Below are 57671 nucleotides of genomic sequence, written 5' to 3' on the forward strand. Positions count from 1 at the left end.
CTGTGCTTGACTCTTGTGGTTAAAAACAGGACATTTTAAATGGTTTATCGCATAGACATTTTAATTGGTGAATAACAGCAACTATATCTCCAAATAGAAATGTCTGCATTCTCACCAATAAAAATGTCTAGTTTATGATGGTTTAAACATCATGGACTGGATATGAATCGAGATGCTGAACACTATGATTGACAAGGAAATACAACGTCTCAGTTTTCAAAGATTTTCGAGATCAACGTATGACTCAAGCCTGTCTGGTTGCTGCTTAAGCAACTTATATTTTTAAAGCACTTCAAACTCAATCCTACGATTTTTCTGTCTACCTTCAGCCGTTGTATTATCCGCTACAGGCTTGCTAGATCCCAATCCTTCGGTGTTCAGTAAATGTCCCGGAATATTTTTTGCGATCAAATAAGTTTTAACGGCTTCTGCACGTTGCTGACTCAACATGAGGTTTTTATTAGCATCGCCAGAGCTATCTGTATGGCCAATAATTCGTACCTTTTTACTACCCACCTTACTTAAGGCACTGACCATTTCATCCAGAATCTGTATGCCTGAAGCTGCCAATACCGCACTGCCAGATTCAAATTCAATGATTCGATTCTTCAATGCTGCATCAATAATCTGCTGTTCTATCTGATTGACTGAAAGCTGTGTATTTAAACGGTAATTTGTTGGTATAAGGCTTTGAAATTTAGCTGTAGTTTCCTGAATTTGAACAGGATTTGATACTTTACCTCTCAGCTGGATATCAGCACCTTTTACTGTTAATTTTCCCTGTCTTACCTTTTTCAGGTCTTCATTAATTACATTGCTGACGGTATTTGACCAGCCTGCTGATGCCGTGACCTGACGGATCTGGATGCGATCTACTACATTTTCCCGTCCATAAGTTGTATATAATTTACTCAATATTTCCTGTTTAGTGTTTTCGTTTGGTACAGCACCTTCGATAATGACCGGTTGTGCATATACAGAAAAACTCACTAATAAGTATGATATTGTATTGATTTTTATAAGTTTTTTTAATTTTAAATTCTTGATTTTTATATTCATTTTATATTTCTACAAATGTCTGTTTAAATAATTTGATGCCTCGAGCCAGACTCATCTGACGCTCACTTAAGGACTGTTCCAGTGTTGCCAGGCCTGCATTATTTTCCAGGTATTGATCAATCCAGGTTGCATTGATAAGTGATACCCAATGCTGACTATCCAGATTTTCCGTGAAAATGTCGCTCAAAGCCTGTATGTCTGCACCTTTAAAGCCAAATAACAAGATTGGCTTTTCTTGATGCAATACACCAATCAATAGTTCTGTATGATGATGTTTCACAAACTGACTGATTAAACTGACCCAAAATGCTGCAATTTCATAGCAATAACTGATGTTATGAATGGGTAAAATCAGTACCTTATTCAAACGACTTGTGCCTTGCTGAATAACCGGTTGCAGCAATAATCCCAATCCAATCAGGCTTTGCGACAGCTGATACGCACTAAGATTCATCAGTCTAGCAAAGGAATGAATAGTATGAGGTTCATAAAATATCTGTGCCTCTTCATAGCTGGATACCATAATCTGGTTACTAAGCTTATTCAGTTTATCCAGCAAAATATCGCTATCTCGTATTGAACGCATTACACGATTGCACTGATAAAGCTCAACCAGTGCTGACTTATAACACAAGGGTGAATACACGATATTTTCAAATGGCTGTTCATGCTCAATCAGATGACTGACTACCATGGGAAACTGCCGGCCTGAGCTGTCTTCACTGGAAATCAGATTCGCTACCAGAAATAGCCTTGCCTTCGGATTGGCAATAAAGAAATCCAGCGATGGTAATTGCGCATAGGCCTGTTTGAACTCTGTCTTTTGCATGGCAAATTCCAATGCTTCCGTAATCCATTGATCAATCAGCTGAATCAGCTGATATTGTCCTCGTGACTTGAGAAAATCGCCACGAGCTGGACATTTACCATAATAAAGTGGTGTAGTTTTTAACTCATACATTACTCACCTCCACCATTTTCTTCAGTTTGAGTTGAATCCTCATCATGGTACAGCTGCTCCTGTATTGGCGAATGCCGTAGTCGGACCTGCTTGGCCTGAGCTTTGCTGAGGAGATATAGAAACACTTTGCGCAGCGACGACACGCACCGATTTATTGGAAACTACCTGATCTACCAGTTGCAGGTTGGCATAGTTCGGCTGGCCACCAATTGAATTGCTATTCTGGCCGCTAACCAGCCGGAAGTTTACTTTTACTGAAAGTTCCGGATTCTCCTTGCTCTTCCAGATCATTTCAAAGTTATTGCCTTTTTGGGTACGCTGGGCACTTTCAATCAGGCGGTTAATTCCATATTCACCTGGTTCATCAAAAATGGTGTGGGTCTTCCCTTCCAGATCCACCACGGTAATACGCGCACCCGGAATCGATCCCGGATTTGGCCAGACAAAGTTCACCCATTGTTGTACCCCATTTTCAAAAAGCATACGCTGCCCATCGATATCAAAGGTATAGGCTAAAAGTTTTGGATTTTCCAATGGGTAGAACTGGAAATTGGACTGGTTTACAGCCGGTACTATACGCTGCCCCTGATTCAATTCACCTGTTGCTACGCCATGACTAGGTGCTACATAGGTCTGGAAATTCGCTACAAAAGTTGGATTAAGGCTGATCCCCAGATCCTGCCAGCTTTTTGAAGTTAAGGTATAACCACGACGGATCACCAAAGGATCCAGATGCTCTTTTACAAAACGTGCAATACTGCCACTTTCACCAAAAATCTGATTAATTTCATTAGAAGTAGCTTGTAAATTTGCCTGACTGCTAAATGGATACTTCTGAGCCAGACTCTGGGTAAATGGCTGGTACGACTGCATGGTCCAAAGCTTGTTGATTTCTGCCTGTGCAGGAACAATCAGGCTTTCAAAAGACTGGATTAAGGGTGCAATCAGCAGGTTTTGCAGTAGCTGCTGATCCAGCTCTGTAGTGCCAGCCGACATTTTCTCGGCCACAAATTTATGGGTGGTGTTGAAAATGGAATTCTGCTCATGAATAGTTTGTTTTACTAAGGCCATACTTGCAGGACCAATATCACCAGAGCTTTTCAGGTCATTGAATTGACTGCGGATTTTGGAAATCGAAAGCATGTAGCCATCTAGCAGGGATTGATTCTGCAGATCATCCCGATGACGCGCCATCTGGTAGAATACCTGAAATTCACGTGCAATCACGCCATGGCCTAACTGGTTACTCGCCAGTTGTGCTTGTTTTTCTGCATCACGATTGAGCACTTTACGTTTGAACCAGGCAATAAAGCCTTTTTGTGGCACAGCCAGTTCTGCTTGAACCACCGGATTATCCCAGCTGGTTTCTTTGGCCACATGCTGGATCAACGTCCTGATTGGAGAATTTTCAGGTTCACCCAGGATATCAATCTGTTTGATTTGCTGGTTAAAATCACCTGCCTTGGCATAATGAACCGCATTCAGAAACTTACGCCATTCGGCAATATATTCCTTTTTATACAACTCAGTCAGCTGGCGACGGATCTGTTCAGGACTACCACTAAAGCTTAAGTCATCTGATTGTGTGGTATTCAACACCCAGTCTCGACTATCCGTTGAACTGGTTGCTGCCTGTTCAATCGCTTGCTGCACATAATCTTTCCAAGCCTGATAGGTATAAACTCCTGGCAAAGCATAGCTGCCCAGCATGACATTCTGGTTAGTTTCCCCCAGAATCTGTTTTACCGTAATTGCCGGGAAACGCACCGCAGCACGCATCTTGATTTCGTTATAAACGCGATCACGTGCAGAAACACCGGTGTTAATTGCTGTTAAGATCTGACGGGTCTGATCAACCAGTACCGCATCAGAATTCATCTGAGGGAAACCATTATGTCCTGACAATGTAATGGCATAGCTTAAAATCTGTTCAGCTTTCTGGATCATTTCTCCACGCGGCATTTCACCCCGGTTTTGCTCCAGCCATGTACGCCAGAAACGCGTCATCTGATCACTTAGGTGACTGGAATCCATATATTGAGGATTACTCAACATGAGATAGGTTTTCAGGGCATTGTAGGCATCTTGAGAATTTTGATCAGAAGGTTCTGAAGCAATCTGACGTCCTTGCGCCACATGGGTGATTTTCACCCGGATATGATTTTCTTTTAGAACTGCTTCATTGGCTTTAACCCGTTGCAGGTACTGTGCAATCTGTTGCTGGGTTGGCTGAAGAACCAGATGCTCAATGCCTTTCAGATATTCAGTTTGCAGTTTTTCCCGAATCTGATTACCTTGATACAAACTGAAACTGTATTTCAATGGCCGGTTTTGATCAAATTGATCCAGTTGCTGTAAATGACCTTGTAAAATCAGCAAGCTATCCAGTTGATGAGTGAGTGAAGGATTTGCCTGTACTTGCATCTTTACTACTTTATTAAGATCAGCCTGAACTTCAGCAATCAACTGCTGGTTATTACGGTAGGACCATAGCCATAAACTAAGAACAATTGATATGCTAAGAATCGCTCCTGTGAAGGCCATAAAGCGCTGGCGTTTTTTCGCAGGGTTAATATGCTGACGCACCAAATGCTTATCTTTTAGGATGACCTCAGAAAACAGATTTTTCAGAAAATAACCATGATCCTGAGAAATAGACTGTTTCGGCAGACCAATTTCACTATCATCACTGCGGATCAGATGAAAATCATCAGCGATCTGTTCCGTCATCGGACTTTCAATTACGCCGTCCTGCAAGGCACTGGTAAAGTAAAAGCCTCGGAAAATCGGTTTAAACTGGTAAGGATTTTCCTGAAATAGTGTAGAAATGAAGGTTTTTAGAACCGGTTTTAAGCTCTTAAACTCCAGCGGAAAAGTCATGACACTTGGAGAAATATGCTGTGAATGGCGACGGCTCAGATGTATTGTACTGACACTTTTCAGACCATCGTATAAAATGTTGTAATGTTGCTCGAATAATTCTACCGCCTGCTCGCTGGAATTGGCTGCATACGGTAAGGTTGCCCCCCAGACCTGATCAAATTCCTGTGCATCATAACAGTCAAAGAATTCAGTAAATCCTGCGATCAGGTCCATTTTAGAAAAGACTAGATATACAGGAGCAAAAACTTCCAGACGTTCGGTTAAATCCTGAATACGGGCACGAAGGTTTTTGGCTAATTTTATAGATTTTTCCGGGCTTTGGCTCACCAGTTCAGCAATACTGACAATGACAATCAGGCCATTTACAGGTGTCTTAGAACGATTTTTCTTAAGAATGTTCAGGAAACCAAGCCATTCAGAATGATCTTCCGTATAGACTGAATAACGTCCTGCAGTATCCAGCAGAACACCTTCAGTTGAGAAAAACCAGTCACAGTTACGGGTTCCACTTAAGCCAGAAGACACCATTTTCTGGTGATGTTCTTCAAATGGAAAGCGCAGCCCTGAATGATAAATGGCAGAGCTTTTCCCAGCTGCCGGATTGCCAATCACCATATACCAGGGCAACTCATATAGCGCAGCATTGCCCTTACGATCTCCAAGTCTGGACTTGCGGATCAGTTGAATTGACTCCTTCATCTGCTGTTGGATCAGCTGTAACTCTTCCTTATTCTTATGCTTGTACTGTTCAGCTTCAGTGGTACTAGCAATCGCCTCGTAAATTTCTTCACCTTTTTTGGCATGTCGATAATGCTGGATGAATGCATAAATACCCCAGATCACCAGCATCAGGCTATAAACCGCCACCAGAATCCAGAACACACGCTCGGATACGGTATTTTTCATGGAAAAAATCACCACGAAAAATGACAATGCCATAATCGCTTTTGGATTGGTCACATACTGCCAGACATATCCCAAGATCGTATAAAATAATGTATTCACTGTAATCTCTTATATTTCTTTATTATCTTTCAAGTTTTTAAAATTTTTCAGGCTGCGTTCTGTTTAAGTTCCTCAATCATATTTACAGGTTGGTAGACAAAAAATGTCTGAGGATGCTGTACTGAATAAGCCAATGTAATGACATCTTCATTCATTTGCATACACAGCAATATTCCAAATAGTGCTTTCATCTCTGTTGCACCGCCTAGATAAGCATAACAATACAGGCCGTGATGCAGTTCTATTCCAAATTTACCCAGATACTGTTGAACCTTCTTTGCTGTGCTGATCTGTAAGGGATCATCCAGAAAAAGTATAAATGCAGCTTCCTGCTGTAGCTGATCAGCAAAGTTTGGACTTTTTTTCTTCAAATATTCACTAATATTTTTGACATGCTTAACGAATTTTATTGTTTTTATTTCTGTCAAATCTTCAATGCTTAACTGTAGTGAAGACAGGCATATACTCGCTGCATATTCTCCCGGCAGATATTGTTCCGACTGCCATAACTGCTGTTCCAGCCACTCCTGGTCAATTTCAGACTGTACAGCAATCACCAGACTGACCAGTTCATTTTGCTGCTGAATATCATTGAGCAGGTTCATCCAGAGTGAATAGGCATTGTTATGATCGACATAATGAAACTCGACATGAATCTGGCTCTGCACAATTTCATATTGCTGTTCTAGCTGTTCAATCAGCTTCTGTTGGGTTTCATCTGGCCAGAGATGAATTAAGGTTGCCGGCAGCAGAATATGCAGATTCAATTTATTTAATCGTGCAACCTGTTCAACTGGAATATCCGTTTCTTTCTCTTCATCAAACTGTTCATTGATCCAGCCCGGATGCATACGATATTGATAAGCTGTCTCTGCATCATAGAACATAGCTGACTTTCTAAGATGTGTAGCAATGTGATACAGGCTTTCACTATGTTGCTCCATCTGCTGCTGAATCAGTAAATTTATACGTTGCACTCGCATGCTGTGCAGGGTGTCATTCTCTTCTGCTTCGGGTAATAGCTCGTCCAGACTCCGAATACGATAAGACAGGATGGGCAGTCCATAGTGATTGGCCAAGGTTTCATCCAGTTCCGGGCTTTTAAACGCCTGCAAAGCATCAACAATGTCCTGATTTTCACCAAAGCTGTGGATTGCCGCAGATGAATAGACTTTTAGCGTCAGTTCTTCGACCGGTTTCTCCTTGTTTTTCTCTAGTTCACTTTGCTGTTGCAGATGTTGCTCTTTATTTTTAGCAGCTTCTAACTTTTGTGCTTTCCCTGTCTGATAAGCTTTTAGCGATGTGTAAATCAGCCATGGAGAAAGCAATAACAAGCCAGCACAAACCGGCAGCAGAATAAAGAATTGCAGCATATCCATGCCGGTTGGATCGTATTGCACATCACGCCAGTAGTAGATGACTAGACTACTTGTAATCAGGATCAACGCCAGAATAGTAGAGACAATGACCTTAATCATGCTGCTCTCCCCATCAGGCTATAATAGGTTTCCTGATTATCAGCAGATGCTTGTGGCATCAGAAAAGCGCCCTGTCCTAGCCCTACACTTTCATCACCAAGCCGGATGGGACGGATTTCTTCCTTGTTTAATATCAGCCGCAGATCCACCATCAAGGTCGGGCTGCACCAGGTTGCAATGATCTGTTTGAGTTTTTCGCTCTGCTTTTGTTGCGGAAGAAAGCTTAGATAGTCTTGCCGGTTTAATGGGCCAATTACGATTTCAATTTTTTCATCAATCTGGGTCAGCAATTCACCACAAAAACTATTGATTCCCAATAAAGCGGGAGTAGATCCACCCAAGGAAGATTTTTGAAAATCTTCCAGCTTGAACTGTTCTGGTAAATACTCCCTGATCTTCACCTTATGCTTGAACATGCAACTCAGCATGGTTTTCAGCACATAAGCACTATTATTTTGCCCCTGCATTAAGCCGGAAAATTCAGCAAAATAATCATCCAGATGATTCTGCTGATGCTGTTCACGCACATAGCCATTTAGCGCATGTAAAATTTCCAGATAATAATTGTCCTGTTCAATTTCATAGCGCAGTGGCAAATGATAGTTAACTGAAGCATCAATATATTGCGCGGTGAGTTTATGATTAAACAACCCGAGAAAATGCAGGGTTTCCTCACGCTGTTGACGTGGACTTTGCTTAATACGATAGGTATAGGCATAAGGCAATACTCCCTGTATACCGGTCAAGCCAATCATCGCGCTGGTCAGCTGAATTTTCCGATCTTTCCATTCCAGACATTCAATCTCGGATTTTGCAAAATTCAGGTTCAGTGAACTCGTAAAACTAAATCCCCTGTTCCAGTCCTGTAATTGATTTTGCTCAGGATAATGACGCAACAAACGAGTCGCCTGCACCAGTTCAAAGCGGGTTGGCTGCTGATACAGCTGCTCCACTACAGAAGTTTTTTGCCACCAACGTTCTGCACGCATTGGTATACCTCCTGTTCTGTTGCAGCATCAATTACAACCATTTCCACATAACTGTTCATTTGTACTTTCAGGTTAAAAATATGATTAAGCAATTGGACAAAGACATACAGACTTGATCCGCGAAATGCTTCGTTATTCATCTTGACCTTTGCACTTACACCACGGACAAACAGTGGAAAAGGTTTATGGTCCAATAATTTCTGGCTCAATGAAAAATCAATCGATTGAATTGCTTCAATCATCTGCTGATTTTCTTTGGAAGCTGGCAGGTTATACAGTTCCAGCAATTCCTTAAGATGCGTGACTGCATCGCCTTTCATCAAGGAGAGATTATTCAGGCAAAGATGGGAAATAATACGCCATTGTTCTTTTTGGCTCTGCTTGAATATATAAGGTAAAGATGGGCGCTTTAACAACACTCCACGTCGAGCCAGCTGACTGTCATTTAAGCTGAGTGCATTCTGATCCTTGTTATAGCTTTCATAAGGCAGATCGCGGTTACAGCACAGCAGCCGAGTACTGATAAAATCAGAGAAGGTATTCTGTGGCTCCAGGCTTTTGGAAATTAAAGAAAATTTCAGGTCATTCTTTTGCGTACTGGCAATTTCTGGCTGCAGATGATAGTAAAATTGTGCACCTTCATGCCGGTAATGACTCATGGCAAAAAACGGTAAGACCTGATGGGCAAATTGTTCTTTATCACTTTTTTCACGAATCAGGTTCATCTCGGAGACCGAATACACCTGATAATATTCAGGATGATGCGCATCTGAAATGAGTGAATATTCCAGTCGCTGATGATTGATTTTCTGTGGTTCGGCCTGTTTCTCAAACAGATTAATGACTGGTGTAGTGAACAACTTGAAATTGGCGAGATCCAGTTCTGAATAATTGCGAATCGCGGCCTGATCATTCAGGTTCATTTTAAAGTGAAGATGCAGCTCAAAATTCGACGTATCGGGTTCGACCTGATTGAGAAAATCCATATTCAGGTTCAGGAAACTGAACTTGTCTGGAAAGCAAAAGTATTCAAGTAATAATCGATATGCATGATGAGTATGCTGATCCACCGGCAGTAAACTCTCTTCCTCAGTAAAACCTAACAATTCAAATGGATTAGGAATTTTAAATTCTTGATCATCTATCTTGATTGAAAATTGGGTTTCAGACTTAAATATCTGATCCATAACCTGTAAAGGAAAACTTGAAATTGCATCCAGATAAATGGGTAGCTGGTACTGTGGCAGTAATTTCAGCTGATGATTAAAGATTTCAAAATCCAAAATCAGTGTGGCATTACGGTTTAAGTGAATATGTGCCGAAGGATGAGTTTTGAAATTGACAGATTTCAATGCAATGGGGAGTAAAGTCACATTCTGTACAGTCCGGTATTCACATTGTACGCCGCGTACACTTTTAGACTTTAAAGATGTATTTTTAGGAATCCGATGTGCATTACTCAGCTGTTTGATTTTATTGACATCTTCAAAACTAACAATAGAACATGCTGGAAACGGCTTTAAATACTGGGGAAACATCACCTCAAAAATTGATCGGGTGAAAATTTGATAGCTGTCATTCAGCTTTTTATCAATGCGTGCCGAGATCAGTGAAAATGCCTGAATCAGGCGTTCAATATGCGGATCGTCAATCTGCTCCTGATTTAAGGACAGACGCTGGGCAATTTTAGGATATTTATTGGCAAATTCTCGGGACTGCTGGCTAAATTCCTGCAGCTGCTTTTCGTAATAAGGTAATACTTCTTCAATTGCGCTCATTCTAATTATAATCTTGGCAAAATAACGTATTGTTGTGTGGTCGGTTTCAGTAAAGCATCAAAAACTACAGGTTCATATAAAGGATGGATATTTAAATAGGCATGAATGCTAAGGCAAAGACTACCCATATTGTTTTCATCCAGCAGCATTTCTACCCGTACATGTTTAAGCCGTGGTTCATGTGCTGAAATAGATGCTTCAATTGAGCGACAAATTTTGTCGCGATCCATTGGGTTTGCGGTCGATAAACCGACAAAATCAATAATGCCAAATTGCAGGATGGACTGTTTTACCCAAGCATAGTCATCAATAATATGATCCAGTTTGGCCATTCGGCTATTTAATAAATCTTCCAGATCTGCCGCCACGGCTTCACGCAATTTCTGAATCGACAGGCCTTGTGTACTGACTTCATCTTGTGGCAACAGCCGGTCAAATAAGGTTGGACGGAATCCATAAGGATAAAGCTGATCCAGATTCATGCGTTTCCATCATCCATTTAGAATATTCAACTTTCAGCTAGAGACCTGCATGTGCAAGCCTCTAAATACAGAAGAATTAAGCTGCATAAGATGCGGTATTATTCGATAATGACCATTTTTTGGTTATGGCACCTTTCTGCGTTCCGTTAATATCTTGCTGGTTATAAGTCCATTCAACCGCAGCATATTTCAGACCAAATGCTTCAGTCGGTACACCTTCTTCATTCACGCTTGGCGTTACTTGAGAAACCAGCACGTGTTTCAGTTTGATCTGAAGGTATTTGATACGCTTGTCGCCGTTGGCACGATAGAAGTCAATTTGCACTTCATCAAAGGTATAACCAGCAGAGCAGGCTTCCCAAAGTTTGGGGCTGGTTGCATCCAGGTCTTTGACAAAAATCATGTCAGAATGTTCTACACGCTCAGCGGTATGACCACCAACGCTAGAAGAAGTTGCAGATTTTGGCTGACGAATATTATGTGACCAGGAATTTACTTCTAGCCAGCTTTTATGTTCAGAATCGCGTGATTCACCATCTACTTTATATTTACCGCGAAATTGGACGTATATATCTTTCATTGTTATTTTTAACCTGTTTTATTATAAATAATAGAAAACACAACCGGCTTAGCTGCTCGATTGCGGCAATTCAGTGACCAGCCGCAGGGATACTGACAACTCATCAAGCTGGAAATGTGGTCGCAAGAAGACCACTGATTTGTAGTGACCAGGTTCAGCTGGACTTTCTACAACTTTGATTGACGCTTCACGTAATGGATACTGCGCCTTGGATTCCTGAGAAGCACCGTCATCCAAGAGCACATATTGTGATAACCAGTCATTCAGGAAGGCTTCAACATTACCAGCTGAAGCAAAACTACCGACTTTGTCACGCATCATCGCTTTCAAATAATGCGCAATACGCGAAACTGCCATAATGTATTGGATCTGACTTGATAAAGCTGAGTTGGCATTGGCTGCATCATTGTCATATTTTTTTGGTTTCTGGGTCGATTGCGCACCAAAGAACGCTGCATAATCTGTATTTTTGCAATGCACCAGCGGAATAAAACCCAGGTCGCTGAGTTCTTTTTCACGTCGGTCGGTAATGGCAATTTCAGTTGGACATTTGAATATTACATCACCATCATTGGTCTTGAACGTATGTACAGGTAGGCCTTCTACCACACCACCCCCTTCTACACCACGGATCGCTGCGCACCAGCCATGCATGTCAAATGCATTGGTCAAACGGGTACCGAAGGCATAAGCTGCATTCATCCATAGATATTCGTTATGATCTTCACCAGAAACCTCTTCAACGTAGTTAAACCCTTCAGTTGCAGTACCTTCTTTTGGATGATATGGCAGACGACCCAATACACGTGGCATGGTCAATGCGACATAACGTGCATCATCACTTTCACGGAAGGAACGCCATTGCACATATTCAGCGGTTTCAAAAATCTTGGAAACATCGCGTGGACGATCAATATCAGTAAATGATTCAAGACCAAACATGCTTGGACTAGCTGTCGAAATAAATGGTGCATGTGCTGCTGCTGCCACATGTGAAATCTGTTCCAGTAAAAACATATCTGTTGGCGTACGATCAAACTCAAAATCACCAATCAAGGTCGCATAAGGTGCACCACCGAAAGAACCATATTCTTCTTCATAAATCTTTTTAAATAAGGTACTTTGGTCAAAATCAGTCGCACTTTGGAAGTCCTTGATCAATTCCTTTTTAGTGGTATTCAACATCCGGATTTTAATCAAGGAATTGGATGGCGTTTCCTGACAGAAATAATATAAACCACACCAAGTCGATTCAATTTTCTGAAATTGTTTATGATGCATGATTTTGCTGAGTTGGGTTGAAATCAGTGCATCGATTTCGGCAATACGTTTATCCAATGCCAGGATCATGTTGTCAGATACGGTGATTGTCCCTGCCATGACTTCGCGTGCCAGTTCACCAATCAGGCTTTTGGCACGATCATGCTCTTCATCAGTACGCGCGATACGACTACGCTCAACGATAGAGTCAAGTAATGAGTATTCTTCAACATTCACATTTTCAGCAGTTGCTGCATTTAAATTACTCATTTTCAGCCTCCACGCTTATCTTGCGAATCTGATCCGTACTTTTCAGCACGTCATCAAGAATATCTTCCAGACGTTCATTATTGGAAATTTTGTTGCGTAAATCCGTTAAACGTTCACGTGCCTCAACCAGTCGACGTAATGGTTCAACCTGCTGTACCACCTGTTCTGGCTTAAAGTCACCCATGGAATTGAAGGTCAGATTTACAGATATCTTGCCACCCTCTTCGGTCAGCGTGTTCTCAACCTGAAAGTTGGCACGTGGCGCCAGTGATTCCATGACTTCATCAATATTGTCTAAATCCACATTGATAAATTTCTTGTCTTTTAGTTTGGTTTTTTCCAGCTCGGATGCTGCTGAAAAGTCTCCAAGTACCCCAACCACAAAAGGTAATTCTTTCACTTCACGTGCATCACCGACTTCCACATCGTAAGTTAATTGAACCCGCGGTGGACGAATCCGCTGTAATTTCTTCTGTACACTTTCACGCTTAGCCATGATGCTGATTCCTATATTATTTTTTATTAATTATTACGAAGTGCGCCAAATGGATTGGAGGTAGGCGGAACATTACGGGTGACGACAGGCTCATTTTTCTTGGCGACAACATTACTGGTAGATGTTTCTTTGGCTTTAGTCGGAGCACTTGGACGTGACTTGGTCGAGCTGGATTTTTTGCTCGAACTTGCCACAGTTTGTTTCTTGGTGCTTGAATTCTTCTCTGCACGTAGAGGCATTACAGTGACGGGTTGAGACAGACGTACATTGTCATTGAAAACTTTGGTAATGGCATAGGTTTCTTCAGTCAGCGGACGAATTTCGGTGCTGCGCATATAATTCACAGCTTTATTTGAAATCGCCACACCAGAAAGGAATGTGATATCTGTTAATTGACGTGTTGTATAATTTTCACGATTTAACTGATCTACAGCTTGAAGTGCCTTCAGATGCAGACCACGATCCAGATAAAGCTGGGCAATATTGGCTTTAATTTCACGCTGCAACTTAAGATCTTTCTGAGCTGGCTTGGTACAAAGCTGTTGATACTGTTGCAGGATTTCTGGATCAGTATCTCCGTCAGCCAGTGGATACGCTTTAAGACATGATTTTTTCAGGGTTGCAGCATGCGTCTGCATCAAACTCATCGTGCAGACAACCATCATCAACACGAGTATGGAACTCAGATTTTTTTTCAAAATAAGCCTCAAATTTTTCTTTTTCTGGTTGTTTAATTTTTTATTTGAAATGATTTTTCTGTATTTATTGTTTAAAAATCATCTTGCGAATTTAACAAAAAATGATCACACTAAGTCAACAACAAAAATTGAATTTTGTGAAATATTTTTTAACAGTATTTTAATAAATGTTAAAGATTATATGACTTTTATTATTTTATTCATTAAAAAATATGCAATAACAGGATCAGAATAGATCAGTAAAACTGATTAGATTGTAGTCATGCAAATAAATAATAAGAACAGCGCAGTGATATTTTTTAATTTTTAAAGACATTGTGCCTTGCAAGAATAAATAATGAGAAACACATGAATAACCTAAAAATTTTAATTACTAAATTATCTGATCATGCACGCTTATGTCTTGAGAAATCTGCCAACACCTGTATTAACCAGCAAAACTACGAAATCGAAATTGAACATTTTTTCCTGGAATTGCTGTCGCATGAACAGCTAAATGATGTCCAGTTTCTGCTTAAAAATTACAAGCTCTCCAAAGATGCCCTGCTGGATGATCTAAAGGAAAGTTTACTCCAGCTTAACAAAGGAAACTCACGCACCCCTATTTTTGCCAAGTCAATTATCCGTTTACTTGAGCAAGCTTGGCTATTGGCATCTGCTGAAAAAGAACCTGTCATCCGTAGTGGACACCTACTGGTAGCTTTACTGACTGCTTCCGATCTGTATCAGATTGCGATGCGTTCATCCTGTATTTTTGAACTGATTCCGATCGATACAATGAAGCATCAGTTTCTGGCTTTATGTCAGGACAGTATCGAAAATGTGTCAACTCAAACTCATCCTTCTCTGCCAGTAAAAACTCCAAACTCTCAAACTTTACTCAAAAAAACACCAGCACTGGATCAATACACGATCAACCTGACCCATAAAGCTGTTGAAGGAAAAATTGATCCAGTGATTGGGCGTGAATTTGAAATTCGCTTAATGCTGGATATTTTAATGCGCCGTCGTCAGAATAATCCAATTTTGACGGGTGAACCGGGTGTCGGCAAAACTGCGGTGGTTGAGGGTTTGGCACTAAAAATTGCCCAGCAACAGGTACCTGACGCTCTGAAGAATGTGCAATTACATGTGCTGGACATGGGGCTGTTACAGGCCGGTGCCAGTGTCAAAGGTGAATTTGAGAACCGCCTGAAACAGGTGATCCAGGAAGTACAAAGTTCTTCTCATCCAATCATCCTGTTTATTGATGAAGCACACACCTTAATTGGCGCAGGTGGTCAGGCAGGCCAGAATGATGCTGCTAATTTACTCAAACCGGCACTTGCACGTGGAGAACTACGAACTATTGCAGCAACTACTTGGGCTGAATATAAACAATATTTTGAAAAAGATGCAGCTCTCAGCCGCCGTTTTCAGGTTGTCAAAGTTGAAGAGCCGACTGAAGCGGTCGCGATTGATATGCTGCGTGGCATGATTCCAGTGATGGCTCAACATTTTAATTTACAGATTGATGAGGAAGCGATTGTTGCTGCTGTGCATAGTTCGCATCGTTATATCAGTGGACGTCAACTTCCAGATAAAGCGATTAGTGTCCTGGATACTGCAGCCGCTCGGGTTGCATTGACCCAGAATGCACAGCCGGCTCAACTCGATCATCTGCAAGCACAACTGCATAATCTGGAATTGGAACACAAGCTATTAACCCAGGAAAACCAGAACCTGCCAATTCATCATGCAAGACTAAATGATCTTTCTAAAAAAATTGCAGATTTAAAACAGGACATTCAGTATCTAGCCGAACAATGGCAACGAGAATTACAGATTGTTCAGCAGATCAGGGATATTCAGGCACAAGAACACGATAAAAAATCCAGTCAAAAAATTGCAAAATTACGTTTAGAACTGACTGAAGTACAGCAAAAAAAACCATTGGTCTTTGAACGGGTCAATGCCAGCATCATTCATGAAATCATTTCGGATTGGACAGGTATTCCAGTGGGCAAGATGGCCAATGATGAAATCCGGCAGGTATTACAGCTAGAAGACCGTCTGGCTCAGCGTGTGATGGGACAGGATTATGCCCTGCAACAACTGGCGCAAGGCATTAAAACGTCTAAAGCCAAATTGGAAGATCCTAACAAACCACAAGGTGTTTTCTTATTAGTGGGACCAAGTGGGGTTGGTAAAACTGAAACTGCCCTCGCCCTCGCCAATGAACTGCATGGGGGCGAGTCACATCTAATCACGATTAATATGTCTGAATATCAGGAAGCACATACCGTTTCTTCATTAAAAGGCGCACCGCCAGGTTATGTCGGTTATGGGCAAGGTGGCGTACTGACTGAAGCTGTTCGCCGTAATCCATATAGTGTGGTTCTGCTGGATGAAATTGAAAAAGCACATAGTGATGTACAGGAACTGTTTTATCAGGTCTTTGATAAAGGCATGCTGGAAGATGGTGAAGGTCGTTTGATTGATTTTAAAAACACCACAATTTTGCTGACTTCAAATGCAGGATCATCTGCGATTATGCAGGTCTGTCTCAATCAGGAACCTGAAAACTGGCCAAGTGAACATGAGCTGATGGAACAGCTTAAGCCAAGTTTATATAAACAGTTCAAGCCGGCGTTCTTGGGGCGTATGCAGATCGTACCGTACTTCCCGCTGCATGATGATCTGCTGATCAGAATCATTGAACATAAACTTGGCAAAATTATTCAGCGTGTTCAGGCACAATACAAGACAGAAGTTACTTATAGCGATGATCTGCTAGAACTAATCCTAAGCCGTTGTTCAGAAGTTGATAGTGGTGCCCGTAATGTTGACCATATTCTCAATGCCAGCGTATTACCGGCTTTAGCGACTGAAATTTTGATGGCGTTGAGTGAGGAAAAAGTTCCTGAAAAAATTAAGATTGATGTTGAAAATGATGAAATCATTTATCACTTAGATCCACAGCAATTTAAAGCGAAAACTAAACGCATCCGGAAACAGAAAACGGATGCTGTATAAAGCTATATTTTAAAAGATAAAGAATTAAATAAGAAGAACAAGTTTCAGGTGAAGAATGATTCTAGATATTGAACAACTGCTTGCCCCAATCTCTGATCATCAGCCAGGTGGTGAGGATTGCTCGTTTTCAAATGACTTTCATGCCATTAAAAAGGCCAAAACTCAGGATGATCCTCTGTTAGATCAAGGCGACTGGATCTCTGAGCCACGTCAGGCAGACTGGCAGTTTGTGTTGAATAAATCAGTTGAGTTGTTAAGTGATAAAACCAAAGATCTGCGTCTTTATATCTGGTTAGCTGAAGCTTGGGCAAGAACTCACGGATTTGAAGGGGTTGCACGCGGCCTGGAACTGAGCCATCGCAGTATTCAGCAATATTGGCAGGACATGCATCCTTTAATTGAGGATGATGATCTGGATCAGCGCCTGGGTTTGCTACAAGGCTTAATCAACCAGATTCCAGCTTTGATGAAACAGGTTCCCCTGGTCAGTCAGGCGCCGTTTTATCATTTAGGAAATTATGAGGCATTTTTACATCAGAAAAATGTCCGGATACGCCGTAATCAGCAGGATGAAGATGGCGAATCTTCAAGTAGCAACGATGAGCTACAAAAGTTCGAGCAATTGCTACAGGCTACTTCCCACTCTGTAATAATAGAAAACTACCAGCAGGTTTTGGATATTCAACAGCACTGGCACCATCTAAAAACTATTCTGGATGAATTACTGGGTTTGAATGCACCGAGTTTTTCTGCAATTGACGAACAGATTGATTCGATCATTTCCCTAATTAAACGTCTATATAAAGTGGAACAATTAGCGAATCAAAATACTGAAAGCTTAATCTCGCCGACAGACTCAGGAATTCAGCAAGTTTATACAGATACTTCCTCCCCTGTTGTTCAAACTCAATTCCGGTTACAGCCACAAAATCATCTGGCCAATCGGGAACAGGCATTGAAAGTCTTAAATGAAATTGCGGATTATTTCCAGATGCACGAACCGCATAGTCCGGTAAGTTATATGCTGCAAAAAACCATTCGCTGGAGTCAGATGCCACTTCATGAATGGCTGGCACAAGTGATTAAAAATGAAAATCCCCTGGAACAGGTTCAAGAGTTACTAGGTGTACACGATATGAATAATTCCAATAATGAGTGGTAATACTGAATGTTTAAAGCAGAAAAAGTTCTTTGGGGTGAAGGCCTATTTTTAAGACCTCAGCATTTTCAGTTACAGGATGCCTATCACGAACAACGCCTGAACCATATCATTCAGGCGAGCTTGCCTTTTGCCTATGGAATTCAGTCAATTGAATTCGATGAAACCCAGTTAGGCATGAATATACTGGCACTCAGCCGGATTAAAATGGTCTGGCAAGATGGGGAAATTTATCGTGCACCTGAACTGGATCTATTACCTGAACCCATACAGCTTGATACTTTGAATCTGCGTACAGAAATGGCGATTTATCTTGCTTTACCGATGATTCAGGCAAGTAAGCAGAATCTTCATCATCAAGATCATTCTCAATCCAGCCGCTACCATTCCTATTTAAGTTCAACCCATGATCTGTTTACCAATGCGGCTACAGCAGAAATTACCTTGGTACGCCGTCGTGCTGAATTTAAGATTTTTGAAATAAGCCAGGGACCTGAACAGGCTTTGGATGGCTATTTTTATCTTCCGATTGGCACAATGAAACGGCAAAGTTCCGGGAATTTTGTACTGGATCACAAGTTTATTCCCCCCATCCTGCATATCGAAGCATCAGAAAATCTGTTGAATAATCTGAAGCGTACCTTGAATATTATCCGGGCCAAGATCAAAACCATTCAAAACAATAACCGGGAAAATGAACAGAAACTGATTGAATTCCGTTCTGGTGATATTGTGTCTTTCTGGCTGGTGAATGCACTCAATACTGCACATGCAACGTTGAATCACATCTTGCAGTATCCACGTATTCATCCAGAACGGCTGTATTCTGAATTATTACGTCTGACCGGCTCGCTCCTGACTTTTTCAACCGCCTATGCTGTCGATCATTTACCCCAATATCAACATCATCATTTACAGGAAAGCTTTGGCCAGCTCGACGTGATTTTACGTGAATTGCTGGATACGATTATTTCAAACCGCTATATCAGTATTGCCCTGAAAGAAACCCGTCCATCCTATTGGGTTGGCAGTCTTGAAACAGACAAAATTTCCCGAGAAACCCGTTTGTATCTTGCAGTATCGAGTAGTGTCATGCCAGCCCATGATCTGATTGCCTATGTGCCGATCCGTTTCAAGGTTGGCAGTACTGTCGATGTTGAACAACGCGTGATTGCAGCACTGCCAGCTGTACCTGTTCAGCATCTGATTCAAGTGCCAACCGCCATTCCAGTGCGTTCAGGGGTAAGCTATTTTGAAATTGAACCAAATAATGAACTGTATCAACGGATGTTGGAGTCCGAGACCATCTGTATCTATATCCCCAGCGGATTCCAGGATATTTCAATTGAACTGATTGCTGTGGTAAATGGATAAGAATAATGAATAGTATTAATAATGCGCCATCGCTATTTGATGATGGACAAATTGGTACAGGTTTTCAGACCAATACAAAGATAGATAAGAGTCAACACTCAGCAACTACCCATCTGGTCGATCTATTACATGATGGATTCTATGTGGTTTTCCTGATTCGCAATCAGTATGTACCCTCTAATCCGGAGTCCTTCCGCCAGAAAGTGCTAGATATGCTGGCACGTTTTGAAAACCAGGCAAGAAAACTGCAATTTTCTGCAGAAGATATTAATAATGCACAATATGCATATTGTGCTTTGTTAGATGAGACGATTGCCACCCAACAGGATTCCCGTTTTTTTGACCTGAAAAATTTCTGGATGATGAGCCCGCTACAACTCAGTTTATTTGGATCACAACTGGCTGGTTATCGTTTTTTTGAACACATGGAAGAAATCCGCAATAAAGACAAGGAATGCCTCGCCGTTCTTGAAGTTTATCATTACTGTTTATTATTAGGTTTTCATGGTAAATACAGAATTGAATCAATGAGTCAGTTGAACAGTCTGATTAGTCGTGTCGGTGATCAAATCGATTACCTCAAAGGGAAAAAGGCATTTTCTCCTTTTGCTGCAATTCCAGACCAGATTAAACATATCATTCACCGTGAATTGCCATTTTTCTGGATTCTGATTTTCTGGCTAGTGTTTGCTCTGGCAAGCTTTATTGGTCTGCACTATGTGTTGTCCAAAGACCGTAATGCAGCATTTTCCCAATATCAGAATGTGATTAGTGTTCCTGCAGAACAGGCCCACATCACTATCCATTTACCATAAATATTATACTCACTATGGCAAACAAAAATAATAAACATATTCGTCTTTTACAGTCTATAAAGCCGGTTCCTCATTCTCCTAAATTTTACCTATTGAGCGGATTTGTATTGGGGGTGCTATCAGTAAGCTCTGTTTTACTAGTCTATGGTTATTATCAGAATTATTCGGGATCAAGCCGTACACGAGTTAATGCAGAAAATCATCACATATCCGACTTAAATCATGCCGCAGAATCTGAGCAAATTATTCCAAGAGCCGCTATGCCGTTGGATCAGGATAATATCCAGAACCCAGAAGATGGTTTTGATCAGAATATTGAAAATATGTTTAAGGTAGCAAAGCCAGAAAGTAATGCAGAATCTAAAAACCATACTTCACCTTTTGAATCTGCGTTTGGTGCCCAAGAGCAAAAACCTTTAATTCAGGCCAATGATAAAAATAAACCACTTAAACCGGAAATTCGGACAATTCAATCTTCAGCAATAAAGACTAAGATAATTAAAGGTTCGCAAAAAAGTTCTTTAAATATAAATGCTGATCGTCTATCGCCAGCACAAACAGAAAAATCTGTTGAGCTAAAAACTACAAATACTTCGTCACAGGAACAGCCCTCAGCAACTACGCTACAGGAAAGTGCTGAAGTAGCACTGTCATAAATAGCATGATCTACTTCATTTTTTTCAGTTTTGTTTTGCTTAGCTTAGGTATGTTGCTGCTGGTTTCTTATGAATTCCGAATCCGGTTGATAAACCTGTGCATGCAAATTTTACCATATAGCAAGAACCGAATTTTGGCAGCCAGACAGGTTGCCTGGGAATTTAATCAGGCAGCATCTTCAGATAAAATCCAGTCACATTGGCATATTCAACAATGGTGGATTTTGCTGGCGGCCTTAGTGTTATTTAGCAGTATTGTAATTTTTACTTTAACCCGCCCCATTACTGCCAGTACTTTTGAAGCAAATTATTTACGTGAAGTTGATCCCCAAATTTATACTTTACTCGATGGTCAGGTGTTAGCACCGCCCCCAGAAGTAGAAGGTCATCTGATTGAAGAAGCCATACAGGGAGAAGTCCATTACTATACCAATGTTGTTTCTGCCCAAGTTATAAATCCACCTGATCCTACTGAAGATGTACATCTGCCTATGATCCATAATCATAGTGATCTCAATATAGTTAACCGGAAATGGAATAAAATTAATCCACGTTATAAACAGCGTTTATTGATGGTCTTCAAAATAATGCGTGAACAGTATGGATATGAACTGGTTTTACTAGAAGGTTATCGCAGTCCGGAACGTCAAAATTCACTTTCTGCAAATCCGAATACCACGCGTGCTAGAGGTTATCAAAGTTATCATCAGTTCGGTTTAGCAGCTGACGTTGCCTTTAAACGTCATGGTAAAGTCATCATCAGCGAACGTGATCCATGGGCAATGCGTGGTTATGAACTGTATGGTCAAGTCGCAGAATCGGTCGGACTCACATGGGGCGGTCGGTGGAAATCGATTAAAGATTATGGTCATACTGAATATCGTATGCCAGGTTTGAAAAAAACCGCTGAAATGGCAAACCAGTTGGTTAATGAAGGTCAGCTACAGGCAGCTGGATACTGACCTTCGATTCAAAGTTTCAAAGTTAACCGTGTTATTTATTATTGTGCATCTAGAAATGCTTGTATATGTTCCAGTACTTGTGCAGGATTTTCAGCATGCAGCCAATGACCTGCATTTTCAATGAGTTCAACTTTGGAATGGGTGAATTGGCGGTCAATCGCAGCGAAATGCTCTGGTTTAGAAATATAAAAAGAGTTACCACCTCTGAGAAAAAGTGCCGGAGTATCAATTGGAGTAATATCTTCCCAAAATAAAATATCCTGATAATGGTTAAAGAGCGCCTGTACATTAAACAGCCACTTCCCTTTGTTAAAAGATTTTAGCAAGAACTGAATTACCATTTCTTCATTCAGATATTCACGCATGATTTTTGTCGCTTCTAACCGGGAACTTAGGTTTGCACGCTCGACAGCAAATAAGGCTTCAAAAATTTCCGCATGATGATTTTCATGATATGGGATTGGAGTTATATCCAGAACCACAAGCTGCTCTACCCGATTACGCGCAATATCAGACAGTTTCATGGCAACTTTGCCGCCCATAGAATGCCCTACCACAACAAATTTGGTGATGTTAAGACTATCTAATGTTTCAAGTACATCTTTTGACATCAAGTGGTAATTATGCTCATCACTATGTCCAGATAAGCCATGGTTGCGCAGATCTAACTGAATGACGGTACGCTGGCTTGAAAAATGTCGCGCCAGCATTCCTAAATTACTCAAGCTGCCGAATAAACCATGAATGAAGACCATTGGTACAAGTGTTGAGTTATCATGACTGGTGATTTGGTAGTTGAGGATCATTTGAGAATTCCGTGATTTCATAGATGATGTGGTGATATTGGAATTTTATTGGGAATTAATCAATTGCTAAATTTTAAAATATGCTTAGGCTATTTATATGCAATAATTTTTGCTTAGGCTAAATAGGTGAAACTGGTACAATTTTTTAAAATCAGAGAGGTCTAAAAACTAGCTGTTATTATTCAAATAAGCTCAGGTAGCTTTAAAATTTTTAATTTTCTGACTATCACTTATTTACTCATTCATAATCAAAAACTGGATATGCATAATAAGCCACACTACATTTACAAGTCATATTTCGGGTGTATAAGCAGTCAGGTGGAATTTACTACCTAGCTTCTTACAAATTGGCTAAGCAGAAAATACTATTATTAAGTTTCCTCCCCTTTTCTTTTCATAGCTATTAACATTTATAATTCGCTTAGGCTATTTTACAAACTTTTAAAGATATTTGAATTATTAAATATGAGCTGCGTGCAGCAACTAGCCTAGCTCGGATGAAAATCATTTCTTATCAAATACTATTTAGTATTTCTAGGAAGTTTTTAGAAAAATAATTGCCATTACTTAAATATTCTAATTAATGAGATAATATCAGTGGATATATCCCCGAGATATAAGGTAATTCTATCAAATTTATTTTAAATTAACTTAATAGTTTTATTGAAAATATATTAATAATGAACTTTTCGTATTTATAAAAGCCCGGTTATTCAAATTAGAATCATTTGCTTTATTTATATTTTCCAGCGAAAAACGTTCGAGAAAGAGAAGTGTTTTATAACCTATTCTACTTCCCTATTTTTACAAAATACACTCGCCGTCATTCCAGATTTAGTCAAACTTTGATCCTGCCGCTCCAGAAAGTTTCTGGCAATCATTGCCATCGTAGGTGCCATACTCAGATCACTATTTTCTTCGGACACCTTTTGAATATCCTCATAGGCTTTCAATCGATTACAGAAAGCCTGGCGTTGAGTTTGAGCATCTGCCTTTTGATCATCTTCATCTAAAATATGCTTGGTTTCATTCACGATTTTAGTCTGTACTGAAATAAACTGGTCGTAGGCACTTTGTGAAAGTGGCTCTGCAAAGAGCATACTATTTAGCCCTAATAGCAATCCAGCACAAATGAAAGATGATTTTTTTAGCATTTAGATTTCTTCTTTCCAGACATCTTCATAATCATCGGCATCGATCATGAAACGAAAACCTGTTTCCAGAGCCAGATACGGCAATACTTCTGGTGCAATATCCTGTAATTCACGTACGGTCATGGTTTCAAAAGCATCTTCACTTGAAGGTTCTCCCCCGTAAATATACCAGCTGATATTTTCAGCCGACTCAGGCTTTTTACGAATGCCGACAATTGGATCCTGTTTCAAGGTATGTACGGCCACGGCAACCACATCATCACCACTCACTGCAACATAAGCCGAACCAACTTCTTCACAGAGCAGTTTTTGTTCTGCGATCAGTTCTTGTAAAGGTGACAGGTTTTGCGTGTTTTTCGACATTCGGTTGTACTCATTAATTTTTTACATTAGCGCGCTATTTTAACTTAATTTTAATGAGGCTCATGAGAATTTCATCGAAATCTAAAAAATATCTACCCTTACACTGGTTAAGGGCAGATATGAATAAAGTTATTTAAAAACTTTAAAACGCTCTTCATCCGCAAGATAATCTTTGGCACGCGGCTCACCCTCTATCGAACCAAATACCAGCTGTGCACGAAGTTTCCAGTTTGATGGAATGCTCCATTCCGCATGAACCTGCTCATCTACGATCGGATTGTAATGCTGCAATGATGCGCCCAACCCTTCTGTATGCAATGCTGTCCACGTTGCAAATTGTGCGATTGCAGTCGAATGTTCCGCCCAGATTGGGAAGTTGTCTGCATAAGATGGGAACTGTTCCTGCAAACCTTTCACTACGTTTTGATCTTCAAAAAATAGGACTGTACCTACCCCTGCTGCAAAACTGGCCATCTTTGCTGTGGTCTTTGCAGCACTCTCTTCGTCTTTGGCATAGCTTTTTAATTTGTCTGCAACAAAGCCCCAGAACTTCTCATGTTCTGAATTGAATAAAATGACGGCGCGTGAAGATTGAGAATTGAAAGAAGATGGGCTTTGTTTTATCGCAGTCTGAATCAGATCAGTTAAATATTCAGGAGATTGTTCAACATTCTTGGCAATAGCATAAATAGTACGGCGCTTAGTAATTAAATCTAAAAACTGGTTCGACATTTTTCAAAATCCTGGGATATATCTTCGGGAAAATTTGAACCTTCAGCTATTTTTGTGAAGGATAACTAATTAATGAGGCTTTAACCTTATAATAAGCTAAAGCACCTATACCTTAAAAAATAATTGACTTAATTACTAGGCTATTTATTTGATATTTTTATATATTTTTTAGCTAAAAATGATCATTTTCATCTATTTTTTGAACAATCGTTAAAACATATGCACTGTTAAAGGGCCAGATGATAAACCATGATCTAGCATGCGCTATTACTGAGCAAAATTAAGATATTTATTTATAAAATCTCTATAGCTTAGGCTATTTTGCTAGACAAGGAATTATGAAAAAATTCTCATATTTCAGATAAAATTAATCCCTCAAAATTGAGGGATTAATTTTATAAATAAAAGCTAAACACCTGGTTTAAAACTTTGCATTCAAAACCTGAGCAGATACTTTGTTTTTCCAAAGATCGCGTAAAACCGGTAAATAGAATTTTTCACCGAGCTCAACCAGCTCTGCATCAATTAAAGCATGCATCTCATGCATAAAAAGATAATCCAATTCAACTGTGCTGAGCTGGGTTTGCTGCTTTTGATAATCTTTGCGTTTCTGTTGGGCTTGTTTAACTAGACGATCCGCAAATGCTTTATCTTTAAACTGCATAATCGCTTTCAAACGTAATTCGATGATGCCCCAACCGGTTAAAAACATCTGGAAGGTTTCAAAATCATCGCTGGTCGATTCCCAAGACATTTCTTCCAGATTTTCATTATCTGGCAGTACAGGTAAAAGAAGCTCCATAACACTTGGAAAAATCTTTTTGAAATTCAGAATAAATTTAACAGGATGCTCACCTGGATAATCCTTGAATTGCACCTTTTTTTGAACATCCGTTAAATAAATATCAAACATAAAACAATCATCAGTGGGTAATCTTATCTAGCCCCTATTGTACGCAAGTCTGCCCGAGATAAAAACCATTGCTGACTATTCCATGATAAAACAGCTAAAAGATTAAAAACATTTACCTTTATTTGGCATTCGGTGAAACCATCTGTTCAGGTCTGACGACTTCATCAAACTGTTCAGCTGTAACGAGATCAAGTTCCACAGCCACCTGTTTCAAGGTTTTACCTTCCTTATAAGCGGTCTTGGCAACTTTGGCTGCATTCTCATAACCAATGACCGGATTCAAGGCTGTAACCAGCATTAAAGAATCATGCAAGAAATGTTCAATTTTTTCATGATTTGGCTCAATACCAACGGCGCAATGATCATTAAAACTATTACAAGCATCACCTAATAACTGGATAGATTGCAGCAGATTATAGGCAATGACCGGCATAAATACATTGAGTTCAAAATTACCTGATGCACCCGCTATACTAATGGTGGTGTCATTGCCGAGAACTTGCGCGACTACCATGGTCATCGCTTCACTTTGCGTTGGGTTCACCTTGCCCGGCATGATGCTAGAACCCGGTTCATTTTCAGGAATACGGAGTTCTCCAAAACCACAACGTGGGCCACTGGCTAACCATCGAATATCATTAGCGATCTTATTTAAGCTAACCGCTAAAGTCTTTAAGGCACCTGAAGCGAATACTGCAGCATCACGGCCAGCCAAAGCCTCAAACTTGTTTGGTGCAGTTACAAATGGCAAACCAGTTAAATATCCAAGAGTTTTAGCTACTTCAACAGCATAATCAGGATGAGCGTTCAACCCTGTACCGACGGCTGTCCCGCCCAATGGCAGTTCGTACAGTCCCCCCAAGGCCTGTTCTAGACGAAGAAGTGCATGATCGAGTTGAGAAACATAACCGCTAAATTCCTGTCCCAACGTTAACGGCGTAGCATCTTGCAGATGTGTCCGGCCAATTTTTACAATATCAGCAAATTCCTGAGATTTGACATATAAGGTATCGCGTAAACGTGTGACTGCCGGAATTAAAAGTTCATTGATCTGCAAGCTCGCAGCCACATGAATCGCCGTCGGAAATGAGTCATTGGTAGATTGAGCACGGTTAACATGATCATTTGGATGAACCGGTTTTTGTGCCCCTAAATGATTACCCAGTTTCTGGTTGGCAATATTGGCAATTACCTCATTACAGTTCATATTACTTTGCGTACCTGAACCAGTTTGCCAGACCACCAGTGGAAATTGACTGTCCCATTGACCACTGATGACTTCATCAGCAGCATCCACAATATATTGTGACAGTTCTTGTGAAATCTGGTTCAGCTCGGCATTAGTCAAGGCAGCCGCTTTTTTGACGAGTCCCATGGCACGAATCATTGGCCGTGGCAAACGTTCATTTCCAATTCTGAAATTTTGCAAGCTGCGCTGAGTCTGAGCGCCCCATAATGCCTCACCCGGTACAGCCACTTCTCCCATCGTGTCATGTTCAATACGTGTTTGCATGTTCAACCTCAATTCTTTTTGCTTATTAATAATCTTAGGAATTTGTATATCAATAATTTACTCTAATAATTTAAAGTAATCGATTACATTAAATATGTAAATGATAATTATTATCAAATATTAAATTAAAAATCTAATTTACTGTCCTTTGAGAATATTTTGATAAAACAACCATTCATCCTCAAGCATCTTTCTGATCGAGCGCTGCCGTTGCCAATGCAAAACCTGTTGTGCCTTTTCAGTATTCGCACCTAACTGGTCCAGCTCAGCGTGGGGATAAGGTAAGGCATCCACAGTTTTAATTGCAGACTGGGTGACTTCAGCAAGCTGATCCAGTAAAGCCTGTATGGAAATCAGTTCACCAGCGATATTAAAGGCTTCACACTTTAATTCCTGCTGTTGTGACAACCACTGTAAGGATTTGATCACGGCATCACAACAGTCTGCGACATGCAGAAAACTGCGCTCTACTGTGCCATCTGCAGTATGGGCCTGACGGCGTAATTCAAGATATTCACGTTGCTGCGCAGCGACCTGCATTGCCAGAGGAACAATATTTTTCGGTAAAGGTGGCACTGCTTCCCCTAAGAGACCATGCTCAAAGGCACCGGCAATATTAGAAAGACGCAGGATCGCAATCCGCCATTCATTGTCAGTTTTAGCGGTATCCCGAATAATTTCCTCCACCATCTGTTGCGACTTGATATAAGGATTAGGATAAGTAAAGTTTAAAGGCAGATCTTCGCTTAAGTCTGTGCCAGATTGGCCATATACCGCCAAACTGGATAAATGTACCAGATGACGTACCCCGGTACGCTGCATGGCACGCATGAGACTCATAATACAGCTGACATTATCATTATAATATTCAAGTGGTTTTAATACTGATTCTTCCAGTGACTTAAAACTTGCGGTATGCACCACAGCCTGAATCGAATTCTGCTCAAAGACTTTGTTCAATGCTGGCGTGTTGCGAATATCAATCTTGATAAAAGGCACATACATACCAGAAATAAATTCGAGACGCTCCAGAGTCTGTAAGTTAGCATTGGCCAAATTATCGACCACAATGACCTCTAGTCCTTGTGCTAACAGACTTAAAGCAATATGTGAGCCTAAAAAGCCTAATCCACCCGTCACTAAAATCATTTATACTACCTACTTTCTAATGAAGCCAAGATCAATCTGTTGCTATTGATCAAGCCTGTAGTGAATTTCGATGAGTACCTTAATTCTTGTTACCTCCGCACCGACTTCCATCTATGCCTGGCATGCCTTGGGTTTAGCTCAGGCTTTGCAGGATAAGCAGGAAGCATTCCGTGTGTTTTTCTATCAGGACGGCGTATCGGTCGCAAATGCACTGCAATGGGTACCCGACGATCAACGTCATCTTACACATGCATGGCAAGCACTGCAGATTCGCCTCCCGGTCTGTGTAAGTGCAGCACTGGCGCGTGGAATTACAGATCCGGACAATGCTCAACGTCACAATATTCATCAGCATAATCTGGCAGATGCGTTTGAATTAGTCGGTTTAGGTGAACTTGCCGATGCTGTTCAATCCTCACAACGTCTGATTCAATTCTAGATGTTCCATTTTTTAGAATGTGTTGCTTTTCCAAGGAATCTTGTGTGAAATCTGTACTTGTTATATTAACCCAAGCCAATCTGACCAGCCTGCAGGTGCATGAAAGTCTGTCTGCGACAATGGTATTGGCGACATTTGGCTCGGAAGTTAAAGTCCTGCTACAAGGTGCTGCCCTTAGCCTTCTGCGTTCAGAATTGCAATTTGACCAGTTACAACATGCCTTTAAACTGGCATCAAATATGGTCGACAGTTTCGAGTTTTATGATCTCACTCCGATTCTGATTGAGCAGAAAAATCAAAATTCCCCATTTGTGACGCAGAGCGAACAAGAAATCGAATTTATTGAGCTTAATCCTGAATTTATTCAAAGCTTTGATCATGTGCTGTATTGGTAAGGAATAAGGATATACAAATGTCAAATCATACACTTTATCTGATCCAATCCAGCTATTCGGCAACTGCACAGATCCTCGATCAATTGGCTCAGATTTATACAATGAGCGATCAGGTCGTGCTGATGGGTGAAGCGGTTTTGTTGCTAGAGCATTCATTTCTACAAAGCTTGCCGCAAATTTATATGCTGAAAAATGATGCTGAACTCTTGATACAGCCCTTACCTGATCAAGTAAAATTGTTGAATTATGCAGATTTTGCTGCTCTTTGCCTCCAGTTTAATCGCTGCATTTCAATGAAATAATGAATGGGTTAAATATGAATTTAGAATTGGATCAAGATGGTCATCTGGTTGACTACACCATCTGGAATGAAGATGTCGCTCAACTCCTAGCCAATAGCCTGGACCTTGACTTGACCCCATGGCATTTTGAAATTCTGCAAGCGGTACGTCAGTTCTATCAGCAGTTTGGCCATTCACCAGCAACGCGCCCTCTAATCAAATTTTTAATGAAAACTGTCAGTGCCGATATCAATAATGCCATGCTTCAGGAAAAGTTTAATACTGGTCTGGTGGCACGTCACTTAAGCCGTTTGGCCGGCGTACCCAAGCCTGCGAACTGTTTATAAAGCTGTCAAGTCTTCGATATTTTGTCTGTAAAAGCCTGACTTTTTATTCGGGCTTTTTTATGCGATCAATTTTCACTTCTAGAATAATTAAAGATACAAGTAGCCTGCAGACAGCAAATACAGGTTTAATCTAAAGCTCGTAAGGCCCGATGCAGTTCATGTTCCATTTCAGGCAAGACTTTGATCAGAAACTCAATCTGTGCTTTCGCCTCGGCCTTGCTGACCTGTTGAGCCTCTACCAGCTTCTGCTGCTGAGTGATTAGTAAGCTGACCTGTTGAAGATCGGGTCGTTGTCCTTCACTTAATGCATTAATCATCGTGGAAAAGTCCAAATATAATTGTTGCTGCTGCCTTAACAATTCACTTTGCTTTGCAGATGCATTATTTTGTCCGGTTTTATTGGTTTGACTATTAGCAGTAGAGCTGACAGAGGCATCATTTGCAGATTTTTCAGCTGGCTGGACGGGAGCAGAATGGGGTTGATTAGTAAGATGGGTTTGATAGATTTCTTTTCGTATTTGATAGCCAATACCCAGTAAGGCTCCAAACAAGAGCAATGTAATCAATACATATAACTGAATTGTTTTATTATTCATCTTTGTGTCCTCAGCTTAAAAAGACAGCCCCTATTCAAAAGCTGTCTTTTCTACTCATCAACTACGGTGTTGACCAGTCTGCAGGCGCATAACCAATCCGGACACGTTGTGGGTGATTTCCTACTGGTACACTAAGCACTTTATTGCCAGTAGCAAAATCAATCACGGTAACCACATCAGTTTCACTTTCGGAAATCACACAGCTACGACCGTCCGGGCTACGCGTTGCCCAATACGGTTTACCCGCAGAAATCAGTTTCCCGGCAGTCAGCGTCTTGCGATCAACAATAGTGGCATAATTGTCCATAGTTCCCGCAACACAAAGCTTTTCACCATCAGCACTGATCGATAGGCCATGATGGCGCGAATCATTCACCCATTTTGTCCGATCTTTCGGAATACTGTCGCTCCCTGGCAACTGTCCAATCCGGCTAATCTTGTTCTGGTTCAGATCGTATTCAATCAAACCATTAAAGAATGAAACCTGGGCATACAGTTTGGTTTCATCCTTACTAAATACCATTGGTCGTACTGAGTTGGACAAATCTTTTCGGCCAAATGCATCCAGTGCGGGTCTGAAGTCAATTTTTCTCAACACCTGATGGGTATTGGCATCTGCGATGGTGATAAAACGCTTTCCTTTGGTAAAATCTTGCCATTGGGCATCCATCGAGGTTTCCACGTTGCCGATAGCAGAGTTCAGAATCTTGTTGCCGCCATCAAAATAAATATTTTCATGCGGTTTATCGCCCGTGCTGAAACGACCTACTTCCTTACCGGTATTGATATCCAGTACATGCACTACATTTCCTGAAGATGCAGATACGGCGACCCGTTGTCCATCTGGTGATACCGCCATATGGTCGGCACGAAAGCCTTCAACAGGTGTGCGCCAGTTAATCTTGCCAGTTTTGATATTGATTGATACGACATCGGCGAAACTTGGGCGTGATGCGACCACTGATTGCCCGTCTGGCGTAGAGTACATATCATCCACCAGTTGATCATTCCCTTCCCCTGCTGTGGCCTGAATGTAAGTATAGGCAATCAGCTTGATTGGATTCAGGTGAATTTCCTTAAGGCGCTCTTTCCGGTCAGGAATCATGTTAATGACACCGATTTTGCCAAAATCACCTGATGGACGAATCACAGTGACCGTGCCATCCCAGTTATTTCCGACAAAGAAAACCTGCTGAGAATTAGCAGGTGCAACTGAAGGTGTAGAAGCGGCCTGTACACTTGGCAACGCAGATAGTATCGCCATCGCAGACAAGGTCAGACAGAACTTTGGCCATTTTTTATTTTGAATTTTCATCCCTTATGCTCCGCATAATAATTTGTATTTTTGTTTTTATTCCTTGTTATAGACACAGTCAGGCTGTGTTTTCACGCCTCTAATATACAAATGTATAAGATGATTTACTGTTATTTCCGACCAAAAAAAATACAGCTCATTTAAATTTATCGTTCTATATTCTCTGAATTTAAAAGAACATCTTGCTGTGATTTTATGTATCCAGCACATCGACAAACTGGGCATTGAGCACTTTGGCAAGATCGGCCGGTTTTAGTCCTATATCCAGCCCTCTTTTACCTCCACTCACATAAATCTTGTTCAACTGTTCGGCACTTGCATCAATTACTGTTTTTAACCGTTTCTTCTGGCCAATAGGGCTAATTCCCCCAACCAGATAACCAGTCAAGCGTTCTGCCTGTTTAGGATCTGCCATCTGGAGTTTTTTACATCCCACGGCCTGGGCTACTTTTTTCAGGTTAAGCTGATGATGTACCGGCAATACGGCAACAAAATATTGTTTATCATCCGTAAACACTATTATATAAAGCAAAGCAAATCTAAACAAATTTTAAATTATTGTATTTATTATAAATTAGATACTTATGAAACCAAAACAAATCTAAGCACTATATGCAAAATCTTATTTTGTGAGTACTATTGTGAGTAGTTTTTAAGTTACTCATATTTTATTTAGGTTACTCACATGCTCACCGACACCAAAATTAAGAGCCTTAAACCAAGGGATAAAGCATATCGCATTGCTGACCATAATGGGCTTTGTATTGAAGTTAGACCCACAGGTACAAAACTGTGGCGCTATCGATATCGATTTGAAAACAAGGCCTCAATGTTAAGTTTAGGGGAATATCCACGGGTAAGTCTAGCAGAGGCAAGAAAGAATCGTGATGAAGCGAAGGCTCTACTCAGTGAAGGTAAAAATCCCGCTATAGCTCGCAGAGAAGAAAAAGTCGTACAAAGTGTAAAAAACGCAAACACGTTTAAAGCCGTTGCTGAGGAATATATTACCGAGATTTTAAAAAACAGATCGGAAACGTATGTTGGAAAAGTAAAATGGTCGCTTGAAACGGATATATACCCGGTAATTGGAGCAAAGAGTGTTGCTGACGTGACTGCTGCAGAGGTCCTGTATATCGCAAAATCAACGATCACTCGCGTTCGTACAACAGGCGCTAGAGGTACAGGGGAAGTTACAGCATCAAATAATATCAAAATTATTGGTGCTGTTATGCGATATGCGATCGCCACTCTAAGAGCTGAGAATGATCCAACTTATGCAGTGCGTGGTGCTATCAGTCGCCCAGATGTTGAACACGCTCATCCACTCTCCAAGGAGCAACAAGTCCAGTTTAGAAAAGGGGTTGATAATTACCACGGTACAGCGACAGTTAAGAATGCCCTACTCACTTTAGCCTACACAATGCTACGCTCAATCGAGATCAGACGTATGAAATGGGAGTATGTCGATTTTGAAGAAAGAATTATTACCTTCCCCATTTCAACACGAAGCAACTCTCAGGAAAGGACAATGAAAAAGAATAGGATCCATCTGGTTCCTATGTCTGATCAACTGTTCAATGTACTCAAGTCTCAATATACTGAAACAGGCAACAAAGAGTATGTATTCTCAAGTGCATACAGTAGCGCAGCCACAATCGGAAGTGCTACATTGAATAGTGCTCTAAAGAAAATAGGGCTTAAAAACTCGACATCACACGACTTTCGAGCAACCGCAAGTACTATCTTAAATGAGCTTGATTTCGATGATGATTGGATTGAAAAGCAACTTGCTCATGCTGAACAGAACAAAGTAAGGGCATCATACAATCACGCTAAATACATTAGTCAACGCCGGAAAATGCTACAAGACTGGGCTGACATAGTTGATAAATGGGGGCAATAAAATGCAGACTAAAAAATTCGATCCAAATAATTTACCAAAAGCTTTAACAGATGAGCAATTAACTCAGAAGTTGATCCCTACCCGCTTTGTTCCTGAAAAACCTGAAGAACTTAAAGATAAAAATGTAGTCTATGTTTTCGATAGTTCGGATTCATTCAATCTGACTTATGATGAGCTAGTCGAGATCGTAAGCAAAGCTAGAAAGTCTGGGCCTAGAATGGTGCCAGTTTTAGGAACAGTGAGTTAAATCATTAAAATATTTTTAAGATTGGCGAGTAAAAACCTAAAGTGAATAAGTTTTTAAATAAGTTTTCAAATACTAATAATTTTGCAGAGACAATATGTTTAAGCATTATTTTTTATATTGTCTTAGCAACTATGGCTGTTTTAATAGGACTGGTTTTAACATGTATTTATGAGACGGAAGCTGCTGGCATCCCTTCAGTCATATCAAATATGTTTGTATGGTCCGCCACCCTCATTACTCCGATCATTGCTATACTTCTAATAAATTCTTGGAAAAGTCAAAAATCATATGAAGTTGAAAAAGAATATGCTTCTTTGATATTAAATGATTTACATCCTATTTTAATCAGCTTAGTAGATATTCAAAATATAATAATTAATATAAAAACCGTGAATGAAAATCTTGTACTTTATGAAAAATATCTTATTCCAAATGATAAAAATATACGCCATGAAGCAGCCAAGAGTTATTCAAATATAAAAATATATAGTGAAATTTCTAACAATAAAATCATCCTAAATAAACATAGTAGGTTGGAGCATCACTGTATTCGAATTATGGATATTTACGACCATCTTATTAATAATGATTATAAAAAATATTTTAATGAAGTAATTGCTATATATCCAGAATATACTGATAACGAAAAAAAGCCTAATTTTTGTAAAAGTTATCGAGATAATAAAAACTTCCGAAGATCAAGCCTAAGAATTAGATCAACATTATACCGTGCAATAAATATTGAAGTACAAGATCCAAAAACCAAGGAGATCTTCAATTATGGTGAATATAAATCTTTTGAAGAATTATTAGAAGTCACAAGAACATTATTAGAAGATATTCAGAATGAAGCATTAAAGTCAATAAAAGTTCATCAGTGAATATAATATTTTTTTCATACTTTTTACTTTAAGATCTTTTAGGGTTTTAACCTTCAATGTCAAACAATCTAAGGTAAATAAGCCATTTATTTATTAAATCTTAATTAGTGAATTTCATTTGTTACTAAAATATAAATATAGCTATATATTTTTATTTTTATTTTTATTTTTATTTATGAATAAATTTCTAATGTAATATTAATAAAAATATAGTAAATTTAAGAAAATATTCATAACAGTAATTTTTGGGAGTTTTAAGTTGGGAAGTTGGACAGAGTTAATGCTTGAGGATATGCCGTTATTTCATACAAAATCCTATGTACATCCAGAATTAATGTTAATTTTTCGTGAATCAGATAAAAAAGTTTTTGATCGTAAATGTTCTGAAAGAAGTCGATTGGTTTGGGGAAATTTAAGTGATAGTGAATATGAAGAAGCATTTGAATACCAATGTAAATTAAAGTTAATTAAAGAACGTTTAAACTTATTCGGTTTCAATTTTGAAGATATTAAAAATAAGTTTGATTTTGTAAAAAATGAATATATAGATCAAAATTACAGTTTACTTATAGAAGAAAAACCTTTTTCCGATTATATAAAAAAATTAGATTCATTGAGTTTTGATGATTATTGCTCTTATTTAATATATTTTTATCAAAATAGATATATTTTAAATGACTCCTCAAATGAAATTTTCAACTTATTAAACAAAGAAATCACTCATGATAAGGAGGTATTTACTTTTAGTTATGACATAAGAGAAATTATTGTTTTATTTTCTCACTTACTAACAGGTGAAGAAAGAATAATTCAAGATTTAACCGAAGTAACTAACGCTGGATATTATGATATTGAGAGTAATGTAGTAAAAAATTGCGAAGAACTAATTTCAAAATCATCCAAACCATCTGAACAAATTTACATTTTTACTGAGGGATCTACAGATAGGTTTATTCTTGAAGAATCTCTAAAAATCTTATTTCCACATTTATATGACTTTTTCGAATTTATTGATTATCAAGCAAGTAGTTTAGATGGAGGTGCACACATACTGACAAAAATGGTAAAAGCATTTGTAGGTGCAAAGATGCCAAATAAAATATTGGCTATTTATGATAGTGACACAGCAGCACTCGAATCTTTAAATCTATTAAGTAAAATTACCTTACCTTCAAATATTAAAGTAACTAAGTATCCTGACTTTGATTTATTAAAAAATTATCCTACTTTAGGTCCAAATGGCCAATTTACACAAGATATTTATTCCAAAGCAGCATCAATTGAATTGTATGTAGGTAGAGACTGTATTACAGATCAAATTACATCTGAATATTATCCAATCATTTGGCGCAGTTTCAATGACGGCTTAAATCAATATCAAGGTGAAATCTCAAATAAAAAGAGAATTTTTGAAAACTTTAAAGATAAGATCAAAAGTAAGAATTATGATAATCCTCAGTATGATTGGTCTGGTTTAACTCTTATATGGAAGCATATTTTTAAACTAGTGGGTGAAATGCAATAATTAAAGAAGCCCTCATAATGAGGGCTTTTTAACAGCTTGATTTAAAGCACGTTTAGCTTGAGCACATTCGACATACATACGCCGATCTTTTACTCAGGCTTTAAGTGCATAGCCACCATCCCCTAATTTAATCTCAGGGAGGTCGGGACAGTCCTGTGTCAGATTCGCCGGCAGGTTCCATTCGCCCGGCTTCATTGAGGATTGACACGCCATCAGCATCAAGACACACGTTACGATAAACAGGGCGTTCCGTGATTTTCTCAACTTTGTTGTTAATGACTTCCGTGTGCAGACGATCCTGACCTTTAACTTCTTCATATTGACCACTCACTTTATCAGCGCGGCTACGTTGTTCACGTTCCGCCTCTACATAAGGTTTAATTGCTTTTGCAATATCGGCTTCACGCTGTGACTCACTATGCTCAAGTGCAAAGTGTTTCCATGCACCAAAGGCAACTGCTAGGGCAAGTAAGGCCAGCAGCACCACTATCACAGCTTTATAGAATTGGGCTAAAAAGGCATCTAGCACCATTTAAATCACCACTCGATTCGAGATCCATCCAAAGAAAAACTGCTCCTGGCTTGGGTTGCGTTCACAAATTTCAATGTAACGATTGCCCTGCAAAATATTTAAGACTTTCAATAAGGTCTTTTCGCCTTCCTTGCCACGCTTGGCCAAGAATGTTTTTAATGCACCTAAGGTAGCCGGACCATATACACCATCTGGAACCAAGTCAGGCCAACCGCCTTTACCCTGGTTGTTCAATAGGTTTAAGGCGCGCTGCAAGGTAGGCTTGGCAAAACCAACACCGCAGTTCACGCCTGTATCAAGCAATTCTTCTGCAACCAGTGGACTAAGTGCATTCACCTGGTTAAAACGCGGTACTGTCCAATATTGTTTGCGGTAAATATCTCGCGCAAGTGATTCAGGTAGATCCTTCATGTGGCCCTTATAACCGTTTTGACGTGCTACAGCTTCGGTAATACCATACTTTGTTGCTCCGCCTCGATCGGCTGGATTATTCACATAGCCACCTTCACGGCGGATGAGTTCATTTAAAAATTGTTCAATATTCATTTCTTCCCATTCCCCCAGATCGCTAAAAATGCAGATTTAATTTCATGCAGTACTTCGGACATAGGTTTCCCCTGCAGTAATGCAAAGGACTGGTAAACAATGCCGATCCCCAATAAGCCAAATACTGCAAAGAACAGCATGATTGCGCCTTGGTACATCGTGGATACGTGGAGTAAGTTGAAGTATTCAATGAAAGCCGAGCCGCCATACAAACTGACAGTTACACTGGCCATAAATTTGACGATGACATTCAGTGAGACTTCTATCTTTCCGTCCTTATCAATGTCACCACTTAGGACCAGCGCCAAGATTGCACCAACAACTGCGGGTACGATCTTAATGATCCAGGGGATGGTGTTTTCTTGCATAACGCTCTCAATACAAATTCTGATCTATTGATGCATCATTGACTTTTTATAGATAGTTACGCGAACCCTACAGGGTCGGTGCTAAATATTGAATTTTCATATTTAATATTTTTTTAAAAAGATCTCGATTAAAATTAAATTTTTTAATACAGGTATGAAATTTTATGAATGCTAACCAGCTGTATGAAAAACTGCAGACAATTGGTATACCTATTATTTATGTGGATAGCGTTGAATCCTCTATGAATATGAATTTTCCGTTAGAGGAACTTGATAAGCATATCGAAATCCTGGAGCCTAAGTTTTTACTTGTTGAGTCTTTGGATTTAAGAGAGCAACTTAATTTAGAGAGTAATGATACTAATTTACTAAAAGAGTTCTTTAAAGAAAATAAAAGATATATAAATAAATATATATCAGAAAATATTGATGAAAAATCTAAACTAGCAGAGATTAATAAAAAGACTGTTGATGATAAAGGGATGATTACTATTGGTTTCAATCTAAATGGATGTATTATAAGTATAAGCTGTATAGATGACTGGATGATTAGTATGTCCAAAATACTAAAATATATATCAGATACAAAGGAAGAAGAAGAAAATGAGAATCAAGAAATAGATAATACAAATTATTTTAATATGATAAGGCAAGAACAAGAAAAAATTAGAAAGGAAAGAGAAAACCTTCAGAAAGAAAAAGATGATATGATCGAAAAAGTTGAAAAACTAACTAATTGTGATTCCTTTAAAGAGCTAAAAACAACTACAGAAATGCTACTCTTTTGGGAAAAAAATATACCTGAAATATATAAAACACTATCGAGATCTTTTATGGAAAAAATGGCTAAAAAATATGCTGCCATTAAGCGAGTTTTCGACACTAATCAAAAAAATATCCAATGTCTACTTTTAATAGAGGGATTAAATGTAAATACAGCTGAAATTTTAGTTAATAATGGCATTAATTCGATTCAAGATGTTGCTGATTGTTCAAGTAGTGAAATTGAGAAATTTTTAATAAATAAAAAAACCGCTGATAATATTATTATGGGTGCAAGAAAATATTTAGGAATAGTTTAATAGATTTTTTAAATATTCATTGATTATACTCAACTCACGAATTTTAAATAGCCAGTTGATCTTATGTAGTTAAAAAACCGCTTCTAGAGCGGTTTTTTAACTTCTTTTTACTCATCAAACGCAAAACGCCCTATATCTGCATCTTCACGTTTTTTATTCGGCAAATAAATACCATGCTCAGCCTGTTTCACGCGTTTTTCACGCTGACGTAAACTTTGCATTGTCTGGACTCTACTGATCCGACGTGACGGGTTCTTCTGGTTGAAGGCTTGAATCTCTGCCCAGATTTCTTTTTGGCCATCTATATCATCACGCTGAACTGCTCGAACATAATCATTCATTAATTCTGTACGACGCTTATCCAGACGCTTGGTATGCGAATAAATTGCACTACGTCCTTCGGTGGCCAAACGTACTTCACTTGGGCTAAAACCAATAGCTTGTGATGCAAGGCTTAACATACCTACATCATCCTTAATCATGACTCCGGTTTTATCTTGGGCACCTTCAGTTGCATATCGAATAGATCGCAACGGAGAGCGTAAGAATACCGGTGACATGGTTTCCACCCCTCTCATGCCGTGTCCTTGCCCTATTTCAGCCAGGCCTTTAAAGGTATTGGTTAGAATCCCTACCACTGGGCCTAATGCACTCATCACCATAGCATCACTAAAGTCTTTACCTTCCAGACCATCCTGCACATCCGGTAATAGCAAATTATTAATACCAACACGGCCAGACAAGTCAGCTGGGCCAAATCGTGAAGCACCTTTCATAAGAACTTCTGAAGTCTTGGTACCCAGTGCATCGGCAAGAGCATTACGCAAAGCAGCTTCTGCATCCCATGGTTCATCATCATCACTTCCGAGCATTGAAGCCATGGCCAGAATCGGCCCAACCAAAGGCAAGCCCATTACACCTGCAAATACGGTATGCATACCGACAATACCGGCCAATGCACGCTGTGCCTCACGACGTGCTTCAGGAGTTTCTCCTTTAAGCGACTGGTGAGCGGTACGTGCCAAGGTGTAAATCATGTTCTGGCCAAACTGCTTAAACAGCAAAATCACCTTGGCAATATTGCCCTGCATGATTCGTGGCCGGTTCCCAGAAGAATAGTCGAAGTGACCCTTGTAAGTAGAATCCATTGCCTGCTCAAAAGCCTGATCGTGCATTGAGCCACTATCACGTGCTAACCGGTACGCTGCAATAAATGTCACTTCACGGTTAAAGCGTTCGGCATTATGGAATAAAGTACTTGCGACCCGCATAATCGGACGCAGTTTCCACATCACCCCACTGTCTTCACCTTGGGCAATACCCGCCAAGTCGTGTGCCATGGTCACATCAATCACACCACGACGCACAGCTTCTTCATAGGCCTTGAGCTCATCGCCTTTCAGAATTTTGGCAATATCATTTTCCCAGTTCTTTGGATTGATCCCTTTGATCGATACACCTTTACGGAAATCATTTGATGCCTGGGCCAGTGCTGTCCCTGCCTTATCATAGCCCCACTTAGCACCCATCTGAGGATAGGCCACCAAGACTGTTTGCAAGGTGTTTACTGCTGCCGATGCCGGTGACAAACCCAAGTAATACAGGAAGCCTAAACTGGTTAGAGCTGTCGATAATGGGTGTGAGTTCGCCTGCATCATCTTCTCATGGCGTTTATTCATCTCCTCGATGACTTGTTGTGCTACACGCTGGTCATAACCTTTACCAGCATTAAATTCATCATTAGCATGCTTTTGCATTCCATCCAGCATTTCCTCAAGTTGATCTTTATAACGCAGCTTGGCCAAGTAACTGCCACCATGAAACATATTCTGGGCAAAGGCACGACGAGCATCCTGGCTAAAACCTGCGGTACCTTTACGGTGAATTGAGTGTTTTGCATAAGATAGATCCGGCAATGATTTTAGGTATAACTGCCCTAAAATATCTTCTAGCTCTGTCTGACGTTGTGCATTCAATCCTAGGCTGCCCAACTCATTAAATAGAGTAGTCATAAAGCCACGGCCTACACCATCTCGGGCCGCATTAAATTCTTTATCAAGTTTTGGTTCAAGCACATTACTGCCTGGATATTCTGTCAATAAAACTTCACGTAATTTATAAGCCTCGGACAAGGTTTCAGCACGACTAACACTCAACACTTCGCCTTTATTATTCTTCGCCACTACCACATATTTACCAAAACGCTGTAACGGGAAATACACGCCCTGCGTATAACCAAAGAAATTGGCATCCATCTGCTGCAGTAATTCGGTCTTTTTCTGATTACTCATACTTGAGCGCAGAATACGATCCTGAATCGCCTGGCGTACATCACGGTGATGTTTTTTATAGGCATCACGTGCTTCTCGATAAACCTTTTTCGCGTCATCAGATAATGCATCAAACTGTTTTTTCAGCTTGGTATACTCTGCAACATTGTCACCTGGCTGATATGGGTTGGCCGGATCGATCTTGGCCAAGGTTGCATCATGCATTACATTGGCCAACTCTTTTTCATCTTTTAAGTCAGCCCAACGACGTGCCAGTTCATCTGACATTGCAGCCACTTCGTTCTGATCAGCATCCATCATTGCCACCATATCGTTATACGGCTTTAATTGTGGTAATAGTTTTTGATACAACTCTGTCAACTGACGACGGCCCAGTGCACCTAATACATACTGCAAAGCATGTGTGGCCTTATAACCTGCTTCGGTTTTAAGTTTATTGCGACCCTGCTTATTCATATTGCCGACCAGATTCTGAATAATCTGCTGAGCATTGGCCTGCCGGCTAAATCGAATGTCAGTATCTTGGCTGCTAAATAGCCCTGTATTTCCAACGGCTGATTTGACCTGTTCCGGGTTAAATGCGACCAGGTAATCCATATCGTTGAACTGGTGCCGAATCCCATTAAAACCGTCTTGCATAGCATCAACAATCTGCTCACGTGTGGTCTTTGAATCGCTATCAAACATCTCTGGAATATTGGCAAACAATGGCATCACTGTACCTTCATTATCTTGAGAGCGACTGCCGGCATAGTTCTGTGCCTCTTCAAAACGATCGGTGAGATATACGCCACGACCCAGTAAACCACCACCGAGTTTAAAGCGAGTAAATTGAGACGACGTGCCGTGATAAACCACCTGAGGTTCACCATTCTCATCGACCACTTTAGATGCCGTTTCTGGGCTGTTTTCCCAGTCACCAAACCATTGTTTAAATTCTGGTGTCCGTACTTGCAGCCATTGCTGTTCAGTCAGATTGGTAGGCTTACCATTCGGTGCCTTCATCCATTGATCTGTGCCCTGAAGTTGAGCACGCACATTTTCTACAGAAGTTGGTTCGGCAATCTGTTGCTGGATCATGCGGTTGGCCAAGGCCACCATATCGTTTTCATTCAGGTTTAAATTGATACCCAGGCGATCAAAAGCCCAGGCCTTCACTGCACTCACAACCTTATCAATAAAGCGCTTGATTGCACTTTTTTGCAGGGCATTCATTTCCTGCTGAGTCGAAGCCAGGGTTAAAAGATAAGGCAGGTATTCCAGCTGCTGTGTTTTGGCATCAGTTTCCCGTTCGGCAAGACGTTTGGCTTCTAGTGCAAGCAGATGTTTACGCTGCACCATATCGTTGAATATACCCATAAGGTCAGCATATTTTTCTTCACTCATGACATTCTGGAAGCCGCCATGACCACCAAGCTCATGCAGGAAGGTTGGGATGATGCTGGTTTCATTCAGGTTGCTTGCAACCAAAGTCACACGGCCATTCTGATAAAAACCTTCCACACCGGGTTCATCGACAGTGCTGATAATATCGAGCAGTCCACGTTTCTCCAGGCTAGAAATGGTCTTTTCACCAAAGCGTTTAACCAAAGCATCACGAACTTGTTCTGGTGTACTTCCCTGATTATTTTGACCATCTACACGACTATAAAGCTTCTCTGTTGATTTACGGTGCTTTAAGTACTTTTCAAGATCATGACGATCTTTTAAGAAACGATCACGTGCACCTGCGGCAACGGCTTTACGGGTTGAGCGCTTACCATTACTGACTTCACCAAGGCTTGATTCATGCTGCTTTTGAATATCTTTATTTAAACGTTCAAGACTTTTTTCAATGGCTGAGATCGGCTGATCTTTATATAGGCGGTCATAGGCTTCAATAATGCCTTGCATCTCTTTTTCAGCAGCACGTTGCTCACGCTGTTCACGTGTAAGTTGTGGCTTAGGTTCGAGCTCAGGTTTCTTGCCATCACGCTGCTCAACCAAAGCATCACGTTCTTTACGTAAACGCGCACGCTCTAATAGTTTGGGACGTGGCTCTGCATTGATCTGTGCATCCAGTGCTGCAATTTGTTCATCTAAGTTTTGGGGTTGTTCTACTTCTGTTGTTTGCTCTTGTATCGGAGCTTGTGCCGGAGCCGGACTGTCTTGCACCGGAGCTTTGTTCTGTACTGGTGCTTTCCCGACCCATTTTCCCGTAGCAGGATGCTTCATTCCCAGAATTTCAACACGGCCATTTTCATGCTGCACGGCATGATAGTTTGGATTTTTGAGTGCATTTCTCTTTTTAGGAACGCTGTGCAGGTCAATGGTAAAATCATCACCCAGTGTCTCCACATCAGACATCACGCTTTCCAGGCTATCACCATAGTCACGCTGAACACTCTGTTCACTTAAACTTTGAGAAGAACTTAAAATTGATTCTTTTTTGTGCTCGTTATCGGTTCCCTCTGTTTTATTATTATTTTTATTAAAGCTTGAGTTATTACCATGCCAATTGTCTTGTGTTCCAACTGCTCTTCGCCCCTTGAACGATGTGATTACCGGATTGCTAGGGCTGCCAATTTTTTCTGCAACAAGCGCTGCAAGGGCGACTGGATGACTGGACGCTACACTGTCAGCAAACCTGCTAACTACTACAGAGTTGTCAAACGGAATGGACAATCGCTCAAGGAACATAGATTGATTGTTGAGAACCTGGTCGGAAGAAAACTCCTTCCCCATGAGCATGTTCATCACATCAACGGGGACAAGCTTGACAATAGACCTGAAAACCTCTCTGTCCTGCATAGCAGCGACCATATGTCTTTGCACCATCGCCTTACTCTTGACATCGAGCTTATCAAAACCATGCGCTCTAATGGATTGAGCATGGACTGCATCGCCAAAGAGCTTGGCGTCAGTCGCAGCGCCATTGCGCGCCGTCTCCGTGACGAGGGCATGGACACTCAGGCCAGAAGACCGCTCAGTTGGAATATTGAGGAGGCTATTGATCTGATTTCTCAAGGCATTAGTCGCGCTGAAATTGCTCGTCGATTTAGTGTCTCTGAAAGCTCCTTGAGGAAAGTGCTTCGTAAGCGCGGAATCTATGCTCCTGACACTCGTAGCAAGCATATCTACGACATTGAGAGAATCCGAGCTTTGAGAAGCACTGGTATGAGTCTTCGCGGCATTTCTAAATGCCTCGGTATCAGTGAGACCACCTTTTACAGGTATGCCAAATGTATCGGACTTTAGCGATTCATTTAAACTTTCAATCTGCTTACGAATCTGTGCCTTTTTAGGTACGCTTTTTTCAGTGGCAAACTGTGCTTCTAGTTCGGTTAGTTTGGATTTTGCTTCACTAGTTTGGATTTCATTTGGACTTTGGCTGGGTGTGATGACCTGACCTGCATCAGATTGCGCAGACTGTAATTCATTCTGCGCTGTTCCTGTTGCTGCTCCCATTTGCGCCGTTGCATTGGTGTCATTTTGTTTAGAAACTGGTTGGCTTCCATTGTTAAGCGGTGCATTTCCTTGCTGTGTTGTTCCATTCTGAGTGCCTTCATCAATGGTGATTGGTGCATTTTGTTCCCCTTTCTGACTCTGCTTTAGCTGCTCAATTGCTGTAGTGACTTCTACCCCATAAGTATTTTGCTTGCCGTTAATCTGTTCAGGTGTGAGTTCATGTGCTGCATCTGCTGCCTGTTGCAATGGTGCATTACTGTCTTCGGTTTTCCCTGTTGTGTTAGATGATGCTTCAGCTACAGCTTGTGCCTGCATTTCAATCTGCATCTGTTGAGAGATACCGCTATCTACAGCTGTGGCAGCTGCTGCCGATAATGGTCCTAAATTTGGATCAAGGCCCATTTGCTCCGATGGTTTTAGTGCATACTGACGTGACAGACCGCCAAATTCAATTTGAGCTTCGGCATCGGTCGGCATCTGGTCATATTCAAAGTTCTGACGCGCTTGGCCTAGATCTACTGTATCTTGCTGACCGGCAGGAATATACTCATCTTGCAGGCTATCAAAACCTAAACCTGTGCCACCATTACCACCCGTTGGTGCTGGCAGCATTGGAGTACTGCTCGTTGTATCTGTCTCGTCACCTGATTCTGGATTTTCAGCATTTGGCTGACCTGCCCACTTCGATGTTTGAGTTGCTCCTACTACGGTACCACCCATAGCCATACCTGCTAGGGTGCCCATAACAATGGCATCATCTACACCTTCAAACAGGTCTTTATCCAGAGCATAGTTTTGAAGTACCTGCTCAGTCACTGACTGTGGCATTTCCTCAAGCAAACCCTCACTGATTGCACCGAGTACGATGTTTTTAGGAATGCTAGAGAATGGGATCTGTGAAATTTCACCAGCTACCTGTTCAGGCTTAATACCCCGAGCCATCAAAGTATCCACATCTTCAAAACCTAGTTTTTTGGCAACCGTACCACCCAGAAAACCGAGCAAACTACCTGCCACACCAGTACCTGCAGCTGCAGCAACCTGTTTCCCAGTCAACAGACCGTCATCAGTCTCTTGACGGATCTGTTCAGCCTGAGCACCAGCCATGACCAGACCTTCACCTGCAGCACCTGCAGCAACCGGATTAATCAGACCTTTGGATGCTACATTTAGACCACGGCCTGCCAGACCACCGAGTGCCATAGACGGCACAGACTCAACTACTGTGTTAGTAATCATGGATGGATTGGATAACGCCACCTTGGTTTTATCAATGATTCCTTCAGCATCAGAAAATTCTTGAGATTGAACTTTGGCATGATCCGTTTTTTGATCCTGCCAGTACTTACGACCATCACCCAGTTTGAAATTTTCTGAAAGATTATCTACAGCCTTACCTGCACGACCACCGGAGTACATATCTGCAACACCGACTGCAACATCCGGCACTGATGCAAGACCACCCATAAGGGATGCGCCTAAATCACGAACATGCCCACCAAAACCTTTATTTACCGCCTTGGCAGTACTAGGATCAAACTTGGTATCTTTATTGTTTGAAGCCGGAGTTGTATTTGCCACAGGCTTGGCTGTACTAGGATCAAATTTAGAGCCATTGGGCTGGCTAACTTTTGTAGTATTCTGTTCTTCTAAGAAGGGATTATTGATGACTTTGGAATCAGGCATGACACGCTCCTATGGTATGTCTTAATCATGCTGTTTCCGCCTTGTACTGGTCGAACCCTACAAAACTATTGCATTAACGGTAATTTCAGTACTTAATAAACAATAAAAACGAGGGATAACATAATGTTAAAAAAAGCAATTTTAACAAGCCTTATAATTGGGCTTTTCTTACCGCAAGCGCATGCCAAAAATTATTACAAGTGGGTCGACAGTCAGGGAAATGTTACCTATTCAAGTAAGCCGCCGCCATTAGGCGCTAAACAACAGAAAATTGACACTATAAGGTCACTTGGCACACCTCCTGCACCACAACGAGCATACATGCCTAAACCTTCTCCTGGTAATTCAACAAACTATTCTGTACAGCAACCAAGCCAAACCAACCAGACATACAATGCGCCAAGACAACCTGAACGCAACGCAGAAGATGGGGCTTTGCGTCAAAAAATTATTAAAGAAGCAAGCACACCTTATAAGGGTTCAAAAGGATTGACTGCTAATCAGCGCAATACTTTAGCTGCTATGTCAGGTGTAGATGTACCAGCTACTAACTCAAACTCAAGAAACTCCTATTCAGCGCCTATGCCTCCTCAGACACAAGCACCAACGCCAACACATATGACCAGTTGTGATGGATCTGGTTGTTGGGATAATCAGGGCAACCGCTATAATGGAAGTAATGGCACTTATTATAATAATGGTCGAATGTGCCGAGATATTGGTGGTCAGATGCAATGTAATTAATAAAAAAAGCCACCGTTAAGGTGGCTTCATTATTTAAGGGATTGGCATCCATTCACCAGTATTTGGATCAAGATAAGCACTGCGACCATTAGCATCTTTATAAACCTGATAGTTTTCAAATTGCTGTGTGGACTGCCCCTGACTTTGTTGAGAATTTCCAAGATCCACATACTGACGAGACTGAGTATCAAAAATCTGCTGTGGACGATTGATCATGCTTCTTGTATTTTCATCCCATTCCTGACCACCACCAACTGCCATATAACGATCACGACCATTCTGATCTTTCGCACCAGTTAATCGGTTAATGCGTTGCTGGATAGATTGACGCTGTTCATCTGTTTCGGCTTTGTCATACATCTCATGCAGTTTTTCAACACGCTCTGCCTGACGAATACCAAAACCTTCCTTCTTCTCATTCAGATTTTGTTCACGTGCTTTTAAACCAAAATTAGCATTGAATTGCTCACCCTCTTGAGCAAGGCTAGCACCATGACGCATGTTCTGACCATCTTCGCGCATACCTGTTTGCAGGATGCTCGCAGCATTATTGGTGTTGTTGTTCTGAACACTGGTCATATTATTCGCATCAGTGTTATACATCTGCACCGCTCGGTTTTGCTCACCCTGATTCAACTCAACCAGTTGAGCACGCTGATTTGAGGTTAAACCGCGTGCACCTTTGATTGGCGCACTAATGTCACGCACCAGCTGACGACGTTCATTTCCCTGTTCATCGGTCATTTGCGGCCGGTCTGGATAGCGTAATCCAAAACCCTGTGGATTCATCTGCTGGCCAATCGCAGCCTGAATCTGCTGTTCACTTGGTCCCATCTCTCGGGTGTTGGACATAAACTTAGCCACACCTTCAGAATCTCGGGCCTGACGACGAATTCCGCTGGCTTGTAATTCTGGAATACCCGCGGCACGAGCCTGAGATGCAGCACCAGGATTGGCATAACTAAAGCTATTGTCATTCTGCTGAATTGCATACGGATTGGCTATGCCAGATGGTGTTTGATTACCTGCAGACGCACCATACATAGCATCATTCATTTGGTCGTTAATTGATGGTGCTGGTGAGACAGCTGCTTGCTGTTGTGGTACTGCTTTTGCACGTGTTGCATCTCGTTCAGCACGACGCTTGGCAATATCTGCCATGTTTGCATCAGCATCGGCCCGGGCTTGATTGATTTGTTTGTCGGCGAATCGTCTGCCCAGTAATCCAAATGTTGCTGCATTACCCACATCGGTCAATACACCTGTCGTACGAATTGCAGCTTCTGCAAGTGGTCCACGGTCTGCATTACGATCCAGCCCCAGACGGGTTGCATAGTCTTCTGTCGACGTATTCAAACCAGCTGCTGCACCACCAAGGCCTGCACCTGCGACGTGGAATTTACCCAGACCCTTGGCCATATTTGCGGCTTTTATTCCAAAGCCTGAACCCGATGCTACAGGTGATGCTGTACTCGGTGAACTTGCTTGCGGTTGTGGAGTTCGTGTTGCTGGCAATTGGCGTTGTTCTGGTGTGACATCCCGCATTTGTGGGCCGCCTAAACGCGTCTGTTGTGCCTTACGTACTTCATCTGCAGAAGGATAACGGTTTTGCACCAATCCACCATCTCGAAAGAACAGTTTTGGCTTTTCACCTGGTTGATCCATGATGGTTTGTGGTAAACCACTTGGTGTGTGGGTCTGCTCCTTCATCTGATCCAAGGCTTGTGCACCAACTGCATGCACCTGTTCTGGTGTCATTTCAAACTCACCATTACTAACATTGACATCCAGCGGTTTACCTTGGCCAAGCTGCTCTAAATTTTGTTCACCAATTTGAGCGGTTGAATCTGCCGGCATGATATAGGTCCCATCTGCTACAGTCTTTTGTACGTCATCAGAAGTTCCCGTACCTTTGCCTTGAATGAGCCCACTTTCTTTTTGCTTTGAACGTTTTTGTAAACCATACATGATACTTATTCCTCAAAAATATCATTAATATTGGAATAAAATTTGGTATAAAAGCTAACCTTACAAACTTGCAAAACTAATAGGATAAAATACGATGGAGTTTAGTTTTTTCGTAGGTACAGCGATTAGTATTATTGGGATATTGATTGCAGTTGCGGGCGTTTATTATTCTAAAAATTCTTACTTAATAACACTTAAAACTTTTGAAAAGGACAAAAAACGTACTGAAAAAGCTAAGCACTATTACAACACCTATATAAATAAACCTCCAAGTTATAATTCACCTACTTTTCTCAAAAAGATAGATGCTGACGATTTGAATGAAGGCGTTTCATATCCATCAGAATATACAGATTTCATTATTAAAAATTTTCCCGATAAATATTTTCAATTTTCTGCGTTACTTAAAAAATCATGGAGCTATTTCGAAATAATAGAGGTACAAGATATTCAAATACTGCAATGTAAAATTAAATATTTTAGAACACTTCAAGCGTGGTATTTCTTTCTGTATTTCTTTTTTGCAATGTGCTTTGTTTTTTTAGCCTTATACAGTGACTTACTAATTTATAAAATTACTGTAAGCTCACCATGGGGAGTCATTTACATAATATGTATGAGTACTTTAGGTTTAATAGCATTCACTATACTTGCTTTGCTTAAAACCACTCAAATTTCTGAAGCAAAAAGATTAAATGATGAGTTTAAAAAAATACTGCCCTCTAGCGAGGACAGTATAGAGGTATGTGCGGATAAAAATTAGTAGTTGTAGTTATGGCTCTCGCTTTTGCTTTGGCTGTTTGAGAAAGAAGTACTAGCTGAACCACTGCCGCTGATACTGGCCGAAACATGAGCAGCTGACAATGCGCCAGCTGCAAGCTGTGCGGTGTACTGGCCCATAGCTTTGGCAGATTCAAGCGCGATATTGGCTTCCTGGATCGACTTCTGCATTTTGGCTTCATATTCCTTGAGCTGCATTTCAGCATACGCAATATTGGTCCGGGTGTTGCCATCAACATAGCGTGACTGCATTTCTGCCTGGCTCACTTCCATACCGGCCGATGCCCTCCATGCTTCCACTTCTGCACTAAAGGCCGCTGTATTTTGCTGGACCTCAGACAGATTGGCTTGCAGTTCTGCTTTATAGGCTTCCAGATCGGCCTGATACTTACTAATCCGCACACGTGCAGCTTCCATTTTCAATTGGATCTGCTGACCTTTCACATTAGCCTTGGCTTGTACGCCCTGAATCGTTGAAGCATAGGCACGTGCCTGGGCATCAAATAAACCGGCCTTGCTGGTTTCACCACGGATCTGTGCTTCATAGGCTTCGACCTTAACCTTTTCAGCAGTAATCTGCTCACTATATGCCTGAACATCGGCCCGATAAGAATCAAACTGGTTTTTGATTACCTCTGCCCGGACGGATGCACCCTGTACCAGTGCCTTATAGATTTCCACATTGGAAAGTACTGCGTCCATTTTGGCACGATATACCTGTACATACTGCTCGTTGATCTGGCCAATCGCCGCTTGTGCATCCACTGCAGTTTTATATGCAGTCAATTTGGCAAGCGCACCATCGAGCTTGATCCGGTACACGTCCGATAGCGTTTTGAATGCTTCATTCTGCGAATTAAAAAATGCAATCTGTGCATTAAATACGCTGATCTGGCTTTCAGCATTAAACCGCGCCACCTCAAACATGCGATTGGCAAAGTTATTAAAGATATTGGTGGTGAGCTGTTCCAGTGACATGCCTTGCTGGACCAGGAAACGGATCTGATCGATCTCCATTTTTGTGGCTTCAATCAGAATATCCCGATTCAGTTCACTGGCCCGGGCCTGACCCTGCTCTCGAAGGGTGGCCACCTGTTTGACCAGCATACCAGGGGGCATAGTAAAGTTACGTGTCGCCCAATCGTTAACCACTTCCTGTACTGCGCGTGAAGTTTCACGGCTTTCACGTGTACGCGCCCGGTTAAATAGAGCATCCTCAATTTCAGCCGGCAGACCTATGCCACCCTCTTTAATACCTTCACTGATGTACTTGGCCAGATCATCCAGTACCTCAGATTCATATTCCGGCTCTTTCCACTCGATAAACACATCGGGAACGGTGATATTGTCCATCCCAGGAGGAACGCCATTAAAATCCGGCAGTTCAGGAAACTCGAATACAGGGATTTCAATCTGCTTGAGTTCGTCCATTTCCGGAAGAATCAGCACCGGTGCATCTGGAATCTCGACGTTCGTATCAATATCCGGTCGATCAGGTAATGGAATATTGGCCATGCCTGGTGCGCTTGGCAGTTCAATCGTCGGCATCACCGGTGCATCCGGCATGTTCAGATCATTTAAATCCAGATCACGCAGCAAGTCATCAATACTCTCAAATTCAGGCAGGTTTGGCTTGGCCATCTGGATTGCTGAAAACTTCGGTGCATCCGATAGATCAATATTCGGTACCGGTGTTTCTGGCATTTCCATGCGTTGTGGTGGATCCACCTGGACCACCACAACATCCTTAATCCCGGCCAGGGATTCAGATAACTCCTTGCGATAACGTGTAGAAATACTATCGAGCTTGTCCATCTGGTCCATTACGGTGGTAATGGCTGCACCCATCACACCATCTGGTGCCACACTTGAGGTTGTACTCATTCTTAAATTCTCCTTGCGGTCTTGCTGAACTCTAGCGACAAGGAATTAATTTTTGCTGATTTGGCAGCAATAGAAATCCCGATTGAAAAATGACGGCCACGTAAACCGCGACCAAATACCACACGACCATTGGTTAGATGATCGGCTTGTTCCTTAGCTAAAATGTAGGTGTAGGTAGCAGGGTTGCCACTTTGCGTCGTGGTGATAGCCATATCAAGCTGCTTGGCTTCCCCGGTCATTTCATATTCCAAAAATGCTGCAGTCGGATGGACCAGGTTTTCACCAAAATCAAGTTTACCGGTCTGGATAAAGCCATGAATCAGGCTGTCCGGCATGGCCATCTGAAAAACACCCTTGGCATTCCAGCCATAGAGCTGATTATTGATCACGGTCAAACCATCAAAGGCATACGGCATGTAGCGGCTCATGGCCCAGGTGTCAGTATTGGCAGTCCATGCCTGGCCATATTCCTTGCTGTCTTTGATCTGGTCATATAATGAGAAGTAATCCAGGCTATCGTTTCGTGCGGTAAGCCTGGATTGCACTGCATCCCCGAACCGGATTGAATCAATCGCATGGTTGTGCAGCTGCACACTGGAAAGATCCACATCACCCAAGGTAAATGAATCAATCGTATAGGCAGTGCTATAGAGCTTCGATTGGGTAAAATCACCCAACAAAATACTATCTTCCAGCTGCTCGGCATGTACACGGTTGGCCAGGTCCAGTAATTTAAACCGGTCGTTGGCCAAGGCCGTGACTGTGCGCTGTCCGGTGATAGTTTCACTTAGGTTGAACGTATCAAAGTCATTCGTTCTCAACCGGCTAGAAGTCATATCACCGAGTTCAATCTGGTCCTCTGTCAAACTGGACCAGTACAGGCGTGTGGAATCAGAGTATTTAATCTGGTCCAGTGAATAACTGGTGGCAATCCGCTGGCCAGATACGCTATCGGACAGGGTGAAATGATCAAAAGCAGCGGATACTGAGGTGTCGGATGAATCATCTGTCAGACTGAACTGATCATGGTGATCGATCCGCAGTTTCAGTTGGGTAGAATCAGACAGGCGCAGTACTTCATTCGCATTGGTCGCCTTCACGATGAGCCAGGTGGAATCGGACAGCCTGAGGGTATCTAGGGCATCATCACGGTAATTACTCATTAATTACTCCAAAAAAATAGTGATGGGTAGAGTGACTGGCCAGCCGCGTATGGCCCCAAAATTTACGACGTTCGGTACTTCCCCCTTCATCCGATATATTCACATAACTGGAATCCCCGAACATAACCCTACAGCAATCACGTTGGAAGTAGACCAGGCCACCGGCCCCATCATCTTGTGGGGAGAAAAGAAAGTACCAGGCTGCAGGTAGATTGCGGTGAATCACGATACTGCTTACTTCTCCACCAGAAAAACCGACATAGCCACTGCTTTTGTTTTTGATTTCTTCACGGCTAGAAAATGGCTCCATGTGGGGTGCTTCACCGCCAATCAGGACACCGCCGGCATGATGGGTACCGGCTCCCCGGTCGGTATAAGGTGTAACGATTGCACTCACGTCAACATAACCACTACCAACACCGTACCAGTCGCCCTGGTCGGCAAAGTCGCTTATTTCTGTCGGGTTGTAGCTCATGTCGTAGACATAGGCATAATCGCCCGTGGTCGGCATGGGTCGGCCCTTACCGGTACCACCAATCCAGTGAAAGATCGGGTCATAGGTCCATAAGGAATAGGAGGTAGGATCACCGATTGCTTTTTTCTGGTGTTCTTCGGTGTTGACTTCCGAACCGGTGCTTTGCTGATAGGCATACAAAATAGCATCACGGTTAAAGTTCGGTACACATACTGCAGATTGCAGACTGTCAGAGCTGATCGATCTGGTCTTGATCTCATGCTTGTAATAACGTGCCCGGGTTAAACTGCCATGTGAATGTAAAATTGCCGGTGTCATATAGGCAGGATTGCCATAACCAAGATCGATCCCCTTGATATGGGTATAGACAGAGCTTTCAGCCAGTTCACGGCGATCATCAAAATCCGATGTATAGAGTTCCCCAGCAATACCGCTGATACTGGTAGTTTCAGTTTTCTCCCATTGACCAACAATCATCACGTCCTCAAACGTGGATTCAATCGCCTTCTGAAAGGTCCGTGGCTCACGGAAATATTTAATTACCTTGAGCTGGCCATCGATATAACCGCCATAAATCACCACATCACAAGGAGTATCCGTGGTTGGCCGGTCCTCAAGATCAGGTGCCGGACAGCTGAACGACTGGCAGCCTTCACCGGTCAATGCCGGAAACTTCAAGGCATTGATCACATAAAATCCCTTGACCACTGCCAGGGATGCAATGCCACTTCCTACCCGGGAAAGCGAACCGCTATGTGTCGCAATAGGTGTGGCCGTGTAGTTATCCCAATAATCAAATTCTCTTTGCCGGCCAGAATCACCCGGCACATAGCTTTCACTGCGGCTTATCAGTTCATCCGGCTTGGCATTCTTGATCTTGTAGACAATGGCCCGATCATAGGGATCCGACACATCAAGCATCTGGTACAAGTCGGAGATATAAGAAAAAATTGAAGATGATGTGGTATTGCCGGGCTTAATCCAGCCTTTGTCTTTTACCGGTGCCAGGCTTAGGCGCAGCTTGTAGGAAAGAAACTCGACCCGGCCACCGGTCATCTGGTAGCAGGTGTTAAAGCCTTCACTACCGTCAGGATTCATGGACCAGCCGGCAGCATCATAAACCGGCATGTGCTGATAAAAATCACCGGCTTCACAGACCTTGACGATTACACCGGCTCTAAGCCAGGCATTAAAATCCCTGCCCTGGGGAAAGGTTTCACCGCTGGGCATCCCCCCAAAACGGTCCAGTATTTTAAGAATCTCGCTGTCCTGGACCTGCTGCATATATTCTTTAAATGCTTCGGTTGTGGTGGCCGGGATCATCGGTAAAGGCATGGCATACACACCAGCCGCACCGACACGGACCAGCCAGGGCATTTTGCCTGAATCAAAAGCCACTACATCATTTTGCGCTTGCTTGTAATCATATTGAATATGACCTTCTTCATGCACAAAGCCGGTATAGCCTGGCAAGGCACTGCGGTTAAGTTCCGCTTCAATCTTGGCATTTACATCGGCAGGTATGGTCAGGCTGATGTTTTCAATCGAATCATCTTCAAAATCAGGATTCTTGGGCTTGCCATACCCTACAACAATCTGGACCACTTCGGCCATGGCACCGCTATACCAGGAAGGTTTAAGGCGCATGTATTGGGTGTGCTTGAAGTAATCCCCTTTAATCATCGGCTCAAAGTATTTAAAAGCCGGTGGATATTCCACGGCAAAGCGATTCAGGTTTAAGCGATCTGGTACCCGAATATCACGGTATTGGGAAAGTCTGCGACGTGTCTGCTGTGTCAGGCGTAAAGGTAAATAGTTTTCATCAATACTGAATGTGAGCTTTTCAAAGACCCCACTAAACAGCATCGGGATCTGAGCAGATGCCATACCATCAATGACAGGCTTTTTCGGATCCGGTTTATTCTTCTTAATAATGGCTTTAAGCAGTCCGCCCATGTGCTGAACAATGACATAACCGCCATCAGGAAGATCACGCACAATACGCAGACTTTCAAGCTGATAGGTTTCTCTGTTGTTGGTGAGCTGACGTAGCAAAGAGCTGACAAAACCGCTGTCGCGGTCTGTCGGCTCGTCACCATCAATCAATAGGCCATACGGCTGAGGACTGTGCATAAATTACGATGTAGCAGTAATACGATAACCAATATCGAATACATCACCGTTCTGGAATACACGCGCTGCCGGGTACTTGGTGGCAGAGAGTAAAACGCCAGTGGTACCGCCACGCTGGTTATTGGTCAGTAGTGCAACACCGGTAACATTGACCTGCGACGTGGTGGCAATGGTGACACGTGCCACGTTGCTAAAGTTATCAATAAACTTGTCAGTATCCGCATTGGTCGGAATGAACTCAGGACGTGTGGCATTGGTGTAACCCTCAGTCAGTGAAACGATTTCACCGGCTGTTGCAGCAAAATTTGCAGCGGTCCAGTTGTCTGCCGGTGCAGCTGCTCCATTAAACAGAGCCAGATAAGCACCTGCAGGTTTTGCTTTTGAGCCAATCGCCACATTCAGCACGTGGATTAACGCTTCTTTGGGAATCAGGTTTTTGGTAAACGTCGGCTCACCACCGTTCACCCGGTCCATGTATTCGCCCTGCAGCATGAAGCCATGCTTAGGAAAGAAAATACCTTCTTCGGTTTCATCAAACAGCTCATTGCGAGCATCTGTTAATAACGCCTGGTGCAGCTTGTGATCCATGAGGAATCCTTTTGTATATTAAATAAAATTTAATTTACAACCGACACCAAACGATCAGCAAACCCTACAAGCTGACAGGATTCAGCACTAATTCCCTGGATAGTTTGATATTGCAGTTCAGCTAATTGGCCGTCTGCAGTACCGGCCACAAATCCATTTTCAGCCAGCCAGACTGCACACCAGGCACCACCCTGGGAGAGTTCCTTGATCATATCGCTATGCAGTAAGGTACTGCTGCCATACATCGGAGCACGTGAAGCCTTGCGTTCAATCGACATGCTTTTAACGTCCTGGCCACGTAAAAACACCACATGATCTGCAAGACCTACCCAAATTCCACCATCCACCGGCTCAATAAATCGGATCCGCTGGGGAAACTGGATAAAGTTATAGCGGTCATCAGTCAGGTGATAGGTCATGGCTTCGGAAAAATACAGCACATTGGCACGGACCACCCATAACCGGCCCAGCCATTCACGCAAGAAACTGCCGGTTTTCATGGGTGAAAGATATTGAAAGGTAGCAGCACGGCCCAGCTCGGGCAAAATGGACAGGTTTAAAGACAGGTTGCTGACCGGTAGCTCAGTCGCCTGGCGTAGTTCACCACCACCAGCATCCGACATATACACGCGAACATGCGTCACCATGGGATCCAGACACATTGGCAAGAGCAGCTGCAGTGATCCTTTTTGTTGGAGTTCGATATGCTCCATTTCAGACAAGGCCGATTCCAGGCCAGCAGACACCCATGAAATAGCGAAGTTGTACGACATGGCTTCCAGACTACCGCTAGAATCAGAAACGCTTGCCTGGGGCTTGGGAGGTGTATCAATGGTCATACGTTTAGCCGTCTGGCCATCATAACTAAACAAGCCTTCCTCACATGCCATGCAGACCATGTTATTCAGCACCACATGAAACAGCTTTCCGGCACCACACTGAATAAGTGGCTGCACTTCCCAGGTGACAGGATTTACCTTGCACCATTGCCCATTCAGGCCAGCAAAGCAGTCCTTGTGTAAAGGCGACTGCCATAAGCTATGCAAAGCCTGATCGGTGGCCAGATTCATAGCCTGGCGTAACTCTACACGTCCGGCACTGGTGAAATTGACATTGACTGCATCACGTACAAACAGGCTGGGTGAATCCCCCAGCTGTTCAAGTTCTTCATCTTCACGGACGTTATCAATGCCACGTAAACGAGGTAATTTCTTATATGGCATTAAAATGCTCCTTTCCTGAATTGATCTGAGTTGCCATCTGGCCGGATATAGTGAATGGCATACTTCACATTAGACGCATTTGTACGCAAGGCATCAAAGCCTACAGCTTGAATCGTTTGTGCTGGCTTGGCATCCGTTCCACCCTGGCCACGCTGTACACGCATCCGGGCATTGAAGTTACCAGGATCATAGCCAATCACACTGGCATCAAATCCTTGCACTCCTACATCACGCACCTTCAAGCCAATATAGGTCGTGCCAAATTGCTCCATTAATGCCCCT

General features: G+C 41.7%; 49 protein-coding genes and 1 pseudogene (1 of these 50 running past the window's edge). 18 read left to right on the forward strand and 32 right to left on the reverse strand.

All coding sequences use genetic code 11. The annotated features are described in order from the left end of the window. Window positions 1–282: 282 nt before the first annotated feature. The 11 genes from VXQ11_RS02560 to VXQ11_RS02610 form a co-directional block, all read right to left on the reverse strand. Entirely contained in the window at window positions 283–1059 is a 777-nt protein-coding gene (locus tag VXQ11_RS02560; protein WP_416705343.1) for an OmpA family protein, read from the reverse strand. Between the two features lies 1 nt (window position 1060). Then, complete coding sequence (tagF, locus tag VXQ11_RS02565) at window positions 1061–2020, reverse strand: type VI secretion system-associated protein TagF (RefSeq protein ID WP_064102156.1); 960 nt, start codon at window positions 2018–2020, stop codon at window positions 1061–1063. A gap of 42 nt (window positions 2021–2062) precedes the next feature. Beyond that, a complete protein-coding gene (gene tssM, locus VXQ11_RS02570; protein ID WP_416705344.1) occupies window positions 2063–5908 on the reverse strand; it encodes a type VI secretion system membrane subunit TssM in 3846 nt (1281 codons plus the stop codon). A gap of 47 nt (window positions 5909–5955) precedes the next feature. After that, window positions 5956–7386, reverse strand: a complete 1431-nt coding sequence (locus VXQ11_RS02575) for a hypothetical protein (protein ID WP_416705345.1) — start codon at window positions 7384–7386, stop codon at window positions 5956–5958. Next, the gene (gene tssG / locus VXQ11_RS02580; protein WP_416705346.1) at window positions 7383–8375 is read right to left on the reverse strand and encodes a type VI secretion system baseplate subunit TssG; all 993 of its coding nucleotides are present in this window, start codon (window positions 8373–8375) and stop codon (window positions 7383–7385) included. The genes VXQ11_RS02575 and tssG overlap by 4 nt, the downstream gene beginning before the upstream one ends. Then, window positions 8339–10153, reverse strand: coding sequence for a type VI secretion system baseplate subunit TssF (tssF, locus tag VXQ11_RS02585; protein ID WP_416705347.1), 1815 nt, complete (start codon window positions 10151–10153; stop codon window positions 8339–8341). Before tssF ends, tssG begins: the two co-directional genes overlap by 37 nt. A 5-nt stretch (window positions 10154–10158) precedes the next feature. After that, window positions 10159–10635 carry a type VI secretion system baseplate subunit TssE gene (tssE, locus tag VXQ11_RS02590; RefSeq protein ID WP_416705348.1) on the reverse strand — a complete coding sequence of 159 codons (477 nt, stop codon included), beginning with the start codon at window positions 10633–10635 and terminating at the stop codon, window positions 10159–10161. Between the two features lie 76 nt (window positions 10636–10711). After that, the gene (locus VXQ11_RS02595) at window positions 10712–11215 is read right to left on the reverse strand and encodes an Hcp family type VI secretion system effector (protein ID WP_064096151.1); all 504 of its coding nucleotides are present in this window, start codon (window positions 11213–11215) and stop codon (window positions 10712–10714) included. Between the two features lie 48 nt (window positions 11216–11263). Beyond that, window positions 11264–12745 carry a type VI secretion system contractile sheath large subunit gene (gene tssC, locus VXQ11_RS02600; protein ID WP_416705349.1) on the reverse strand — a complete coding sequence of 494 codons (1482 nt, stop codon included), beginning with the start codon at window positions 12743–12745 and terminating at the stop codon, window positions 11264–11266. Continuing rightward, window positions 12738–13241 (reverse strand): type VI secretion system contractile sheath small subunit, encoded by a 504-nt coding sequence (tssB, locus tag VXQ11_RS02605; protein WP_416705350.1) that lies wholly within the window; start codon window positions 13239–13241, stop codon window positions 12738–12740. The genes tssC and tssB overlap by 8 nt, the downstream gene beginning before the upstream one ends. Before the next feature lie 26 nt (window positions 13242–13267). Next, on the reverse strand, window positions 13268–13888 hold the full coding sequence (locus VXQ11_RS02610; protein WP_416705351.1) for a hypothetical protein: 621 nt from the start codon (window positions 13886–13888) through the stop codon (window positions 13268–13270). A gap of 399 nt (window positions 13889–14287) precedes the next feature. Here VXQ11_RS02610 and tssH point away from each other — a divergent pair, with 399 nt between their 5' ends. The 6 genes from tssH to VXQ11_RS02640 are packed head-to-tail and all read left to right on the forward strand — an operon-like array spanning window position 14288 to window position 21920. Continuing rightward, complete coding sequence (tssH, locus tag VXQ11_RS02615; RefSeq protein WP_416705352.1) at window positions 14288–16954, forward strand: type VI secretion system ATPase TssH; 2667 nt, start codon at window positions 14288–14290, stop codon at window positions 16952–16954. A 55-nt stretch (window positions 16955–17009) separates the two neighbouring features. Then, on the forward strand, window positions 17010–18116 hold the full coding sequence (tssA, locus tag VXQ11_RS02620; protein ID WP_416705353.1) for a type VI secretion system protein TssA: 1107 nt from the start codon (window positions 17010–17012) through the stop codon (window positions 18114–18116). Between the two features lie 6 nt (window positions 18117–18122). Next, on the forward strand, window positions 18123–19487 hold the full coding sequence (tssK, locus tag VXQ11_RS02625; protein WP_064102150.1) for a type VI secretion system baseplate subunit TssK: 1365 nt from the start codon (window positions 18123–18125) through the stop codon (window positions 19485–19487). Window positions 19488–19492: 5 nt separating this feature from the next. Next, window positions 19493–20302 (forward strand): type IVB secretion system protein IcmH/DotU, encoded by an 810-nt coding sequence (icmH, locus tag VXQ11_RS02630; RefSeq protein WP_416680079.1) that lies wholly within the window; start codon window positions 19493–19495, stop codon window positions 20300–20302. A gap of 14 nt (window positions 20303–20316) precedes the next feature. Beyond that, window positions 20317–20958 (forward strand): hypothetical protein, encoded by a 642-nt coding sequence (locus VXQ11_RS02635; protein ID WP_416705354.1) that lies wholly within the window; start codon window positions 20317–20319, stop codon window positions 20956–20958. Between the two features lie 5 nt (window positions 20959–20963). Continuing rightward, window positions 20964–21920 (forward strand): M15 family metallopeptidase, encoded by a 957-nt coding sequence (locus tag VXQ11_RS02640; RefSeq protein WP_064096141.1) that lies wholly within the window; start codon window positions 20964–20966, stop codon window positions 21918–21920. Window positions 21921–21958: 38 nt separating this feature from the next. On the opposite strand, the gene VXQ11_RS02645 is transcribed toward VXQ11_RS02640, so the two are convergent. The 7 genes from VXQ11_RS02645 to VXQ11_RS02675 form a co-directional block, all read right to left on the reverse strand. Then, the gene (locus VXQ11_RS02645; protein WP_064096140.1) at window positions 21959–22726 is read right to left on the reverse strand and encodes an alpha/beta fold hydrolase; all 768 of its coding nucleotides are present in this window, start codon (window positions 22724–22726) and stop codon (window positions 21959–21961) included. A 785-nt stretch (window positions 22727–23511) separates the two neighbouring features. Then, on the reverse strand, window positions 23512–23880 hold the full coding sequence (locus VXQ11_RS02650) for a hypothetical protein (RefSeq protein ID WP_064096139.1): 369 nt from the start codon (window positions 23878–23880) through the stop codon (window positions 23512–23514). After that, window positions 23881–24243 carry a hypothetical protein gene (locus VXQ11_RS02655; RefSeq protein ID WP_064096138.1) on the reverse strand — a complete coding sequence of 121 codons (363 nt, stop codon included), beginning with the start codon at window positions 24241–24243 and terminating at the stop codon, window positions 23881–23883. 129 nt (window positions 24244–24372) lie between these two features. After that, entirely contained in the window at window positions 24373–24975 is a 603-nt protein-coding gene (locus VXQ11_RS02660) for a nitroreductase family protein (RefSeq protein ID WP_416705355.1), read from the reverse strand. Between the two features lie 421 nt (window positions 24976–25396). Beyond that, the gene (locus VXQ11_RS02665) at window positions 25397–25888 is read right to left on the reverse strand and encodes a hypothetical protein (protein ID WP_064096136.1); all 492 of its coding nucleotides are present in this window, start codon (window positions 25886–25888) and stop codon (window positions 25397–25399) included. A 118-nt stretch (window positions 25889–26006) separates the two neighbouring features. Then, complete coding sequence (gene fumC / locus VXQ11_RS02670) at window positions 26007–27401, reverse strand: class II fumarate hydratase (RefSeq protein ID WP_416705356.1); 1395 nt, start codon at window positions 27399–27401, stop codon at window positions 26007–26009. A 138-nt stretch (window positions 27402–27539) separates the two neighbouring features. After that, window positions 27540–28550 (reverse strand): NAD-dependent epimerase/dehydratase family protein, encoded by a 1011-nt coding sequence (locus tag VXQ11_RS02675; protein ID WP_416705357.1) that lies wholly within the window; start codon window positions 28548–28550, stop codon window positions 27540–27542. A gap of 70 nt (window positions 28551–28620) precedes the next feature. On the opposite strand from VXQ11_RS02675, the gene tusD reads away from it, so the two are divergent. From tusD to VXQ11_RS02695, 4 genes are read left to right on the forward strand one after another with little or no spacing between them, the layout of a single operon-like run. Beyond that, window positions 28621–28989, forward strand: coding sequence for a sulfurtransferase complex subunit TusD (gene tusD, locus VXQ11_RS02680; protein ID WP_144725118.1), 369 nt, complete (start codon window positions 28621–28623; stop codon window positions 28987–28989). A 44-nt stretch (window positions 28990–29033) separates the two neighbouring features. Next, window positions 29034–29384: a hypothetical protein gene (locus VXQ11_RS02685; protein ID WP_416680066.1), complete on the forward strand. Its 351-nt coding sequence runs from the start codon at window positions 29034–29036 to the stop codon at window positions 29382–29384. A gap of 17 nt (window positions 29385–29401) precedes the next feature. Next, a complete protein-coding gene (locus tag VXQ11_RS02690) occupies window positions 29402–29686 on the forward strand; it encodes a DsrH/TusB family sulfur metabolism protein (RefSeq protein WP_064096131.1) in 285 nt (94 codons plus the stop codon). 14 nt (window positions 29687–29700) lie between these two features. Then, window positions 29701–30012 carry a TusE/DsrC/DsvC family sulfur relay protein gene (locus VXQ11_RS02695; RefSeq protein ID WP_064102141.1) on the forward strand — a complete coding sequence of 104 codons (312 nt, stop codon included), beginning with the start codon at window positions 29701–29703 and terminating at the stop codon, window positions 30010–30012. Window positions 30013–30137: 125 nt separating this feature from the next. Here VXQ11_RS02695 and VXQ11_RS02700 read toward each other — a convergent pair whose 3' ends face one another. From VXQ11_RS02700 to VXQ11_RS02710, 3 genes and pseudogenes are all read right to left on the reverse strand, one after another. Further along, the gene (locus tag VXQ11_RS02700) at window positions 30138–30608 is read right to left on the reverse strand and encodes a hypothetical protein (RefSeq protein ID WP_064102140.1); all 471 of its coding nucleotides are present in this window, start codon (window positions 30606–30608) and stop codon (window positions 30138–30140) included. A 61-nt stretch (window positions 30609–30669) separates the two neighbouring features. Further along, the gene (locus VXQ11_RS02705; RefSeq protein WP_064102139.1) at window positions 30670–31923 is read right to left on the reverse strand and encodes a YncE family protein; all 1254 of its coding nucleotides are present in this window, start codon (window positions 31921–31923) and stop codon (window positions 30670–30672) included. 193 nt (window positions 31924–32116) lie between these two features. Further along, window positions 32117–32443 (reverse strand): annotated as a pseudogene (locus VXQ11_RS02710) (aminoacyl-tRNA deacylase); the annotation flags it as partial. A 165-nt stretch (window positions 32444–32608) separates the two neighbouring features. On the opposite strand from VXQ11_RS02710, the gene VXQ11_RS02715 reads away from it, so the two are divergent. The 4 genes from VXQ11_RS02715 to VXQ11_RS02730 all read left to right on the forward strand — a co-directional run bounded on the left by VXQ11_RS02715 (window position 32609) and on the right by VXQ11_RS02730 (window position 36479). Further along, the gene (locus VXQ11_RS02715; protein ID WP_416705358.1) at window positions 32609–33826 is read left to right on the forward strand and encodes a tyrosine-type recombinase/integrase; all 1218 of its coding nucleotides are present in this window, start codon (window positions 32609–32611) and stop codon (window positions 33824–33826) included. A gap of 1 nt (window position 33827) precedes the next feature. Continuing rightward, on the forward strand, window positions 33828–34073 hold the full coding sequence (locus tag VXQ11_RS02720) for a hypothetical protein (protein ID WP_416705359.1): 246 nt from the start codon (window positions 33828–33830) through the stop codon (window positions 34071–34073). Between the two features lie 41 nt (window positions 34074–34114). Next, window positions 34115–34954 (forward strand): hypothetical protein, encoded by an 840-nt coding sequence (locus VXQ11_RS02725; protein ID WP_416705360.1) that lies wholly within the window; start codon window positions 34115–34117, stop codon window positions 34952–34954. Window positions 34955–35213: 259 nt separating this feature from the next. Then, on the forward strand, window positions 35214–36479 hold the full coding sequence (locus tag VXQ11_RS02730) for a HEPN/Toprim-associated domain-containing protein (RefSeq protein WP_416705361.1): 1266 nt from the start codon (window positions 35214–35216) through the stop codon (window positions 36477–36479). Between the two features lie 133 nt (window positions 36480–36612). Here the strand turns inward: VXQ11_RS02730 and VXQ11_RS02735 are convergent, their stop codons facing one another. From VXQ11_RS02735 to VXQ11_RS02745, 3 genes are read right to left on the reverse strand one after another with little or no spacing between them, the layout of a single operon-like run. Beyond that, the gene (locus tag VXQ11_RS02735) at window positions 36613–37011 is read right to left on the reverse strand and encodes a hypothetical protein (protein WP_416705362.1); all 399 of its coding nucleotides are present in this window, start codon (window positions 37009–37011) and stop codon (window positions 36613–36615) included. Continuing rightward, window positions 37012–37557: a glycoside hydrolase family 108 protein gene (locus VXQ11_RS02740; protein WP_262458018.1), complete on the reverse strand. Its 546-nt coding sequence runs from the start codon at window positions 37555–37557 to the stop codon at window positions 37012–37014. It abuts the gene before it with no gap. Continuing rightward, on the reverse strand, window positions 37554–37925 hold the full coding sequence (locus VXQ11_RS02745) for a hypothetical protein (RefSeq protein ID WP_184103936.1): 372 nt from the start codon (window positions 37923–37925) through the stop codon (window positions 37554–37556). Before VXQ11_RS02745 ends, VXQ11_RS02740 begins: the two co-directional genes overlap by 4 nt. Before the next feature lie 164 nt (window positions 37926–38089). On the opposite strand from VXQ11_RS02745, the gene VXQ11_RS02750 reads away from it, so the two are divergent. Next, a complete protein-coding gene (locus VXQ11_RS02750) occupies window positions 38090–39007 on the forward strand; it encodes a helix-hairpin-helix domain-containing protein (protein WP_416705363.1) in 918 nt (305 codons plus the stop codon). Window positions 39008–39114: 107 nt separating this feature from the next. On the opposite strand, the gene VXQ11_RS02755 is transcribed toward VXQ11_RS02750, so the two are convergent. Beyond that, window positions 39115–43977 (reverse strand): PLxRFG domain-containing protein, encoded by a 4863-nt coding sequence (locus VXQ11_RS02755; protein WP_416705487.1) that lies wholly within the window; start codon window positions 43975–43977, stop codon window positions 39115–39117. Between VXQ11_RS02755 and VXQ11_RS02760 the strand changes: the two genes are divergently transcribed. Both VXQ11_RS02760 and VXQ11_RS02765 read left to right on the forward strand, forming a co-directional pair. Continuing rightward, complete coding sequence (locus tag VXQ11_RS02760; RefSeq protein ID WP_416705488.1) at window positions 43897–44535, forward strand: helix-turn-helix domain-containing protein; 639 nt, start codon at window positions 43897–43899, stop codon at window positions 44533–44535. The genes VXQ11_RS02755 and VXQ11_RS02760 overlap by 81 nt on opposite strands. 2019 nt (window positions 44536–46554) lie before the next feature. Beyond that, window positions 46555–47175 carry a DUF4124 domain-containing protein gene (locus VXQ11_RS02765; protein WP_416705364.1) on the forward strand — a complete coding sequence of 207 codons (621 nt, stop codon included), beginning with the start codon at window positions 46555–46557 and terminating at the stop codon, window positions 47173–47175. Window positions 47176–47208: 33 nt separating this feature from the next. On the opposite strand, the gene VXQ11_RS02770 is transcribed toward VXQ11_RS02765, so the two are convergent. Then, window positions 47209–49143 (reverse strand): hypothetical protein, encoded by a 1935-nt coding sequence (locus VXQ11_RS02770; protein WP_416705365.1) that lies wholly within the window; start codon window positions 49141–49143, stop codon window positions 47209–47211. Between the two features lie 94 nt (window positions 49144–49237). Here VXQ11_RS02770 and VXQ11_RS02775 point away from each other — a divergent pair, with 94 nt between their 5' ends. Further along, window positions 49238–49906: a hypothetical protein gene (locus VXQ11_RS02775; RefSeq protein WP_416705366.1), complete on the forward strand. Its 669-nt coding sequence runs from the start codon at window positions 49238–49240 to the stop codon at window positions 49904–49906. Here VXQ11_RS02775 and VXQ11_RS02780 read toward each other — a convergent pair. The 6 genes in view from VXQ11_RS02780 to VXQ11_RS02805 are tightly spaced (at most 29 nt apart) and all read right to left on the reverse strand, a layout consistent with a single transcriptional unit that may run on beyond the window. After that, on the reverse strand, window positions 49903–51807 hold the full coding sequence (locus tag VXQ11_RS02780) for a hypothetical protein (RefSeq protein WP_416705367.1): 1905 nt from the start codon (window positions 51805–51807) through the stop codon (window positions 49903–49905). The two genes, VXQ11_RS02775 and VXQ11_RS02780, sit on opposite strands and share 4 nt — an antisense overlap. Before the next feature lie 2 nt (window positions 51808–51809). Then, entirely contained in the window at window positions 51810–52970 is a 1161-nt protein-coding gene (locus VXQ11_RS02785) for a hypothetical protein (protein WP_416705368.1), read from the reverse strand. Continuing rightward, window positions 52963–55578: a hypothetical protein gene (locus tag VXQ11_RS02790; RefSeq protein ID WP_416705369.1), complete on the reverse strand. Its 2616-nt coding sequence runs from the start codon at window positions 55576–55578 to the stop codon at window positions 52963–52965. Before VXQ11_RS02790 ends, VXQ11_RS02785 begins: the two co-directional genes overlap by 8 nt. Window positions 55579–55581: 3 nt before the next feature. Continuing rightward, window positions 55582–56166: a hypothetical protein gene (locus VXQ11_RS02795; protein WP_416705370.1), complete on the reverse strand. Its 585-nt coding sequence runs from the start codon at window positions 56164–56166 to the stop codon at window positions 55582–55584. Window positions 56167–56195: 29 nt separating this feature from the next. After that, a complete protein-coding gene (locus VXQ11_RS02800) occupies window positions 56196–57389 on the reverse strand; it encodes a hypothetical protein (protein ID WP_416705371.1) in 1194 nt (397 codons plus the stop codon). Then, window positions 57389–57671: the 3' end of a hypothetical protein gene (locus VXQ11_RS02805; protein WP_416705372.1), read on the reverse strand. 1460 nt of this gene lie beyond the right edge of the window; only the last 283 of its 1743 coding nucleotides appear in the window; the start codon falls outside the window, past its right edge; its stop codon occupies window positions 57389–57391. The genes VXQ11_RS02800 and VXQ11_RS02805 overlap by 1 nt, the downstream gene beginning before the upstream one ends.

This window comes from Acinetobacter sp. 197, from assembly GCF_048148385.1.
GTDB classification, from domain to species: Bacteria; Pseudomonadota; Gammaproteobacteria; order Pseudomonadales; family Moraxellaceae; genus Acinetobacter; species Acinetobacter pecorum.

What these genes read in the sequence shown, in the direction of transcription:
- VXQ11_RS02690 (WP_064096131.1), top strand. Translation starts at nt 29,402, where the DNA reads ATGTCAAATCATACACTTTATCTGATCCAATCCAGCTATTCGGCAACT.
- VXQ11_RS02755 (WP_416705487.1), bottom strand. Translation starts at nt 43,977, where the DNA reads ATGTTCCTTGAGCGATTGTCCATTCCGTTTGACAACTCTGTAGTAGTT.
- VXQ11_RS02560 (WP_416705343.1), bottom strand. Translation starts at nt 1,059, where the DNA reads ATGAATATAAAAATCAAGAATTTAAAATTAAAAAAACTTATAAAAATC.
- VXQ11_RS02610 (WP_416705351.1), bottom strand. Translation starts at nt 13,888, where the DNA reads ATGAGTTTGATGCAGACGCATGCTGCAACCCTGAAAAAATCATGTCTT.
- tssG (WP_416705346.1), bottom strand. Translation starts at nt 8,375, where the DNA reads ATGCGTGCAGAACGTTGGTGGCAAAAAACTTCTGTAGTGGAGCAGCTG.
- tssH (WP_416705352.1), top strand. Translation starts at nt 14,288, where the DNA reads ATGAATAACCTAAAAATTTTAATTACTAAATTATCTGATCATGCACGC.
- VXQ11_RS02715 (WP_416705358.1), top strand. Translation starts at nt 32,609, where the DNA reads ATGCTCACCGACACCAAAATTAAGAGCCTTAAACCAAGGGATAAAGCA.
- VXQ11_RS02760 (WP_416705488.1), top strand. Translation starts at nt 43,897, where the DNA reads ATGACTGGACGCTACACTGTCAGCAAACCTGCTAACTACTACAGAGTT.
- VXQ11_RS02790 (WP_416705369.1), bottom strand. Translation starts at nt 55,578, where the DNA reads ATGCACAGTCCTCAGCCGTATGGCCTATTGATTGATGGTGACGAGCCG.
- VXQ11_RS02795 (WP_416705370.1), bottom strand. Translation starts at nt 56,166, where the DNA reads ATGGATCACAAGCTGCACCAGGCGTTATTAACAGATGCTCGCAATGAG.
- tssF (WP_416705347.1), bottom strand. Translation starts at nt 10,153, where the DNA reads ATGAGCGCAATTGAAGAAGTATTACCTTATTACGAAAAGCAGCTGCAG.
- tusD (WP_144725118.1), top strand. Translation starts at nt 28,621, where the DNA reads ATGAGTACCTTAATTCTTGTTACCTCCGCACCGACTTCCATCTATGCC.
- VXQ11_RS02785 (WP_416705368.1), bottom strand. Translation starts at nt 52,970, where the DNA reads ATGAGTAATTACCGTGATGATGCCCTAGATACCCTCAGGCTGTCCGAT.
- VXQ11_RS02650 (WP_064096139.1), bottom strand. Translation starts at nt 23,880, where the DNA reads ATGCTAAAAAAATCATCTTTCATTTGTGCTGGATTGCTATTAGGGCTA.
- VXQ11_RS02665 (WP_064096136.1), bottom strand. Translation starts at nt 25,888, where the DNA reads ATGTTTGATATTTATTTAACGGATGTTCAAAAAAAGGTGCAATTCAAG.
- VXQ11_RS02700 (WP_064102140.1), bottom strand. Translation starts at nt 30,608, where the DNA reads ATGAATAATAAAACAATTCAGTTATATGTATTGATTACATTGCTCTTG.
- tssC (WP_416705349.1), bottom strand. Translation starts at nt 12,745, where the DNA reads ATGAGTAATTTAAATGCAGCAACTGCTGAAAATGTGAATGTTGAAGAA.
- VXQ11_RS02800 (WP_416705371.1), bottom strand. Translation starts at nt 57,389, where the DNA reads ATGCCATATAAGAAATTACCTCGTTTACGTGGCATTGATAACGTCCGT.
- VXQ11_RS02705 (WP_064102139.1), bottom strand. Translation starts at nt 31,923, where the DNA reads ATGAAAATTCAAAATAAAAAATGGCCAAAGTTCTGTCTGACCTTGTCT.
- tssB (WP_416705350.1), bottom strand. Translation starts at nt 13,241, where the DNA reads ATGGCTAAGCGTGAAAGTGTACAGAAGAAATTACAGCGGATTCGTCCA.
- VXQ11_RS02645 (WP_064096140.1), bottom strand. Translation starts at nt 22,726, where the DNA reads ATGATCCTCAACTACCAAATCACCAGTCATGATAACTCAACACTTGTA.
- icmH (WP_416680079.1), top strand. Translation starts at nt 19,493, where the DNA reads ATGAATAGTATTAATAATGCGCCATCGCTATTTGATGATGGACAAATT.
- tssA (WP_416705353.1), top strand. Translation starts at nt 17,010, where the DNA reads ATGATTCTAGATATTGAACAACTGCTTGCCCCAATCTCTGATCATCAG.
- VXQ11_RS02695 (WP_064102141.1), top strand. Translation starts at nt 29,701, where the DNA reads ATGAATTTAGAATTGGATCAAGATGGTCATCTGGTTGACTACACCATC.
- VXQ11_RS02765 (WP_416705364.1), top strand. Translation starts at nt 46,555, where the DNA reads ATGTTAAAAAAAGCAATTTTAACAAGCCTTATAATTGGGCTTTTCTTA.
- tagF (WP_064102156.1), bottom strand. Translation starts at nt 2,020, where the DNA reads ATGTATGAGTTAAAAACTACACCACTTTATTATGGTAAATGTCCAGCT.
- VXQ11_RS02740 (WP_262458018.1), bottom strand. Translation starts at nt 37,557, where the DNA reads ATGAATATTGAACAATTTTTAAATGAACTCATCCGCCGTGAAGGTGGC.
- VXQ11_RS02675 (WP_416705357.1), bottom strand. Translation starts at nt 28,550, where the DNA reads ATGATTTTAGTGACGGGTGGATTAGGCTTTTTAGGCTCACATATTGCT.
- VXQ11_RS02780 (WP_416705367.1), bottom strand. Translation starts at nt 51,807, where the DNA reads ATGAGTACAACCTCAAGTGTGGCACCAGATGGTGTGATGGGTGCAGCC.
- VXQ11_RS02775 (WP_416705366.1), top strand. Translation starts at nt 49,238, where the DNA reads ATGGAGTTTAGTTTTTTCGTAGGTACAGCGATTAGTATTATTGGGATA.
- VXQ11_RS02770 (WP_416705365.1), bottom strand. Translation starts at nt 49,143, where the DNA reads ATGTATGGTTTACAAAAACGTTCAAAGCAAAAAGAAAGTGGGCTCATT.
- VXQ11_RS02640 (WP_064096141.1), top strand. Translation starts at nt 20,964, where the DNA reads ATGATCTACTTCATTTTTTTCAGTTTTGTTTTGCTTAGCTTAGGTATG.
- VXQ11_RS02655 (WP_064096138.1), bottom strand. Translation starts at nt 24,243, where the DNA reads ATGTCGAAAAACACGCAAAACCTGTCACCTTTACAAGAACTGATCGCA.
- fumC (WP_416705356.1), bottom strand. Translation starts at nt 27,401, where the DNA reads ATGCAAACACGTATTGAACATGACACGATGGGAGAAGTGGCTGTACCG.
- tssE (WP_416705348.1), bottom strand. Translation starts at nt 10,635, where the DNA reads ATGAATCTGGATCAGCTTTATCCTTATGGATTCCGTCCAACCTTATTT.
- VXQ11_RS02750 (WP_416705363.1), top strand. Translation starts at nt 38,090, where the DNA reads ATGAATGCTAACCAGCTGTATGAAAAACTGCAGACAATTGGTATACCT.
- VXQ11_RS02720 (WP_416705359.1), top strand. Translation starts at nt 33,828, where the DNA reads ATGCAGACTAAAAAATTCGATCCAAATAATTTACCAAAAGCTTTAACA.
- VXQ11_RS02660 (WP_416705355.1), bottom strand. Translation starts at nt 24,975, where the DNA reads ATGTCGAACCAGTTTTTAGATTTAATTACTAAGCGCCGTACTATTTAT.
- VXQ11_RS02745 (WP_184103936.1), bottom strand. Translation starts at nt 37,925, where the DNA reads ATGCAAGAAAACACCATCCCCTGGATCATTAAGATCGTACCCGCAGTT.
- VXQ11_RS02595 (WP_064096151.1), bottom strand. Translation starts at nt 11,215, where the DNA reads ATGAAAGATATATACGTCCAATTTCGCGGTAAATATAAAGTAGATGGT.
- VXQ11_RS02735 (WP_416705362.1), bottom strand. Translation starts at nt 37,011, where the DNA reads ATGGTGCTAGATGCCTTTTTAGCCCAATTCTATAAAGCTGTGATAGTG.
- tssK (WP_064102150.1), top strand. Translation starts at nt 18,123, where the DNA reads ATGTTTAAAGCAGAAAAAGTTCTTTGGGGTGAAGGCCTATTTTTAAGA.
- VXQ11_RS02575 (WP_416705345.1), bottom strand. Translation starts at nt 7,386, where the DNA reads ATGATTAAGGTCATTGTCTCTACTATTCTGGCGTTGATCCTGATTACA.
- VXQ11_RS02635 (WP_416705354.1), top strand. Translation starts at nt 20,317, where the DNA reads ATGGCAAACAAAAATAATAAACATATTCGTCTTTTACAGTCTATAAAG.